The sequence below is a fragment of the Domibacillus sp. genome, from assembly GCF_031181085.1.
Classification (GTDB): Bacteria; Bacillota; Bacilli; order Bacillales; family Domibacillaceae; genus Domibacillus.
This window is the reverse complement of the sequence record NZ_JAPSLE010000010.1, coordinates 1-57,671: the sequence shown is the minus strand read 5'-3', so window position 1 is coordinate 57,671 and position 57,671 is coordinate 1. Positions and strand designations below refer to the sequence as shown.

The 57,671-nt window shown below is 45.7% G+C and carries 59 protein-coding genes, 1 tRNA gene, 1 other RNA gene and 1 pseudogene (1 of these 62 running past the window's edge); 54 read left to right on the top strand and 8 right to left on the bottom strand.

What is annotated here, in order from left to right; genetic code table 11:
- The 17 genes from RIN81_RS13990 to RIN81_RS13910 all read left to right on the top strand — a co-directional run.
- Positions 1–34, top strand: partial view of a spore germination protein gene (locus RIN81_RS13990; RefSeq protein WP_309091168.1) — the end only. The gene continues 1,439 nt to the left of window position 1, outside the view; only the last 34 of its 1,473 coding nucleotides appear in the window; the start codon falls outside the window, past its left edge; its stop codon occupies positions 32–34.
- On the top strand, positions 31–1,119 hold the full coding sequence (locus RIN81_RS13985; RefSeq protein WP_309091166.1) for a GerAB/ArcD/ProY family transporter: 1,089 nt from the start codon (positions 31–33) through the stop codon (positions 1,117–1,119). Before RIN81_RS13990 ends, RIN81_RS13985 begins: the two co-directional genes overlap by 4 nt.
- Complete coding sequence (locus RIN81_RS13980; RefSeq protein ID WP_309091164.1) at positions 1,116–2,240, top strand: Ger(x)C family spore germination protein; 1,125 nt, start codon at positions 1,116–1,118, stop codon at positions 2,238–2,240. Before RIN81_RS13985 ends, RIN81_RS13980 begins: the two co-directional genes overlap by 4 nt.
- Before the next feature lie 212 nt (positions 2,241–2,452).
- A complete protein-coding gene (ftsE, locus tag RIN81_RS13975; protein ID WP_309091162.1) occupies positions 2,453–3,139 on the top strand; it encodes a cell division ATP-binding protein FtsE in 687 nt (228 codons plus the stop codon).
- The gene (ftsX, locus tag RIN81_RS13970; protein WP_309091160.1) at positions 3,129–4,013 is read left to right on the top strand and encodes a permease-like cell division protein FtsX; all 885 of its coding nucleotides are present in this window, start codon (positions 3,129–3,131) and stop codon (positions 4,011–4,013) included. Before ftsE ends, ftsX begins: the two co-directional genes overlap by 11 nt.
- A 33-nt stretch (positions 4,014–4,046) precedes the next feature.
- A complete protein-coding gene (locus RIN81_RS13965; RefSeq protein WP_309091158.1) occupies positions 4,047–5,414 on the top strand; it encodes a murein hydrolase activator EnvC family protein in 1,368 nt (455 codons plus the stop codon).
- A 133-nt stretch (positions 5,415–5,547) separates the two neighbouring features.
- Entirely contained in the window at positions 5,548–5,655 is a 108-nt protein-coding gene (locus RIN81_RS13960; protein ID WP_242231870.1) for a YjcZ family sporulation protein, read from the top strand.
- A gap of 129 nt (positions 5,656–5,784) precedes the next feature.
- A complete protein-coding gene (locus RIN81_RS13955) occupies positions 5,785–6,324 on the top strand; it encodes a redoxin domain-containing protein (RefSeq protein ID WP_309091155.1) in 540 nt (179 codons plus the stop codon).
- Between the two features lie 75 nt (positions 6,325–6,399).
- On the top strand, positions 6,400–7,530 hold the full coding sequence (locus RIN81_RS13950; protein ID WP_309091153.1) for a trans-sulfuration enzyme family protein: 1,131 nt from the start codon (positions 6,400–6,402) through the stop codon (positions 7,528–7,530).
- 91 nt (positions 7,531–7,621) lie between these two features.
- A complete protein-coding gene (locus tag RIN81_RS13945; RefSeq protein WP_309091150.1) occupies positions 7,622–8,815 on the top strand; it encodes a PDZ domain-containing protein in 1,194 nt (397 codons plus the stop codon).
- Positions 8,816–9,348: 533 nt separating this feature from the next.
- The gene (yhfH, locus tag RIN81_RS13940; protein WP_242231866.1) at positions 9,349–9,477 is read left to right on the top strand and encodes a protein YhfH; all 129 of its coding nucleotides are present in this window, start codon (positions 9,349–9,351) and stop codon (positions 9,475–9,477) included.
- 157 nt (positions 9,478–9,634) lie between these two features.
- Positions 9,635–10,270: a YfbR-like 5'-deoxynucleotidase gene (locus RIN81_RS13935; RefSeq protein ID WP_309091148.1), complete on the top strand. Its 636-nt coding sequence runs from the start codon at positions 9,635–9,637 to the stop codon at positions 10,268–10,270.
- Between the two features lie 66 nt (positions 10,271–10,336).
- Positions 10,337–10,573 carry a CsbA family protein gene (locus tag RIN81_RS13930; RefSeq protein ID WP_242231864.1) on the top strand — a complete coding sequence of 79 codons (237 nt, stop codon included), beginning with the start codon at positions 10,337–10,339 and terminating at the stop codon, positions 10,571–10,573.
- A gap of 148 nt (positions 10,574–10,721) precedes the next feature.
- Positions 10,722–12,698, top strand: a complete 1,977-nt coding sequence (gene uvrB, locus RIN81_RS13925; RefSeq protein ID WP_309091145.1) for an excinuclease ABC subunit UvrB — start codon at positions 10,722–10,724, stop codon at positions 12,696–12,698.
- Positions 12,699–12,708: 10 nt separating this feature from the next.
- A complete protein-coding gene (gene uvrA / locus RIN81_RS13920) occupies positions 12,709–15,561 on the top strand; it encodes an excinuclease ABC subunit UvrA (RefSeq protein ID WP_309091143.1) in 2,853 nt (950 codons plus the stop codon).
- Positions 15,562–15,626: 65 nt separating this feature from the next.
- The gene (locus RIN81_RS13915) at positions 15,627–16,829 is read left to right on the top strand and encodes a DUF4097 family beta strand repeat-containing protein (protein WP_309091141.1); all 1,203 of its coding nucleotides are present in this window, start codon (positions 15,627–15,629) and stop codon (positions 16,827–16,829) included.
- A 28-nt stretch (positions 16,830–16,857) separates the two neighbouring features.
- Positions 16,858–17,205 (top strand): phage holin family protein, encoded by a 348-nt coding sequence (locus tag RIN81_RS13910; RefSeq protein ID WP_309091139.1) that lies wholly within the window; start codon positions 16,858–16,860, stop codon positions 17,203–17,205.
- A gap of 34 nt (positions 17,206–17,239) precedes the next feature.
- Here RIN81_RS13910 and RIN81_RS13905 read toward each other — a convergent pair whose 3' ends face one another.
- Complete coding sequence (locus RIN81_RS13905) at positions 17,240–17,770, bottom strand: N-acetylmuramoyl-L-alanine amidase (RefSeq protein WP_309091137.1); 531 nt, start codon at positions 17,768–17,770, stop codon at positions 17,240–17,242.
- Positions 17,771–17,893: 123 nt separating this feature from the next.
- On the opposite strand from RIN81_RS13905, the gene hprK reads away from it, so the two are divergent.
- Genes hprK through RIN81_RS13880 form a run of 5 tightly spaced genes read left to right on the top strand, consistent with a single transcriptional unit; the run spans position 17,894 to position 21,756 of the window.
- A complete protein-coding gene (gene hprK, locus RIN81_RS13900) occupies positions 17,894–18,832 on the top strand; it encodes an HPr(Ser) kinase/phosphatase (RefSeq protein ID WP_309091135.1) in 939 nt (312 codons plus the stop codon).
- Between the two features lie 14 nt (positions 18,833–18,846).
- Positions 18,847–19,674, top strand: coding sequence for a prolipoprotein diacylglyceryl transferase (lgt, locus tag RIN81_RS13895; RefSeq protein ID WP_375164555.1), 828 nt, complete (start codon positions 18,847–18,849; stop codon positions 19,672–19,674).
- Between the two features lie 35 nt (positions 19,675–19,709).
- Positions 19,710–20,612: a nucleoside recognition domain-containing protein gene (locus RIN81_RS13890; RefSeq protein WP_309091219.1), complete on the top strand. Its 903-nt coding sequence runs from the start codon at positions 19,710–19,712 to the stop codon at positions 20,610–20,612.
- Complete coding sequence (ppaX, locus tag RIN81_RS13885) at positions 20,609–21,265, top strand: pyrophosphatase PpaX (protein WP_309091133.1); 657 nt, start codon at positions 20,609–20,611, stop codon at positions 21,263–21,265. Before RIN81_RS13890 ends, ppaX begins: the two co-directional genes overlap by 4 nt.
- On the top strand, positions 21,262–21,756 hold the full coding sequence (locus RIN81_RS13880; RefSeq protein ID WP_309091129.1) for an acyltransferase: 495 nt from the start codon (positions 21,262–21,264) through the stop codon (positions 21,754–21,756). The genes ppaX and RIN81_RS13880 overlap by 4 nt, the downstream gene beginning before the upstream one ends.
- A gap of 52 nt (positions 21,757–21,808) precedes the next feature.
- Here RIN81_RS13880 and RIN81_RS13875 read toward each other — a convergent pair whose 3' ends face one another.
- The 3 genes from RIN81_RS13875 to RIN81_RS13865 all read right to left on the bottom strand — a co-directional run bounded on the left by RIN81_RS13875 (position 21,809) and on the right by RIN81_RS13865 (position 23,180).
- On the bottom strand, positions 21,809–22,312 hold the full coding sequence (locus tag RIN81_RS13875; RefSeq protein ID WP_309091127.1) for a right-handed parallel beta-helix repeat-containing protein: 504 nt from the start codon (positions 22,310–22,312) through the stop codon (positions 21,809–21,811).
- Entirely contained in the window at positions 22,270–22,797 is a 528-nt protein-coding gene (locus RIN81_RS13870; protein WP_309091125.1) for a right-handed parallel beta-helix repeat-containing protein, read from the bottom strand. The genes RIN81_RS13875 and RIN81_RS13870 overlap by 43 nt, the downstream gene beginning before the upstream one ends.
- A 128-nt stretch (positions 22,798–22,925) precedes the next feature.
- Positions 22,926–23,180 carry a hypothetical protein gene (locus RIN81_RS13865; RefSeq protein ID WP_309091124.1) on the bottom strand — a complete coding sequence of 85 codons (255 nt, stop codon included), beginning with the start codon at positions 23,178–23,180 and terminating at the stop codon, positions 22,926–22,928.
- A 456-nt stretch (positions 23,181–23,636) separates the two neighbouring features.
- Between RIN81_RS13865 and RIN81_RS13860 the strand changes: the two genes are divergently transcribed.
- The 16 genes from RIN81_RS13860 (at position 23,637) to RIN81_RS13785 (ending at position 38,012) form a co-directional block, all read left to right on the top strand.
- Complete coding sequence (locus RIN81_RS13860) at positions 23,637–24,551, top strand: DUF4003 family protein (RefSeq protein WP_309091122.1); 915 nt, start codon at positions 23,637–23,639, stop codon at positions 24,549–24,551.
- A 294-nt stretch (positions 24,552–24,845) separates the two neighbouring features.
- The gene (locus RIN81_RS13855; protein ID WP_309091120.1) at positions 24,846–26,027 is read left to right on the top strand and encodes an ATP phosphoribosyltransferase regulatory subunit; all 1,182 of its coding nucleotides are present in this window, start codon (positions 24,846–24,848) and stop codon (positions 26,025–26,027) included.
- On the top strand, positions 26,027–26,665 hold the full coding sequence (gene hisG / locus RIN81_RS13850; RefSeq protein ID WP_309091118.1) for an ATP phosphoribosyltransferase: 639 nt from the start codon (positions 26,027–26,029) through the stop codon (positions 26,663–26,665). The genes RIN81_RS13855 and hisG overlap by 1 nt, the downstream gene beginning before the upstream one ends.
- 4 nt (positions 26,666–26,669) lie before the next feature.
- Entirely contained in the window at positions 26,670–27,935 is a 1,266-nt protein-coding gene (hisD, locus tag RIN81_RS13845) for a histidinol dehydrogenase (protein ID WP_309091217.1), read from the top strand.
- 13 nt (positions 27,936–27,948) lie between these two features.
- Positions 27,949–28,542 carry an imidazoleglycerol-phosphate dehydratase HisB gene (gene hisB, locus RIN81_RS13840; RefSeq protein ID WP_242231850.1) on the top strand — a complete coding sequence of 198 codons (594 nt, stop codon included), beginning with the start codon at positions 27,949–27,951 and terminating at the stop codon, positions 28,540–28,542.
- Positions 28,543–29,181: an imidazole glycerol phosphate synthase subunit HisH gene (gene hisH / locus RIN81_RS13835; RefSeq protein WP_309091116.1), complete on the top strand. Its 639-nt coding sequence runs from the start codon at positions 28,543–28,545 to the stop codon at positions 29,179–29,181.
- The gene (gene hisA / locus RIN81_RS13830) at positions 29,178–29,909 is read left to right on the top strand and encodes a 1-(5-phosphoribosyl)-5-[(5-phosphoribosylamino)methylideneamino]imidazole-4-carboxamide isomerase (RefSeq protein WP_309091114.1); all 732 of its coding nucleotides are present in this window, start codon (positions 29,178–29,180) and stop codon (positions 29,907–29,909) included. The genes hisH and hisA overlap by 4 nt, the downstream gene beginning before the upstream one ends.
- A complete protein-coding gene (hisF, locus tag RIN81_RS13825; RefSeq protein ID WP_242231847.1) occupies positions 29,906–30,664 on the top strand; it encodes an imidazole glycerol phosphate synthase subunit HisF in 759 nt (252 codons plus the stop codon). The genes hisA and hisF overlap by 4 nt, the downstream gene beginning before the upstream one ends.
- Positions 30,661–31,290, top strand: a complete 630-nt coding sequence (gene hisIE / locus RIN81_RS13820; RefSeq protein ID WP_309091111.1) for a bifunctional phosphoribosyl-AMP cyclohydrolase/phosphoribosyl-ATP diphosphatase HisIE — start codon at positions 30,661–30,663, stop codon at positions 31,288–31,290. Before hisF ends, hisIE begins: the two co-directional genes overlap by 4 nt.
- 100 nt (positions 31,291–31,390) lie before the next feature.
- On the top strand, positions 31,391–32,902 hold the full coding sequence (locus RIN81_RS13815) for a tetratricopeptide repeat protein (protein WP_309091109.1): 1,512 nt from the start codon (positions 31,391–31,393) through the stop codon (positions 32,900–32,902).
- 100 nt (positions 32,903–33,002) lie between these two features.
- Complete coding sequence (gene trxB, locus RIN81_RS13810) at positions 33,003–33,956, top strand: thioredoxin-disulfide reductase (protein WP_309091108.1); 954 nt, start codon at positions 33,003–33,005, stop codon at positions 33,954–33,956.
- 479 nt (positions 33,957–34,435) lie between these two features.
- Positions 34,436–34,894 (top strand): NUDIX hydrolase, encoded by a 459-nt coding sequence (locus RIN81_RS13805; RefSeq protein WP_309091106.1) that lies wholly within the window; start codon positions 34,436–34,438, stop codon positions 34,892–34,894.
- A gap of 20 nt (positions 34,895–34,914) precedes the next feature.
- A complete protein-coding gene (gene rapZ / locus RIN81_RS13800) occupies positions 34,915–35,796 on the top strand; it encodes an RNase adapter RapZ (RefSeq protein WP_242231842.1) in 882 nt (293 codons plus the stop codon).
- Positions 35,793–36,752: a gluconeogenesis factor YvcK family protein gene (locus RIN81_RS13795; protein WP_309091103.1), complete on the top strand. Its 960-nt coding sequence runs from the start codon at positions 35,793–35,795 to the stop codon at positions 36,750–36,752. Before rapZ ends, RIN81_RS13795 begins: the two co-directional genes overlap by 4 nt.
- Positions 36,753–36,779: 27 nt before the next feature.
- Positions 36,780–37,733 (top strand): DNA-binding protein WhiA, encoded by a 954-nt coding sequence (gene whiA / locus RIN81_RS13790; protein ID WP_251270020.1) that lies wholly within the window; start codon positions 36,780–36,782, stop codon positions 37,731–37,733.
- Positions 37,734–37,748: 15 nt separating this feature from the next.
- Positions 37,749–38,012 (top strand): HPr family phosphocarrier protein, encoded by a 264-nt coding sequence (locus RIN81_RS13785; RefSeq protein WP_309091100.1) that lies wholly within the window; start codon positions 37,749–37,751, stop codon positions 38,010–38,012.
- A 187-nt stretch (positions 38,013–38,199) separates the two neighbouring features.
- On the opposite strand, the gene RIN81_RS13780 is transcribed toward RIN81_RS13785, so the two are convergent.
- A tRNA-Arg gene (locus RIN81_RS13780) sits at positions 38,200–38,271 on the bottom strand.
- A gap of 202 nt (positions 38,272–38,473) precedes the next feature.
- On the opposite strand from RIN81_RS13780, the gene clpP reads away from it, so the two are divergent.
- From clpP to RIN81_RS13705, 15 genes are all read left to right on the top strand, one after another.
- Entirely contained in the window at positions 38,474–39,100 is a 627-nt protein-coding gene (gene clpP / locus RIN81_RS13775) for an ATP-dependent Clp endopeptidase proteolytic subunit ClpP (RefSeq protein ID WP_309091215.1), read from the top strand.
- Between the two features lie 79 nt (positions 39,101–39,179).
- Positions 39,180–40,511, top strand: coding sequence for an RNA polymerase factor sigma-54 (rpoN, locus tag RIN81_RS13770; RefSeq protein WP_309091098.1), 1,332 nt, complete (start codon positions 39,180–39,182; stop codon positions 40,509–40,511).
- 10 nt (positions 40,512–40,521) lie between these two features.
- A complete protein-coding gene (locus RIN81_RS13765) occupies positions 40,522–40,767 on the top strand; it encodes a glutaredoxin family protein (RefSeq protein WP_309091096.1) in 246 nt (81 codons plus the stop codon).
- Between the two features lie 154 nt (positions 40,768–40,921).
- Positions 40,922–41,953: a sugar-binding transcriptional regulator gene (locus RIN81_RS13760; RefSeq protein ID WP_309091094.1), complete on the top strand. Its 1,032-nt coding sequence runs from the start codon at positions 40,922–40,924 to the stop codon at positions 41,951–41,953.
- 67 nt (positions 41,954–42,020) lie between these two features.
- Positions 42,021–43,028 (top strand): type I glyceraldehyde-3-phosphate dehydrogenase, encoded by a 1,008-nt coding sequence (gene gap, locus RIN81_RS13755; RefSeq protein WP_309091092.1) that lies wholly within the window; start codon positions 42,021–42,023, stop codon positions 43,026–43,028.
- Between the two features lie 212 nt (positions 43,029–43,240).
- Positions 43,241–44,422, top strand: a complete 1,182-nt coding sequence (locus tag RIN81_RS13750) for a phosphoglycerate kinase (protein ID WP_242231834.1) — start codon at positions 43,241–43,243, stop codon at positions 44,420–44,422.
- A 29-nt stretch (positions 44,423–44,451) separates the two neighbouring features.
- Positions 44,452–45,213, top strand: coding sequence for a triose-phosphate isomerase (tpiA, locus tag RIN81_RS13745; RefSeq protein ID WP_309091090.1), 762 nt, complete (start codon positions 44,452–44,454; stop codon positions 45,211–45,213).
- The gene (gene gpmI / locus RIN81_RS13740; RefSeq protein ID WP_309091088.1) at positions 45,206–46,741 is read left to right on the top strand and encodes a 2,3-bisphosphoglycerate-independent phosphoglycerate mutase; all 1,536 of its coding nucleotides are present in this window, start codon (positions 45,206–45,208) and stop codon (positions 46,739–46,741) included. The genes tpiA and gpmI overlap by 8 nt, the downstream gene beginning before the upstream one ends.
- A gap of 15 nt (positions 46,742–46,756) precedes the next feature.
- Positions 46,757–48,052 (top strand): phosphopyruvate hydratase, encoded by a 1,296-nt coding sequence (eno, locus tag RIN81_RS13735; protein WP_242231831.1) that lies wholly within the window; start codon positions 46,757–46,759, stop codon positions 48,050–48,052.
- A 102-nt stretch (positions 48,053–48,154) separates the two neighbouring features.
- On the top strand, positions 48,155–48,391 hold the full coding sequence (gene secG / locus RIN81_RS13730) for a preprotein translocase subunit SecG (RefSeq protein WP_251270011.1): 237 nt from the start codon (positions 48,155–48,157) through the stop codon (positions 48,389–48,391).
- Positions 48,392–48,472: 81 nt separating this feature from the next.
- Positions 48,473–49,219 carry an alpha/beta hydrolase gene (locus tag RIN81_RS13725; RefSeq protein ID WP_309091086.1) on the top strand — a complete coding sequence of 249 codons (747 nt, stop codon included), beginning with the start codon at positions 48,473–48,475 and terminating at the stop codon, positions 49,217–49,219.
- Positions 49,220–49,244: 25 nt separating this feature from the next.
- Positions 49,245–51,605 carry a ribonuclease R gene (gene rnr / locus RIN81_RS13720; RefSeq protein WP_309091084.1) on the top strand — a complete coding sequence of 787 codons (2,361 nt, stop codon included), beginning with the start codon at positions 49,245–49,247 and terminating at the stop codon, positions 51,603–51,605.
- Between the two features lie 18 nt (positions 51,606–51,623).
- A complete protein-coding gene (smpB, locus tag RIN81_RS13715) occupies positions 51,624–52,091 on the top strand; it encodes an SsrA-binding protein SmpB (RefSeq protein WP_046174343.1) in 468 nt (155 codons plus the stop codon).
- A 118-nt stretch (positions 52,092–52,209) separates the two neighbouring features.
- Positions 52,210–52,571, top strand: a transfer-messenger RNA (tmRNA) gene (gene ssrA, locus RIN81_RS13710).
- 151 nt (positions 52,572–52,722) lie between these two features.
- On the top strand, positions 52,723–53,382 hold the full coding sequence (locus tag RIN81_RS13705) for an acetyltransferase (RefSeq protein WP_309091081.1): 660 nt from the start codon (positions 52,723–52,725) through the stop codon (positions 53,380–53,382).
- Between the two features lie 20 nt (positions 53,383–53,402).
- Here the strand turns inward: RIN81_RS13705 and RIN81_RS13700 are convergent, their stop codons facing one another.
- The 3 genes from RIN81_RS13700 to RIN81_RS13690 all read right to left on the bottom strand — a co-directional run bounded on the left by RIN81_RS13700 (position 53,403) and on the right by RIN81_RS13690 (position 57,343).
- Positions 53,403–55,253, bottom strand: a complete 1,851-nt coding sequence (locus RIN81_RS13700) for a polysaccharide biosynthesis protein (protein ID WP_309091079.1) — start codon at positions 55,251–55,253, stop codon at positions 53,403–53,405.
- Between the two features lie 150 nt (positions 55,254–55,403).
- Entirely contained in the window at positions 55,404–56,894 is a 1,491-nt protein-coding gene (locus RIN81_RS13695) for a sensor domain-containing diguanylate cyclase (RefSeq protein ID WP_309091077.1), read from the bottom strand.
- Positions 56,895–57,016: 122 nt separating this feature from the next.
- A complete protein-coding gene (locus RIN81_RS13690; RefSeq protein WP_309091075.1) occupies positions 57,017–57,343 on the bottom strand; it encodes a MerR family transcriptional regulator in 327 nt (108 codons plus the stop codon).
- 182 nt (positions 57,344–57,525) lie between these two features.
- Between RIN81_RS13690 and RIN81_RS13685 the strand changes: the two are divergent.
- Positions 57,526–57,671, top strand: a pseudogene (locus tag RIN81_RS13685) (NAD(P)/FAD-dependent oxidoreductase); the annotation flags it as partial.

Genomic DNA, 57,671 nt, shown 5'->3' with positions numbered 1-57,671 from the left:
AGAGAACAAAGGAAGACAGTGGGTGGAAAAATGAAAAGAGAAGCAAGTATTTCGGGTTGGCAGCTCTTTTTTTTCCTGCTGCAAACTCAGGTAGGGGTAGGAATCTTAACTCTTCCATATGAGGTTCACCAAGTTGCTGGAAAAGATGGCTGGATGTCCGTTTTACTGGCTGGTTTTTTCATACAAATAGGGATCTTTGTTATATGGCTATTGGCTCGTCGTTTTCCTGAAAAGACATTGGCTGATTTTTTACCGCTCCTTGTTGGACGCGTTTTAAGTATCGTTATTATAGCCTTTTATACACTCTTTTTTTTCGTGGTTGCCAGCCAGGTTTTAGCGATTTTTCTTTCTATTACAGCAGACTGGGCATTTCCACGTACACCGTTTGTTGTTTTTGCAGTCATTATTACGGCTCTTACCATTTATTTGATTCAGGAAGATGTGCGCGTCATCGCGCGGTTTCACGTATTGATGTCCTTTTTGCTTCTCGGTGTGCTCCTGGTCTTTCTTTTAATGTGGAACTACTTAAACGTGTACTATTTGCTTCCGGTCGGTTCTTCGGGCTTCAAAGCCGTTTTATCAGGTTCCCAAAAAGCTCTTTTTGCGTTGAACGGTATCGAAATTCTGCTCTGGCTTTTTCCGTTTACACAGGCGGAAAACAAAAAAAAATGGATGGCTGCTGCAGGAGCGAGCTTGGTTGTTACGATCATTTATACATTGCTGGCGCTTTGCGCATTTGCTTATTTCAGTACCGTTAAGTTAACACATGTACCAGAGCCGGTTCTTTATATGATTAAATCGATTGAACTCGGCATTGTAGAACGGCTCGATCTTATTTTTCTTTCTCTTTGGGCTGTGTTTTCGATTACTTCTTTTATGAGCTACTTGTATATAGCAGCAATGGGTGCCGCCAAAGTTGTGAATGCGAAGCACCATAAGAAGTCTGTTTACGTTTTGGGCGTATTAATCGTACCGCTGGCTATTTATACGAGTAATGCAGAGGCCATCAAAATTCTCGGCAGAATCACCGGAACAGCCGCTATTGCTTTTCTATTTGTTATTCCGTTCTTTTTACTCCTTGTGGCCATTATCAGAAGAAAACGGGAGGTTACAGGATGAGAAATTGGTGGACTATCATTCCTCTTTCTCTGCTTTTAGCAGGCTGCTGGGACCAAAAGTCAGTTAAAGATCTGAATTTAATATTTGGCGTAGGCATCGACAGGGAAGAAGAAAACAATCTGACGCTGACGATTGAAATTCCTCAGGAAAACCAAGGAACCACCAGTGGAGGGGGCGGAACCGAAGGGCCGACCCAGCAGGCTGCCCAAAGCTTAGTCATGTCGGAAAAAGGGCAGACCATTCGGGATGTGGCGTTTCAGATGGACCGCCGTATTGATGGTGCATTGGATATTTCAAAATTAAGTGTATTAATGGTTGGAAAAGAAAGTGCGCAAAACGATCTGTATGCTCTGCTGGACGCCTACTTCCGTAACCCTATCAGCCCCTTAAACGCCAAGCTTCTAGTGGTAGACGGACGGGCGGATGAATTTTTTCATAAGGATTTCAAGGGACAGACACTTTACAGCGATTATTTTTTTAAGTTAATTGAAACAGCTGAACAGGAATCAGCTATACCGGTTACGAATATACAGCTGGCCTGTAACCTTCTTTTAGATAGGGGAAGCGATGCTTTGATTCCTCTTATTTCCTATAATGAAGAGCAGAAAGCAGCAGAGATAAACGGAAGTGCACTATTCAACGGGCGCTCGATGAGCGGGGAGTTGACAGGGCAAGAAACATCATCGTTTTTAATCATGGTAAACCAGGCGCAGCAGGAGCTGCCGCTTACATTCCGTGTAGAGGGAGAAGAGGATATCTCAGTCACGCTTATAGATTCAAAAGCAAAGCTGAAAGTGAATGTGCCGAAAAATGGAAACCCAACGGCAGCGGTGTCTGTAGATATGGAGGTGCAGGTAATCGAGTATCCTCCGGATCAATTAGAAAAAGAAAAGGTGGTGAAAAGCTTAAATCAGCAGCTGACAGAAGAAGCGCAAAAACTGCTTCAGCAAACCGTTCAAAAAATGCAGGAGGCCAATTCGGACGCATTAGGTATTGGACGAAGAATGATAGCGAAAGATCCAGACGCCTTTAAAAAGCTCGACTGGGGAGAAGTATATCCCGATATGGATATAAAAGTTGAGACAAAAGTAAAAATTGAAAGAACCGGGGCCATCTTTTAATACAAACAATTCCATTCGATTATCTCCCAAACGTCAAAAGCGCTTATTCGATAAGCGCTTTTTTTGCTGCTTTTTTGTCGAATAATGTTACAAAAGGAAACGAATCTGTAACATATTCTTTTCATTATGACAAAACAAACAGTGCTATAATGTTTTGTGGACAGGCGGAACGGGTATAAAAACCGCCCGAATTAACGAAACCAGGTGATGAAATGATTGACATGAAAGGCGTGACGAAAAAATACCCCAATGGGGTCACAGCGCTGTTAAGCGTTGACGTCACAATTAAGCAAGGTGAATTTGTTTACATCGTCGGTCCGAGCGGTGCCGGAAAATCGACGTTTATTAAATTAATCTATCGTGAAGAAAAGCCGACCGGCGGAACTGTAACGGTCGGCGGGGTGAACACCGCCACCCTAAAGAGGCGGTCGGTGCCTGCGCTGCGCCGCAAAGTCGGCGTTGTCTTTCAGGATTTTAAGCTTTTGCCGCTTCTCACTGTATATGAAAATGTGGCCTTTGCACTTGAAGTGATTGAAGAAGAGCCGGCTGTCATCCGAAAGAGAGTAATGGAGGTGCTCGATTTAGTCGGGCTGAAGCATAAAGCGCGCATGCTGCCGACCGAATTGTCCGGCGGGGAACAGCAGCGGGTGGCCGTTGCCCGTTCGATCGTCAACAATCCAAAGGTGGTTATCGCGGATGAGCCAACCGGGAATCTTGATCCGGACACATCCTGGGACATTATGCGCCTTTTTGAAAGAATTAACGAGCGCGGCACGACAATCGTGATGGCAACGCACAATAAAGAGATCGTCAATACGCTTCGGCGCCGGGTTATTGCGATTGAAAACGGACGGATTGTCCGTGATGAACAGCGGGGTGATTATGGTTATGAAGCCTAGAACCTTGCGCCGCCATTTCAGGGAAAGCTTTAAGAATCTCCGGAGGAATGGCTGGATGACGTTTGCCGCTGTTTCAGCGGTTACAGTGACGCTTTTGTTAACCGGCATTTTTCTAGTGATTATGCTGAATTTAAACAAAGCGGGAGCGGATATTGAAAATGATGTAGAAGTTCGTGTTCATATAAAGCTCGATACGACAGAAGCTGAAAAAGAGCAATTAAAGAAACAGATTAGCAGTCTGCCAGAAGTTGAAAACATTGCGTATTCGTCCAAGGAGCAGGAACTGCAAAACTTGATTAAAGATATGGGCAATGATTACGCGCTCTTTGAACAAAGCAATCCGCTGTATGATGTTTATATTGTAAAAACAGCGCGTCCACAGGATACACCGGACGTGGCACGAAAAATTGAGCAATTTGCCCAAACAGAAAAAGCGGTATATGGAGAAGAAGAAGTGAAAAACTTGTTCAGCTTTATGAAAACAGCGCGTAATGTCGGTGCTGTCCTCGTAGCAGGCCTTCTGTTTACTGCGATGTTTCTAATCTCCAATACAATTAAAATCACTATTTTTGCCCGTCGAAAAGAAATTGAGATTATGAAGCTTGTTGGAGCGACAAACTGGTTTATCCGCTGGCCGTTTCTGTTAGAAGGACTGTGGATCGGACTGCTTGGCTCCATTCTTCCGATCGCAGCGATTGCAGTTGGATACTATTATGTGGAGCAGGCCCTTTCTGCGAAACTTGCAACGCAGCTGATAGATTTTATCGACTATCTTCCACTTGTGCTGCCGGTTACAGCACTCATGCTGGTGATGGCTGTGTTTATCGGAATATGGGGCAGCTTCCTTTCTGTCAGACGGTTTTTGAAAATATAAAACAAGTATACAGGGATGAGAGGGGTCAATTCGTTGAAAAGAAAATCGTACGTGGCGCTTGCGGTGGCAGCGTCCATTGGATTCAGTTTTACGGGAGGCGCTTCAGCAGAAAGCTTATCTGATTTGCAAAAGCGCCAGCAGCAAATTCAATCACAAAAATCCGGTCTTGAACAAAATATCAATAAAAAAGAGGAAGCTATTTCTAATCTTCAGCAGCAGCAGGACAGTATAAACGCAGAAATCCGTAAGCTGGATGGGGCGATTACAGATTCCGAGTCAAAGATCCGGGCAAAAGAGCAGGAAATTGCCGATACAAAAGCAGAAATTGAACGCTTGAGAGCGGAAATCGAAGAGTTAAAGATTCGTATTGCCGAGCGTACAAAAGTATTAGAAGACCGTGCCCGCTCGATTCAGCAAAGCGGCGGATCAGCCAGCTACATGGAAGTACTGCTTGGAGCAGAAAGCTTCAGTGATTTTGTCAGCCGTGCAACAGCTGTTACGGCACTTGTCAATGCAGATAAAGAGATTTTGCAGGAGCAGGAACGGGACAAAAAACAACTTGAAGCTAATGAACAAAAAGTAAAAGAAGAGCTTGCAAGCTTGGAAAACATGCTGGCAGACTTGCAAACGATGAAAGCCAAGCTGGAAAAACAGCGTGAAGCGAAAAATGAAGTGATGAAAGGCCTTGTTGCGGATGAGCATGAAGCGCATGAGCAAAAGCTCAGCCTTGAAGAAGAACAAAGCCTGCTAAGCGCGCAGGAAGCTTCGATTCAAGCAGCCATCAAAGCAGAGCAAGACCGTATTGCCGAGCAGAAACGTTTAGCGGAAGAAGCGGCGAAAAAGAAAGCGGAGCAGGAAGCCGCCGCTGCAGCGGCAGCAAAAGCAGCTGCTTCAAAAGCCGCCGCTTCTGCTTCTTCGTCAGCACCGGCTGCTCAAGAACAGCCATCTGCTCCAGCAGCAGAGCCAAAGCAGGAGGTTCGTTCCGCAGCCACTCCGGCTGATGCAGGCGGCATGTTTATGCGTCCGGCCGAGGGAACCTTTACGTCAGGATACGGCATCCGTTCACTTGGCGATCATAAAGGCATAGATATTGCGAACAGCGAAAGTGTTCCGATCGTAGCTGCTGCAGATGGTGTAGTGAGCCGTTCTTATTATTCAGATTCATATGGAAATGCGATTTTTATCTCGCATTCTATTAATGGACAAATTTATACAACCGTTTATGCGCATTTGTCTGAGCGTGTTGTACAAGGCGGCAGCGTATCCAAAGGCCAGGTGATCGGCTACATGGGTAACACAGGCCGTTCTTACGGACAGCATCTTCATTTTGAAATTCATAAAGGCCCTTGGACATTAGGTAAAGAAAACGCTGTTGACCCAGCTCAATATATTAACCTGTAAGAAAAAGTGCTTGTCTTTCCTGCCCAAAAGCAGGAAGGGGTGAGCACTTTTTTCTTTATCTAGGCGGCTTGCCCTTCCGGCTTCTTCCTTTGTGCATACGCTGTAAGTGTAACGGACAGGGAGGTGGAGAAACATGGGCGAATACAAAGAAAACGGGTACGGCAGCGGATTCGCGCTTGTAGTCGTATTGTTTATTCTACTTATCATCGTGGGCGCAGCATATGTTGGCTGGGGATTTTAATGCAGGAAAGCCGCTTTATGGCGGCTTTTTTTTGTTTTTCTACTGTTTTTGCAGATAAGTGGAGGAAAGCGGTCATATGATATGATGGAAGGAGTGAGGAATGATCATAACCTGCTGGAGGAGACACATATGCGCAAGAAATGGCTAGGCATCGCACTGCTGATTCTTTTAATAGGACTGGCCGGCTTTCAGTTGTATGAAGATCGTAAAGACGTAACGGATATCGGTGAAAAAGGGATGGCCGTGACAAACGACAAAAACGGTATTGCGATCGGAGAGAAAGCACCAGATTTCCATTTGGAAACAATAGATGGGAAAAAGGTGAAGCTGTCGGATTACAAAGGGAAGAAAGTATTTTTGAATTTCTGGGCAACATGGTGCCCGCCGTGCAAAGACGAAATGCCTCACATGCAGGCCTTTTACGAGGAAAAGCCGGACAATGTTGAAATACTGGCGGTTAATATAGAAGAAAGTTCGTCTAAAGCGAGGGAATTTGCCCATCAATACGATATCACGTTTCCTGTGCTGCTCGACGAAAGCGGTGCAGTGACAGAGGAGTATGATGTGTATACAATCCCTACTACATACGTGCTTGATGAAGAAGGCACGGTATCCCAAAAAATCGTTGGTCCGATGGACGAGCCGATGATGAAAGAGCTAATCCGCTAATCCGCTCCCTGCCGGGCGGATTGTTTTTGTGCAATTTTCGGAATATAATGGACAGATAAAAAGGAGTGGACAACAATGGATTCTTTTAACACAAAAGCATTACATGGCGAAAAGCTGCCGAAAAATATTCAAAGCAAGGTTACGCCGATTTATCAGACATCTGTGTTTGCATTCAACAGCTTGGAAGAAATGGAAGGCTATTATAATGGGGAATCCCCTTATCTGTATACACGTGTCGGCAATCCTAATGCAGATGAGCTGGCCAATATTACAGCACGTCTTGAAGGAGCACCAGAGGGAGTAGCAGCGTCATCTGGTCTTGGTGCGATTACAGCTGCAGTTCTGGCTGTGGCCAAAAGCGGCGATCACATTGTAGCCGCGCAGGATGTATATGGCGGCACGTTTTATGCTATGAAAGAAGAGCTGTCGCGTATGGGCATTGAAACTTCGTTTGTAGATTTTGAAGACTTGTCAGCTGTGGAAGCGGCCGTCCGCCCGGAAACGGTTATGCTGTATACAGAATCAATTACAAACCCGTTTTTGCGTGTTGAGAATATAGCAGAAGTATCGGCTCTTGCCAAGAAAAAAGAACTTGTTTTAATGGTAGATAATACGTTTGCCACTCCGTTTTTAATCAAGCCTTACGAGTTAGGTGCGGATCTCGTTGTTCACTCAGCGACAAAATATATCGGCGGACATAGTGACGTGTCAGCAGGTGTTGTAGTTGGAAAGGAAGAATACATACAAGCAGCGAGAAGCCGTGTTGTGAACATTGGCATGAACTTAAGCCCGTTTGAATCATGGCTCGCATGCCGAGGAGCCAAAACGCTTGGCCTGCGGATGGAGCGCCAGGCTGCCAATGCAGAGAAAGTGGCAGACTGGCTCCGTACTCATTCAAAAGTAGAAGAAGTTTTTTATCCAAAAGGCGTATCTGAGCGGGGAAATGGAGCGGTCGTTACGATTGACCTGACGAAAGATACAGACGAATTTGCTTTTTTCCGCTCACTTGGCTGGATCGGGATTGTTCCGTCGCTTGCCGGTGTAGAAACATCTGTTTCATGGCCGTTTGGCACTTCCCACCGTTCACTTAATGCAGAAGAAAAAGCAGCCGTCGGTGTTTCTGAGAAAACCGTTCGTATTTCAATTGGTATTGAAGAAGCGGAAGACATTATCGGTCAGTTTGAAAAGGCGCTCAGCGAAGCTTGATGAAAAAGCGCCATAAGTCTGTTAACGATTGCAGAAGCTTTCTGATACAATAGAGAGAAAGACTTTTGTGCAACGCTCTGGAGGGACTTTTATGGCTTTGGACTGGCTCATGCAGCTCATTACGGCTGCAGGAAGATTATTGCTTCACCCTGTCTTTTATTTTTCATTTGTTCTGGCTTTTGTAGTCGGCATGTTTCGTGTCACGCGTGAACGCAAGGACTTCGGCACACGCGTATATGATATATATCAAGAAATCCGGTTTATTTTGCCATCGAGCCTGGCAGTAGGTCTCGTGCTATCTATTATTTCTCTTGGTCTTGGCCTGGCTTTACCGGCTGACCTGCTCAGCTTTATGGCAGCGCTGTTTATTATCTTCAGTATTGGCGGCTTTTTTCTGCTGTCGCCTGCCTGGACCTTAACAGCCGCTTATGCTGTATTTATTCTGGCCGATTACGCGGGATATTCATTTATTTCCTATGAACCTTTGAAAATAGAAAGCATTTTATCTATTCTAGCCCTTATCACGGCACTTCTGGTAATAGCCGAAGGGGTGCTTATTCATAAGCGCGGTTATCAGGGAACGTCGCCGCGCCTGGAGATGAGTAAGCGCGGACAGAAAACGGCGGTTCATCTGGCGCGGCGCCTTTGGCTTGTTCCAGTATTTCTCCCGGTTCCAGGATCCCGCCCGCTTGAATCATTTGCGGATTGGTGGCCGGTGATCCCGATTGGCGCCGGGCATTACTACCTGATCTTATTTCCGTTTCTAGTCGGCTTTTCGATGACTGTGCGCAGTACACTTCCAGCGCTGGCCGTACAGGCGACGGGTAAAAGTGTTATTTGGGCTGGTGCTCTGACATTGCTTATTGCGGCAGGCTCTTATTGGATATGGCAGCTGTCCGCGGCCGCTGTTTTATTCGCGGCTATTGCGCGCATAGCGATTACCCGCCGTCATTTCAGCTATGAAAAGCATCGTCCGTACTTTTTTACGACCCAGCCGAAAGGAATCATGGTGGTGGGCGTTCTCCCGGGAGCACCTGCTCGAAAGATGGGGCTGATGATTGGTGAAATTATCACAAAAGTAAACGGGATACCGGTAGGGACAGAAACAGAATTTTATAAAGCGCTGCAGAAAAATGCTGCGTATTGCAAGCTTGAAGTGATTGGCACAAACGGGCAGGTTCGATTTACGCAAGGCTCTATTTACGAAAATGAACACCATGAGCTTGGCCTGCTGTTTGCGCCTGAAGAAAAAGAATATCTAGATGACTCTGTGTTTTCTGATTAAACGCCCTTTTCAAAGGGCGTTTAATTATCTAGACAAAGTCTTTCGCTTTTAAAAAAGAGCCGATAAGTGAAGCCTGCCGGACTTCGCGCATCCTAAGGCAGTGCGGGAGACTCCTCGGCTGCGCCTGCGGGGTCTCCCGAATCCCTGTACTTCCCGCAGGAGTCTTCGTCCGGCAGGCTTCACTAAGTGGTGTTGCAGATCAATAAGCAAGAACTGAATAGATATTTTTTCTTTTGTAAACAGAAAGGTATGACCTTACTAGCTCTATACCATCTTGTCGCAAGCCACTTTGGCGGCGGGAGGGCAGCGCCTGCCCCATGGAAAGCGGAGCTGCCTGGACGCCGCCGATCTATCCATTCATGTGCACGGATCCGTATAATTTATCTACAGCTTGAAATGCCCTTTTTAAAGGGCGTTTTTTTTTATCGCAAAAAACGAATTTATTATATAACACGTGTTGACTTATTGTATCTGTTATAATACAATAAACCTACAGCAACACATCAACCAAAAATCAGAAGGGGGACATGAACATGATGCCGTTAGAATTTTACCGTAATATCCCGGGGAAAGAGTGCTGCCAGTGCGGGGCACAGATAACAGAGCAGCATGAGTCGTACCATACGGAATGTGAACGCTGTTTAAGTAAAGTAGAAGAGTAACTTTTTCAGAGAATGTAATCGGATTCAATACAAAAATCCACCTGTTGTTCCATAACAGAGTGGATTTTTCTTTTTTTTCTGTTTATTTGCCGTTACAATAGTCATCATACCTTACAGAAAATGAACAGGTTTCTTCATTAGAAAAGGAGTGGGTATCATGGGGGTACATACATACTTTAAAACACTGTCAGATCTTGAGCATTTATACCGCCTGCCGGGGAAGTTTAAATTTCAAAGCCATAATGTGGCGGCTCATTCATTCAAGGTCACAAAAATCGCTCAATTTTTAGGCACAGTCGAGGAAATGAAAGGCGCAACAGTGGACTGGCGGTCTTTATATGAAAAAGCACTCAACCATGATTATGCGGAGTTGTTTACCGGAGATATTAAAACGCCGGTGAAGTATGCGACAACAGAATTAAAAGAGCTGTTTTCGCAGGTAGAAGAAAAAATGGCACGCCGCTTTATTGAAGCGGAATTTCCGCCGGAGTTCCACGAAGCCTATTTTAGGCGTTTAAAAGAAGGGAAAGACAGCACGCTTGAAGGACGTATTTTGTCAGTAGCCGATAAAGTGGATTTGCTGTATGAAGCATATGGAGAAATTTTAAAACGAAATCCAGACCCGCTTTTCTTTGAAATTTACGAAGAAGCGCTCAACACGATTTTGAAATTTCAAGATCTTCATTGTGTGCAGTATTTTATTGACCATATTATGCCGGATATGCTGGCTGAGAAATTTATGCCGCACAGTGAGCTTCGAGATTTAACAGAGCGCATTATTAACCGGTCATAATAAAATCCAATCTTTCCGAAAAAAGAAAAATCCAGTATGATAAAAGAAAAAACTTAGGAGGGCATGATGGTGGATCAGCTGATTCTGGCAATGTTTATGCCGGCTTTGCTTGTTTTACTGTTTTCACGTGTAACATACAACCAGTTTCTTGGCGTTATTTTGACAGTCGCACTGATTGCCGCATCTGCCTATAAAGGATATACCCATACGTGGGAATTGATCGTAATGGACGCTTTTTCTATTACAGCCGGCCTTTGGCTGTCCAACCGAATGATGAAACGGCTGAAGGTAAAGCTGAACTGACACCGAAATGGATTCGGTGTTTTTTTATCGCCGCAAAAACACGCATTCCGAACAAGTGTGTGCTTTTTGTTGGCTTTTTTTGTTTCGATCATGATAAAATGGGAAGTATAAAAGAAAGAAGAACGGATATAGACAGGGGGACAATGCGTTGGCGCATGAATTTAACTTAGTTTCTAAATATAAACCGGAGGGCGACCAGCCGGCAGCCATTGCAGAACTTGTCGAAGGCATTCGCAGCGGCAAAAAACATCAAACGCTGCTTGGCGCGACAGGTACAGGGAAAACATTTACCGTCTCAAATGTGATTCAGGAAGTGAAAAAGCCCACGCTTGTCATCGCCCATAACAAAACACTTGCTGGCCAGCTTTACAGTGAGTTTAAAGAATTTTTCCCAAATAACGCAGTGGAATACTTCGTCAGTTACTATGACTATTATCAGCCGGAGGCGTACGTCCCGCAAACGGATACATTTATTGAAAAAGATGCCAGTATTAACGATGAAATCGATAAGCTGCGCCACTCGGCAACGTCTGCCCTATTTGAACGCGATGATGTCATTATTATCGCGTCTGTGTCGTGCATTTACGGCCTTGGTTCACCGGAAGAATATAAAGAAATGGTGATCTCGCTCCGCACAGGCATGGAGGTGCCGCGAAATGATTTGCTTCGGCGCCTTGTTGACATTCAGTATGAACGAAATGACATTGATTTTAAGCGCGGAACCTTCCGGGTTCGCGGAGATGTAGTGGAAATTTTCCCGGCTTCAAGAGACGAGCGGTGTATTCGTGTTGAATTTTTTGGAGATGAAATTGACCGCATTCGCGAAGTGGATGCCTTGACCGGAGAAATTATGGGTGACCGCGAGCACGCCGCTATTTTTCCGGCCAGCCACTTCGTTACGAGGGAAGAAAAAATGAACATTGCCATCGGCAACATTGAGCAGGAGCTGGAAGAGCGCCTGGCAGAGCTTCGGGCAGAGGAAAAGCTTTTAGAAGCGCAGCGTTTAGAACAGCGGACCCGCTATGATCTGGAAATGATGCGGGAAATGGGCTTTTGCTCAGGAATTGAAAACTATTCGCGCCATTTAACACTTCGTCCGCCCGGTTCAACTCCTTATACATTATTGGATTATTTTCCGGATGACTTTTTAATGGTCATTGATGAGTCCCATGTTACGCTGCCGCAGGTGCGCGGCATGTATAATGGCGACCAGGCGCGCAAGCAGGTGCTGGTTGACCATGGTTTTCGCCTTCCATCCGCGAAGGATAACCGGCCTCTTACTTTTTCGGAATTTGAAGAGCACATTAACCAGATTGTGTACGTATCGGCAACACCAGGCCCATATGAGCTTGAACAAACGCCAGAAATGACACAGCAGATTATTCGCCCGACTGGCCTGCTTGACCCAACCATTGACGTCCGGTCGATCGAAGGGCAGATTGACGATTTGCTCGGTGAAATCAATGAACGGATCGAAAAAGACGAGCGCGTACTGATCACAACATTAACAAAGAAAATGTCAGAAGACTTAACGGATTACTTGAAAGAAATCGGCATTAAAGTGCAGTATTTGCATTCGGAAATTAAAACACTTGAGCGGATTGAAATTATCCGCGATCTCCGCCTCGGCAAGTATGATGTTCTCGTCGGAATCAACTTGCTCCGGGAAGGACTCGATATCCCGGAAGTATCGCTAGTGGCTATTCTCGATGCCGATAAAGAAGGGTTTCTTCGCTCCGAACGGTCGCTTATTCAAACCATTGGCCGGGCTGCACGTAATGCCGAAGGAAAAGTCATTATGTATGCTGATAAAATGACAGATTCCATGACAAAAGCGATCGAAGAAACAAAACGCCGCCGTGAAATTCAAGAAGCATACAATGAGAAGCACGGCATTACGCCAATGACCATTCAAAAAGATATCCGCGATGTGATACGTGCCACACAAGCAGCAGAGGAAACCGAAACATACGCTTCAAAGAATACCGGCCGAAAAATTTCAAAGCAGGAAAGACAAAAACTTATTACGAACTTAGAGGCGGAAATGAAAGAAGCAGCGAAAGCACTCGATTTCGAGCGTGCTGCCGAGCTTCGTGACGCATTGTTTGAATTAAAATCAGAATAGAGGTGCCCTCATGGCCATTGATCATATATCTGTAAAAGGGGCACGTGCCCATAATTTAAAAAATATTGATATAACCATTCCACGTGACCAGCTGGTCGTATTGACCGGCTTGTCCGGATCAGGAAAATCATCGCTTGCCTTTGATACCATTTATGCGGAAGGACAGCGGCGTTATGTAGAATCGCTGTCTGCCTACGCCCGCCAGTTTTTAGGGCAGATGGATAAACCGGATGTCGACTCTATCGAGGGATTATCACCGGCGATTTCCATCGATCAGAAAACCACGAGCCGCAATCCGCGTTCGACTGTAGGAACCGTAACAGAAATTTATGATTACCTGCGTCTTTTATATGCACGGGTTGGGCGGCCTATCTGTCCGATCCACGACATTGAAATTACTTCCCAGACGATCGGCCAGATGGTCGACCGGGTCATGGAGCTTGAGGAACGAACTAAAATTCAAGTGCTCGCCCCGGTTGTCTCCGGCCGTAAAGGCACGCATGCGAAAGTGTTTGAAGACATAAAGCGACAAGGGTATGTCCGCGTGCGTGTAAATGGAGATATGCGTGATTTAGAAGAAGAGATTGAACTGGAAAAAAACAAAAAGCATTCGATTGAAGTTATTATTGACCGGATCGTCGTAAAAGAAGGGGTAGAAGCGCGTCTGGCAGATTCGATCGAAACGGCTCTTCGCCTTGGTGAAGGAAATGTCATCGTCGATGTGATCGGTGAAGAAGAAATGCTGTTTAGTGAGCACCATGCCTGTCCGCATTGCGGATTTTCGGTTGGAGAACTGGAACCGCGCATGTTTTCATTTAACAGCCCATTCGGCGCCTGCCCATCCTGCGACGGGCTTGGCATGAAGAAAAAAGTAGATGCAGATTTAGTGGTTCCTGATAAAGACCTGTCTTTAAACGAGAATGCGATTGTTCCGTGGGAACCGATAAGCTCTCAATATTATCCGCAGCTTTTAAAAGCCGTTTGTACACATTACAAGATTGATATGGATACACCGTGGAAAGACCTCCCTGACGAGCATAAGGATAAACTTTTGAATGGTTCTGGAAAGGACCGCATCCGTTTTCGGTATGAGAATGATTTCGGGCAGATCCGGGACAACCATATCGTCTTTGAAGGTGTACTCAGCAATGTAGAGCGCCGCTATAAAGAAACAAGCTCGGATTATATCCGGGAACAAATGGAAAAGTATATGGGTGAATCGAAGTGCCCGACTTGTAAAGGACAGCGGCTGAAAAAAGAAAGCCTGGCCGTTAAAATTAACGACTTAACCATTTCTGATACGACTGCTTTTTCCATTCAAGAAGCAGCTGACTTTTTCAAAGATATTAAGCTGACTGAAAAGGAAATGCAAATTGCCCGCCTTGTACTGCGGGAAATTTGCGAACGGCTTGGATTTTTAATTGATGTCGGCCTTGATTATCTAACATTAAGCCGTGCAGCCGGCACACTTTCCGGTGGAGAAGCGCAGCGGATCCGGCTCGCCACGCAAATTGGCTCACGCCTGACCGGTGTACTGTACATTTTAGACGAACCTTCTATCGGCCTTCATCAGCGTGATAATGACCGCTTGATTCGCACCATGCAGAATATGCGTGATATTGGCAACACCCTTATTGTCGTTGAGCATGATGAAGACACCATGATTGCAGCCGACTATTTGATCGATATCGGGCCGGGCGCAGGTGTTCACGGCGGTTCGGTTATTGCGGCGGGCACACCGGAAGAAGTAATGAAAAATGAAAAATCACTCACCGGCCAGTACTTGTCGGGCGATAAATACATTCCTCTTCCGGAGGAGCGGCGCAAGCCGGATGGCCGCTGGGTTGAAGTCATTGGCGCGAAAGAAAACAATTTAAAAAACGTAAAAGCGAAATTCCCGCTCGGCGTATTTACAGCTGTAACAGGTGTATCGGGTTCAGGAAAAAGTACGCTCATCAATGAGATCCTTTATAAAGCACTGGCACAAAAGCTGAACCGGGCAAAAGCGCGTCCAGGCGCCCACAAAGAAGTGAAAGGAATCGATCAGCTCGATAAAGTCATTGATATTGACCAGTCGCCGATCGGCCGCACGCCGCGCTCCAACCCGGCCACTTATACGGGTGTTTTTGATGACATTCGGGATGTGTTCGCGCAGACAAACGAAGCGAAGGTACGCGGGTACAAAAAAGGACGTTTCAGCTTTAACGTAAAAGGCGGCCGCTGTGAAGCGTGCCGGGGAGACGGCATCATTAAAATTGAAATGCATTTTCTGCCGGACGTATACGTACCGTGTGAAGTATGTCATGGCAAACGGTATAACCGGGAAACGCTTGAAGTAAAATACAAAGGCCAAAGCATCTCAGATGTGCTTGAAATGACCGTTGAAGATGCGCTTGAGTTCTTTGAAAACATTCCTAAAATCAGCCGGAAGCTTCAAACCATTGCAGATGTCGGCCTCGGCTATATTACGCTTGGACAGCCGGCCACTACCTTGTCCGGCGGGGAAGCGCAGCGTGTTAAATTGGCATCTGAGCTGCACCGCCGCTCGACCGGCCGCTCGTTTTATATTTTGGATGAGCCGACAACGGGCCTGCATACCGATGATATTGCCCGGCTTCTTCAAGTACTGCAGCGCCTCGTTGATAATGGTGATACGGTGCTGGTTATTGAGCACAACCTTGATGTGATTAAGGCGGCCGATTATCTTGTTGACCTTGGCCCTGAAGGAGGCGATAAAGGCGGAACGATCATAGCATCCGGCACGCCTGAAGACATCGCTGCGACGAAAGAATCACATACTGGTCACTATTTGAAGAAAATTTTAGAGCGTGACCGTGAGCGTATGGCTGTCAAAGCAGAATAAAATGAAACCTTTTGATGGAGCGTTCGTATATACGAATAGAAACGAAAAACGGGAGGTTTACATTGATGAGCGAAGAAAAACTGCGCATATTAAAAATGGTTGAATCCGGAGTGATTTCAGCGGATGAAGCAGTCAAACTGATTGAAGCCTTAGAGAAGGGCAGCAACATCTCAAGCGAGAAAGAAACGCGTTTTTCTGCAGCAAAAGAGGAAGAGAGCTCGAAAGGCTTCAATCTGGGCGGCCTTTTTGAAGAACTGGAGAAGTTCGGTCAAAAAATGGCCGGCCAGCGCCCGACAACCGAAACCGTTACTCAATCAAAAGACAAGTTATTCGAGTTTATGCAGTCAGCTGTTAAACGATTGAAAGATGTAGAAATGCCGTTTGTCGGAAAAGGAACTGAATTTACACATGTTTTTCATGAGCAAAATGTAACGCCGCGCCGTTTAAAGCTTGAGACAGCGAATGGATCCGTTACAGTCCGTCCATGGGATGGTGAAGGTGTAAAAGCGGAATGCCATGTGAAAGTATTTGGCGTTTCTACAGAAGAAGAAGCAAAACAGTCCTTCTTGAAAAACAGCATTTTTTATGCCCGCGAAGATAAACTGTCTCTTTCAGTCGGCTTAAAGCTGATGAAAACAGATATTACGCTTTTTATTCCTTCAAAGGAACTGGATGATGTGTCGGTAAAACTGTTTAACGGTGCATTTGATATGAGGGATGTAGCAGCAGAGAAGCTTGAGGTCCGTTCCGGAAACGGGAAAATAGAATTGAAAAACAGCCGCATTGCGGTGATCGAAGCAGAAACAGGAAACGGCCCGATCCGCCTGATTGACTGTGAAGGAGAACGGGCAGAGCTTAATACGTTTAACGGTGCGATTCATATGGTTGGAACTTATCGGTTTGCTGATTTGCAGACGTTTAATGGCAACCTGCTATACGATGCGAAAAAAGATCAGGCCGAGGCAGTCCGCGCTGAATCCATGACGGGAAATATTGAACTTTATGTACCACAGGATCTTGCTGTAAAAGGAGAGATTCGCACAACCGCAGGCCGGCTGACGCTGCCGGAAACAGGAATGGGCCATGTTTCAGAAAAAGATGAGCGCATCCAAAAATCATTGAAGTTTGAAAGTGAAAACGTGATGGATGACCGCCAGCTCATGATTGATGCGGAAACGAAAACAGGCTCGATTACACTGCGGATGTCTTCATTGCGCCAGACACCGCCGCCAGGCTCGGACGAGGATTCGTTTGGGGAGGGCATTTAATTACTAAAGAAGCAAGGGAGTTTTCAGAATGGGCTGGATAGCAGGTGTGCTTATTAATGCCATTTTGCTTGTTGCATTGGCAGGCTATTTTCCAGGGCTGCATGTGGATAGTTTCCTCTATGCAGTTATTGCCAGCCTGGTATTATCCGTTTTAAATCTTATTGTCCGGCCCGTGCTTGTGATCTTAACACTGCCGATCACGATGATTTCACTTGGTTTATTTTTATTTGTCATTAACGCTATTACGCTTCTGATGACAGACAGCATTATGGGCTACGCATTTGAAATTGAAAGTTTCGGGCTCGCGCTTGTGATCGCCATCATTATGGCTTTGGTCAATATGGTTTTGCAATCGACCATTTTAAGAAGAAAATAAAAAAGCAGGAAGCAGTCGCTTCCTGCTTTTTTGACTACATACAGGTCAGCCGAATCGCTGACGCAATCGCTCTTGCGCACGTTTTCCGGTAATCCGTCCTTTGCAGCAGGGACGCTTCCGTTTTGTTGGTCATAAATCCGGCTTCAATTAAAATAGCGGGCATTGTGGTTTTTCGCAGTACATAAAAATCAGCCGTCTTTACTCCGCGGTCACGCCGCCCTGTTGCCAAAACAAGCTCCCGCTGTACGGTTTGTGCTACAGCTATGGACTGGGGAGGCCGGGACGTATGAACGTAGGTTTCAATGCCATTTGGTTCTGTCCAGCCCGTGCCAAAAGCGTTTGCGTGAATCGATACATATAAATCAGCACCAGCCTGGTTTGCCCGCTGCACCCGTTCTCTGAGGGAAAGATCGATCTGATCATCATGAACCAACAACGTGTCCGCTGGCAGCTCATCACGGAGAAACAAGGCGGTTGCCCTATTAAACTCGAATTCTTTCATTCCGTCAGGCGATCTTTTGCCTTGGGTTGTAGGGCCATGCCCTGCATCAATGGCTATTTTCATATGAATCACTCCTTTCGTTCTTTATGTACAGGAGAACAGGGAAAATCGATACCGAAACGTCTGTTTTAATCAGAAACATGGTACAATGAAGGCAATTCGTTTGGGTAAAGAGGAGGGAATACGATGCCAAAAGTGCGTGCAGTTGATCTTTTGGAGAAATTCGATTTAGAGCTTGTTAGTGGTGAAGAAGGACTTCATCGCCCTATTAAATTAAGTGACTTATCACGTCCGGGTCTTGAGATAGCAGGATTTTTTGATTATTATCCGGCAGAACGTGTACAGCTGATTGGTATGACCGAGCTGTCTTTTTTTCAGCGGCTTAACCCTGAAGAAAAAAAAGACCGAATGGATAAGCTGTGTGACTATGAAACACCTGCTATTATCGTTTCGCGCAATTTAAGTGTACCTGTTGAACTCATTGAAGCATCGGAGGCTTATTCAGTACCAGTTATGCGTTCAAAAATGACCACGACTAAATTTGCAAGCCAGCTGACCAATTACCTGGAGTCCATGCTCGCACCAACAACAGCTATTCATGGCGTTCTTGTTGATATTTATGGAATCGGCGTATTGATTACTGGACAAAGCGGCGTCGGGAAAAGTGAGACAGCGCTTGAGCTTGTAAAGCGCGGCCATCGACTTGTGGCAGATGACTGTGTAGAGATCCGCCAGGAAGACATCGGGCGTCTGGTGGGCAATTCACCAGAATTGATTGAGCATTTGCTGGAAATTCGCGGGCTGGGCATTATTAACGTCATGACACTTTTCGGGGCAGGAGCCGTTCGTTCACATAAAATTATTACATTGAATGTAAACCTTGAGCTGTGGGACCCGGACAAACAATATGATCGTCTTGGCATTGAAGAAGATAAACTCCCTATTTTGGATTCGGAGATTACAAAGATTACCCTGCCGGTCCGCCCTGGGCGAAACCTGGCTGTTATCATTGAAGTGGCAGCCATGAACTTCCGCTTAAAACGGATGGGTGTGAACGCAGCCCAGGAATTCACAGATAAACTGGCTGGTGCCATTAATGATGCTGGAATCGATGATAAGCAGTAAGGAGTGAAAACATTTTGGAGTATCCGTTAAATCCAATTGCCTTGGAACTGGGCAATTTTCAAGTACACTGGTATGGCATTATTATCGGAATCGGTATCGCCCTCGGTTTTTATTTAGCTTCAAAAGAAGCAAACAGGCTTGGCCTGCCCGAGGACACGTTTTCTGATTTGCTGATTTGGGCCATTCCAATCGCGCTTATTTCAGCACGCGCTTACTATGTTCTGTTTGAATGGTCTTACTATTCACAGCATCCCGAAGCCATTATTCAAATTTGGAACGGCGGTATCGCCATTCACGGGGCGTTGATTGGATCGGTTATTACCGCGATTGTATTTACAAGAAAGCGCCGCCTTTCTTTTTGGAAACTGGCGGATATTGCGGCTCCTTCTATTATTTTAGGGCAGGCGATCGGCCGCTGGGGAAACTTTATGAATCAGGAAGCACACGGTGGAGAAGTCACACGCTCATTTTTAGAGAATCTTCATTTGCCAGAATTTATTGTCAACCAGATGTATATTGGCGGTGCTTATTACCATCCTACCTTCTTATACGAATCTGTTTGGAATATCCTCGGATTTGTGCTTTTGCTTGTCTTGCGCAAAGTAAACCCGAAACGCGGCGAGCTGTTTCTATCTTATGTAATTTGGTATTCGGTCGGCCGCTTCTTTATTGAAGGAATGCGTACAGACAGTTTAATGCTGCCGGGTGATTTTTTACGGATTGCCCAAGTGCTGTCCTTGTCCTTGATCGTGATCGCAGCAGCTCTTCTTGTGTATCGCCGCGTAAGATATAAGCTGCCGCGTTATGCAGATCAAACAAATGAAGGGAAGATGGCATCGTGAGACAAACAGTTGTCAAAGGGCTGCAGACAGGCTGTATGACAACGTGGAAGCTGGGAAAAGTGATTTTTCCGATTACACTCATTGTCACCATTTTGCAATTTACGCCTGTGCTGCCATGGATCATCCATTTAATCAGCCCTTTAATGGGGATTTTTGGTTTATCTGGAGATGCAGCGATTCCGCTCGTGATTGGGAATGCGCTCAATTTGTATGCGGGGATTGGCGCGATTTTATCGCTGGAATTGACTGTGAAAGAAGTGTTTATTCTTGCGATGATGTTGTCATTCTCCCATAATTTATTTATCGAATCGACCGTTGCTGTTAAAGTTGGTGTGAAAATGTGGATCATCCTAGCGGTTCGTATCGGGCTTGCGATAACAGCCGGTATCGTCATCAATCTCGTCTGGCAGGGCGGCGGAGAGATTGCTCAATACGGCATGGTTCCTGAGGCGGCTGTTCAGCCGGACACATGGGGAGCTATTGTGCTGCTGGGCCTGCAAAAAGCCGTTTTTGGCGTTTTGCAGCTGGCTGCGATTGTCATTCCGCTTATGGTCATCATTCAAATTGCCAAAGATTTAAAATGGCTTGATGCATTTTCTAAAGCTGTGGCTCCTGTCACACGGTTTCTTGGCATGCGTGAAAACACATCAATGACGCTGGCATCCGGCCTGCTTATCGGTCTGGCAATGGGGTCAGCAGTCATGATACAGGCGGTTGAAGAAGATGGGGTCAGTAAGCGAGATGTAACGCTGGCTTTTATTTTTCTCGTCGCCTGCCACGCGGTGATTGAAGATACACTTATATTTATTCCACTCGGTATTCCAGTTTGGCCGCTTTTCCTTATTCGTGTAACCACAGCTGTTGTGTTAACGATTGCTGTCGCACGTCTTTGGAAGCAGCCGGGACGGGCAACAAGAAAGGAAGCTGTTCATATATGAAAAATATTACAACACTGCTGTTTGATTTAGATGGAACGTTAATCAATACAAATGAACTGATTGTGCAATCATTTCTTCATACGTTAAATCATTATTTTCCAAACCAATACGAGCGCGAAGATGTATACCCGTTCATGGGACCGCCGCTTATTGATACGTTTGAAGCGCTGGATAAGGAACGGACGATGGAAATGGTCAATCACTACCGCGCATTTAACCATGAAAAACATGATGCACTCGTAACAGAGTTTGAAGGTGTGTACGAAACGATTCGCACACTGCATGAAAACGGGTATAAAATGGCGATTGTTTCAACGAAGATTCACGAAACGGTCCTTAAAGGCTTGAAGCTGACAAATCTTGATCCGTTTTTTGATGTGGTCATCGGGCTTGATGATGTTGAACATGCGAAGCCGCATCCAGAGCCTGTCCAAAAAGCATTGGCTGCTCTTGGTTCGAAGCCGGAGGAAGCTATTATGGTCGGCGATAACTATCACGATATTGAAGGCGGGAAGAACGCGGGTGTTCAAACGGCAGGTGTAGCCTGGTCACTGAAAGGGCGCGATTTCCTTAATACGTATGACCCGGATTACATGCTGGAATCAATGGCAGATTTGCTTGATATTCTGCAGGTAGGAGCCAGCCAGAAATGAGACGGACGAAACGGTATACGTTAAAAGGCGGTGCAAACCCGCTTTTTCACATTTATCAAACCGTTTCGTTCTGGAAAATATTCAAAAACACAGCCGTTATTGAAGTGAGTCGTTTTGTTCCGTTCGTTCGCGTGAAAAATGCACTGTACCGGCGTCTGCTCGGTATGAAAATTGGAGCAGGAACCGCTTTTGCTTATAAGGTGGTACCGGATATTATGTTTCCGGAACAGATTATGGTAGGACGTAACACAATTATCGGCTATAACACCACCATTTTGGCACATGAATATTTAACCGATGAATACCGTATTGGTCCCGTTGTGATCGGTGATAACGTCATGATTGGAGCCAACTGCACCATTTTGCCCGGTATTGAAATTGGTGATGGTGCGATTGTGTCCGCCATGACACTGGTGAATAAGGATGTACCGCCGGGCGCATTCGCGGGCGGGAACCCAATGATTATTAAACCTGCTTCAGCAAAGGGCTGAAGCAGGTTTTTTATTATGGATGTAAAAAAGCATTGCGCTGCCCGCACAATGCTTAAAAAAATCGATACATGAGGATCGCCCTTTTTAAAGATGCTGGAAGAGACTTTTCCGCAGGCGCTTCTTTCAAGCGGCTGAGAGAATCAGATGGATCTATTTTTTCCTCGATTTCTTTCTTTTCCGGAGAAGACGAATCAGCAGCCGGACCGGGCTCTTTAGCCGGGGGTATGAATGAAACAGAGCTTCCATTGTTGGAAACAACAGAAGAATATGAATGATGGATGATCACTGCGTCATGAGTGTCGGACACATGATTGTTTTTGATAACAAGGCCGTTACCGTCATTTGTTTCAATAGCGGTATGTCCGTTATCGGTTATAGTATTATGGATTATTTCGTTCCCGCTTACGTGACCCAGCGCATAAACACCCCGCTCGGCGTTTTGAGAGATATCGTTAGCGCTGATCACATTACTTTCTCCATCGCGAATGAATACCCCGCTGCTCAAATACGGTTTTAAGAGATGTCTGCCGTTGCGGATGATTTCGTTTCCATACAATGTATGGCCGTGGGCACTGTTAAAAAAACGCCTCCTTCTTTATTGGATCGGATGATGCTGTATTCTGCCCGGCTGTGATGGGAGAAAGTGAATATCAATCCGTAGCCTGCATTGTTTTGGATCCGGTTGTGCCGAATCACCACGTTCTCAAGCGTAAATGTGTAAGGTTTATCGCGTTCAAGAGCAATTCCGGCCGAAGAAGGAGTACCCTCTGTATGTTTAAACGTGCTGTTTGTTATTTTAATGTTGGTGCCTCCGATAATGGATAAGCCCTGCCGGCGGTTATAGTCTGCTGTTACTCGATCAAGCTTTACTTTGTATGGTACTTTCTTGACCGCATTCAGGTTATTTTCAATTGTAAAGCCATCACCCGAAAAGTTTTTAGCCGTTACGCCCGTTCGCGTAAGCAGAAGACGTGTTTCCTGTAATATGAATACCATGTCCCCATTCGTCACCATCCCCTGTGTGAGCAGTTCGGTCGCCAACGAGTGTACCTCCCGTTATTTTTGCGGTTTTTGAACATCAGAAACGCTGATTAAGCAATAGGACGGAAGATAGGCAGCTCTCAGCTTCAATACTGTATCGGCATTCATTCGCAGCTGCACATTGCTTTTCATGACAATGCCATTGCCAGAAGAGTGAACGGCAATATCAAACGTCCCGGCTGGAATATCGACAGTTCTGCCAGTTTCAGAAATAATATCGATGGCTTTTTGGATAGCCGCGTATCGAGCTGGTTATCATCGGCCTGTGCACCATATTGAATGACATTGACGGTGGTGGCTTCCGCCTGATCAGCCATGAAAGGTAAAGCGAGGATGGACAGAACTAAAAAACTGGCCATTCCCGCTTTTTTTATGTACTTCATTTTTTATATACGTCCGAATGACAAAGGGCTGCTTTTTTAACAAAAGCTGCTTTCTTTCTAGAAAAGTTCCTTCTCTTCATGCATGAGTACAAGCAGCTTCACATAGTTTCACACAGAATAAAGCAAAAAGCCGGTCCGTATTCCTTTGGTCGGTCTGAATGACGCTTTTATCCAATTATTTTACTGCTGCAAAAACAATTTGGCTGTTCATTCTGTAACAGTTAAAAAGAAAACTGGTCCAGCAGACTTGCTTCATCAGCATGATAGCACGAATTTGGGCACCAAAAGCCCTGTTTTCAAAAAGCAGAGGTTAGTCTTATAAAATAGCCAGCTGTTTCTAATTGACCGATGCGGGCAGGACAGAGCCGCTTTTGGCAGGAACGCGGGGGCGGAAAAACGGTTTCTTGAAACGATTTTAGCAGCAAATCGTATAAAAAGAAAAGGAGAGTGGCAGGCATGGACATAAAGCTATTGGAAGAAAACACAGCGATTTTACGAAAAAAAGAAGGTAGATGGATCGACAAACGGCTTGTGCTCCTAACCGCTGCCCAATTTGCCGCCAGACAGCAGCCAATTAACATGGAAGCGTTCAAGTCACTTTCAGCCAATATAAAAAAATCAGGATCAATGTTTTCTCCCCTTCGAACAATCCATTTTCCAATGGCTGGACTCTTGATGCTTCAAGCCGGCAGTGAAGAGGAGCGGATCGCCGAGCTGCACAGAAAGTATCACATTCTTCGTTCAGCTGGTTTCCGTTCTTCTCCGTACACGTATATTGCCGCTTTTTTAATAGGGCCGTCTGTTCAGCCTGAACGAATAAAAGAAATGTACCATACAATGAAAAAACATCACGTTTTACTTACATCAAACGAAGATTATCCAGCAGCTGCGATGATGGCCAGCCGGCCGGAAGGCATTCAAGAACTCGCAGGTGCCTCGGAGCAGTATTATCATTTTTTTCATAAACATGGCTTTTGGAGAGGGAATGATCTTCAATTCCTGGCCAATATGCTTGTAGTGAATGGATTGTTTCGAGAAAGTACGGCTAATGCCGTTTTACAGATGAAACGAAAGCTTGAGCAAAACGGTATCAAAGTAAAAAGCATGCATTATCCAGCACTTGGCATAATGGCGCTGTCCGGAAGAGCAGAAACATGTGTGCCGGCTGTGCATGAATTAAAAAATTCTTCTGCATTAAAATGGAATAAAGATATGGCCGTCATACTGGCCGCCGTGTTTGTTTCCCAGGAGATGATTCAATCGTCTGCCGGATTAACGGCGGCTGTTCAAGCGATGATTCAATCCCAGCAGGCGGTCATCGCCGCTTCCACAGCTGGTGCAGTAGCAGCTTCTTCTATATCAGGTGAATAAACGGGGCAGCCCCCGGTTTATTTGTGTTCAAAAAGGGCAGGTTTAAAATGATGTGGTTCCCTCTCTTCCTGGCTTTCGGTGTAATCCGTCATAGTGGTATAACCATTGATAAACCAGCTCAGCTATGTGGCAAAAAGCGACATAAACCCGGGCTGTCTTATCCTTTCCATTATCCAACGTCTGCTCTTCACTTTTTGGGCTTGACGTAAATTGTCAGAACCGTTAAACTACTACTAACATATCTTTAGTACATTAGCGAACTAAAGTAAAAATATCTATGATCGGGTGATAAAGATGTCGAAGCTGTTAATGTTTGAAAAGCCAGTTGGAATGCGGGATACGCTGCCGCACATTTATGAAACGAAACGAAAAGTAAAAGAGGCGGCTGAGGGTGCCATGAGAAGCTGGGGCTACCGTTTTATTGAGACGCCAGCACTTGAATATTATGAGACAGTCGGAGACGCATCAGCCATTTTGGACCGCCAGCTGTTTAAGCTGCTTGACCAGCAGGGCAATACACTTGTGCTTCGTCCCGACATGACGGCGCCGATTGCGCGTGTGGCAGCATCGAAATTATTAAAAGAGCGTGTGCCGCTGCGCCTTGCTTATTCCGCAAGCGTATACCGCGCCCAGCAGCGTGAAGGGGGACGAGCTGCAGAATTTGAGCAAATTGGAGTAGAAATGATCGGCGATGAAACGATGAGTGCCGATGCGGAAGTGATTGCGCTGCTTGTATCTGTTATGAAGGAGACAGGTCTTGAGAAGTTTCAATTGTCTCTTGGGCACATTCGGTTTACGGACGAGCTATTCCGCCAAATTCTTGGTACGGAAGAGCGGGCTGAACAACTGCGGCGCTTCCTATATGAGAAAAACTATGTTGGCTACCGCGAGCATGTCAAAAACCTCCCGCTTTCATCTATCGATAAGCAGCGTTTGCTGCAATTCTTGAACTTGTCAGGCGGTATGGACTGTCTTGACGAAGCGGCAAAGCTGATCGAGGGAAGTGCAGGTGCCGAAGCGCTTGATGAACTCAGAATGGTGTTTGGCCGCCTGCGGGAATATGGCGTAGATGAGTATGTAACGTTTGATTTGCCGCTTGTCAGCCACATGAGCTATTACACAGGTCTTGTATTTGAAGTGTATGCGGACGGAGTGGGAGCACCCATCGGGAATGGCGGACGATATGACGATTTGCTCGGTAAATTTGGTCATCCAGCCGGTGCGACAGGTTTTGGCCTGCGGGTTGACTTTTTGCTTGAAGCCATTGGCCAGCTTGAAGACGAAGCAGGGATTCACTGTGTGCTGTTCAGTAACGACCGGCGTGTAGAAGCGATTGAGGAAGCACAAAAACGCCGTGCGGCAGGAGAATGCGTGCTGCTTCAGGACGTGGCTGGGGTAAAAGATGTAGATTCATTCACAGATTCATGCAAAAGTGTAACGTTTTTTGTCGGAAAATCATCAGGGGGGAACGTGTAATGTCCATGCTAACAATTGCGATGCCAAAAGGGCGGATCTTCGAAGAAGCGGCGGCGCTGATGCAGGAAGCAAGCTATAAGCTTCCGCCGGACTTGGATGAATCACGCAAGCTCATCATTGAAGTGCCTGAAGAAAATATGCGCTTTTTCCTGGCAAAGCCGATGGATGTAGCGACCTACGTTGAACACGGGGTAGCGGACGTCGGTATTGCCGGAAAAGACGTGCTGCTTGAAGAAGAGCGGGATGTATACGAATTGCTTGATTTGAAAATCAGTCCATGCTACCTGGCGGTGGCAGGACTTCCAGATACAACACTCAATGAAGTAGCGCCAAAAATTGCGACAAAATATCCAACCGTAGCTTCTGCCTACTTCCGTGAAAAAGGTGAGCAGGTAGAAATTATTAAGCTGAACGGTTCGATCGAACTGGCCCCTTTAATCGGGTTGTCTGACCGAATTGTTGATATTGTATCAACTGGACGGACGCTGCGGGAAAACGGGCTTGTTGAATACGAAACGATTGTTGGCATTACATCCCGTTTAATTGTAAATCCAGTCAGCTACCGAATGAAAAACGAAGAGATCTCGAACCTTGTTAACCGCTTGACGGATACAATTGAAGAAAAGGCGGTGCGGTAACATGATCCAGATCAAACAGGTAACACCGGGGCTTTCAATCAAACGGTCGGTGGATGCGGGAACAGAAGAACAGCAGCTCATCGTGCGTGATATTATTCAAGACGTTCGCGAAAACGGCGACCGAGCGCTGTTTGCCTATACAGAAAAGTTTGACGGAGCGAAGCTGTACAGCTTAAAGGTCACGCAGGATGAAATTAACGACGCCTATGCTGAGCTGGATGATGAGATCATTAAAATTATCCGTGAAGCAGCAGAGAATATCGCGGCTTTTCATGCAAAGCAAAAAAGAGAAACGTGGCTGTATACAAATGAAGACGGTTCGATTTTAGGGCAGAAAATGACGCCGCTTGACTCAGCGGGCGTATACGTACCAGGCGGCACAGCTGCTTATCCATCGTCTGTTCTGATGAATGTGATGCCGGCTAAAACAGCCGGCGTGGAGCGGATTGTAATGGTATCGCCGCCGTCGGCAGACGGCCGTCTGCCGGCAGGTGTTCTAGTAGCAGCAGATATTGCTGGTGTAAAGGATATCTTTAAAGTCGGCGGCGCCCAGGCAGTAGCCGCTCTGGCATATGGAACGGAATCGATCCAGGCCGTTGATAAAATTACCGGACCGGGCAATATTTTTGTCGCGCTTGCGAAGCGGGAAGTGTTCGGTGATGTTGATATCGATATGATTGCCGGGCCAAGTGAAATTGCCGTACTCGCAGATGACACAGCTTCCGCTAAAGAAGTGGCGGCGGATATGCTGTCGCAAGCCGAACATGATACGCGTGCATCGGCTGTTTTAGTCACGACGTCAGAGGCGCTTGCCAAAGAAGTGGCAGACCAAATCGAGCAGCAGCTTGCGGCATTGCCGCGGCAGGACATTGCACGGCCTTCTATTGAAGAGCATGGAGCGATTTACCTTGCTTCAACATTGGAAGAAGCGGTTGAAACGATTAATGCGATCGCGCCGGAGCACTTGGAAATCATGACAGAAAATGCGCTGGAGCTGACGAAAGACATTAAGCATGCTGGAGCCATCTTTGTAGGCCGGTACTCATCTGAGCCGGTTGGCGACTACTTTGCCGGTCCGAACCATGTCCTTCCGACAAATGGCACAGCTCGCTTTTCAAGTCCGCTTAATGTAGACGACTTTATGAAAAAATCAAGCATCATTATGTACAGCAAGAAAGCATTCGACAAACACGGAGCCAAAATTGCCGCGTTTGCGCGACTGGAAGGATTAGAAGCACATGCCCGCGCCATTGAAGCGCGCAGCCAATAAAGGAGAGAGAGCAATGGGGAATCGAAGTGCAGAGCTTCAACGTTATACAGGTGAAACGAAAATTGATCTGGCATTCCAAATAGATGGAGAAGGAAAATCAAATATTCAAACAGGCGTGCCATTTATGGATCACATGCTGGATCTGTTTACACGCCACGGCCATTTTGATTTAACGGTTAAAGCAGATGGCGATGTGGAAGTAGATGACCACCATACAACGGAAGATATCGGTATCGTGCTCGGCATGGCGCTGAAGGAAGCGCTGGGCGATAAAAAAGGCATTAAGCGGTATGGAAACTTTTTCGTACCGATGGATGATACCCTCGCACAAGTCGTGGTGGATTTAAGCAACCGTCCTCATTTTGAAATCCGGGGCGCTGACTTTCCATCGCAAAAAGTCGGCACCTTTGATACAGAGCTTGTACACGAATTTTTATGGAAATTCGCGCTTGAGGCTCGTATGAACCTGCATGTGATTATTCACTACGGAACAAACACACACCATATGATTGAAGCGGTATTTAAAGCAATGGCCCGTGCGATCGATGAAGCAGTCACGATTGATCCGCGCGTAAAAGGTGTGCCGTCAACGAAGGGAATGTTATAAATGATCGGAATTATCGATTATGGCATGGGCAATTTGTTCAGCGTATCGAAAGCACTTGAGCGAATTGGCATCCCATATGTGATTAGTGAATCACCAGAAGAGCTAAACAATACAAAAGGCGTTATTTTGCCTGGCGTTGGTGCGTACAAAGATGCCATGGCTCGTCTTCGTGAAACGAACCTTGATCAGTTTATTCATCAGTACGTGGACAGCGGCCGTCCGCTTCTTGGCATTTGTCTTGGTATGCAGCTTTTATTTGAAGAAAGCGAAGAAAATGGGCAGTTTGAAGGACTCGGACTGCTCAAGGGACGGATTGTCCATATTCCTGACCGCGATGCGAACGGCGAGCGCTTGAAAGTGCCGCATATGGGCTGGAACAAGCTTCATTTTCACCAGGATGCACCGGTGCTTGAAGGCATAGAAGATGGTTATGTATACTTTGTTCATTCGTATTATGCGGACGGAGTAGATGAAAACGCACTTCTGGCAAGTGCGGATTATGGCGTGCGGGTACCGGCTGTTGTCGGGCAGAAGAACGTGTCAGGCATGCAGTTTCACCCGGAAAAAAGCAGCAAAACCGGTATGCAGCTGCTGACGAACTTTGCAAAAGCGATGGAACGATCGGAGGACATGCTATGAGTTTTACTATTTACCCGGCTATTGATATGCGCGGCGGCAAATGCGTCCGCCTTGTGCAGGGGGACTATAACCAGGAAACGGTTTACGGGGACTCACCATTTGATATGGCGAAGTCCTTTGTAGAGCAGGGAGCCGAATGGATTCATATGGTTGATCTTGATGGAGCGAAAGACGGCCAGCGTGTAAATGATACATTTGTGATTGAAGCAGCCCAAAAGCTGAATGCGAAGGTGCAAATCGGCGGCGGCATCCGAACGGAAGAAGATGTAAAGCATTATCTGGACAATGGTGTAGATCGGGTGATCATCGGCAGCCTGGCTGTAAAGGAGCCGGAGCTTGTCAAACAGTGGCTTCGTACATATGGAGAAAAAATCGCGATCGGCCTCGATGCGAAAAATGGCTTTGTGGCTACGCACGGCTGGCTTGAGACGTCATCTGTAAAAGCGGTGGACCTTGCTAAAGAATTTGCTGAAGCAGGTGCCGAAACGTTTATTTTTACGGATATCGCTAACGACGGCATGCTGTCTGGACCAAACGTGGAAGCAACAGCGGAGCTTGCACGGGAAACAGGAAAAAGCGTCATTGCTTCCGGCGGCGTTTCATCACTGGGCGATTTGCGTGCACTTGCAAAATGGAAAGAAGACGGACTCTCTGGCGCAATCTGCGGAAAATCGATTTATACAGGCCGTTTCACCGTAAAAGAAGCGCTGGAGGTGGCGGCCGAATGATGACAAAACGTATCATCCCCTGCCTGGATGTAAAAGAAGGGCGCGTCGTAAAGGGGATTCAATTTGTAGAGCTGCGTGACGCAGGAGACCCGGTGGAATTGGCGCGTGTTTATGATGAGCAGGGAGCGGACGAGCTTGTGTTTTTAGATATATCTGCATCGGTAGAAGGGCGTAAAACGATGGTGGATGTGGTGCAGGCTGTTGCGTCAGAGCTTGCGATTCCCTTTACGGTTGGCGGCGGCATTAACGCGCTTGAAGACATGAAACGCATTTTACGTGCAGGCGCAGATAAAGTATCATTAAATACAGCGGCTGTAAACAATCCGGATTTGATCAATGAAGGAGCCGCGTTTTTCGGCTCCCAATGTATCGTGATTGCCATTGATGCAAAATATGATGAATCAATTGGAACGTGGCGCGTGTATACACATGGCGGGCGTACGCCAACTGAGCGGACCGTCATTGACTGGGCAAAAGAAGCGGTCGAGCGCGGTGCCGGGGAAATTTTGCTGACAAGCATGGACGAAGACGGGAGCAAGCAAGGCTTTGATATTGCCCTGACAAAAGCAGTTGGTGATGCAGTCTCGGTTCCAGTGATTGCGTCAGGCGGTGCTGGGGGCGCAGAGCACTTTTTGGATGTGTTTACAGAAGCGAAGGCTGATGCAGCGCTTGCCGCTTCTATTTTTCACTATAAAGAAACCGGCGTTGGAGAGGTCAAACAATTTTTGCGAAATGCAGAGGTGAACGTCAGATGATTGACGAAGTGAAGTTTGATGAAAAAGGACTCGTGCCTGCCATTGTACAGGATGCGACGACGTATGAAGTATTAACACTTGCTTATATGAATGAGGAATCTCTAAAAAAAACGATGGAAACAGGTGAAACATGGTTTTACAGCCGTTCCCGCCAGGAGCTTTGGCATAAAGGAGCTACAAGCGGCCATACACAAAAAGTCGTTTCCATGCAGTTTGACTGCGATAAAGATGCGATCGTTGTAAAAGTGGAGCCGGCTGGTCCTGCCTGCCACCACGGCACAACAAGCTGCTTCGATGAACCCTTTTACGGGGAAGACAATGTGTCACTTCCATATTCAATTCTGCAGCAGCTGGAGCAGGTTATTGCAGACCGTGAGCAAAACCGTCCGGAAGGTGCTTATACAACGTATTTGTTTGAAAAAGGCGTCGATAAGATTTTGAAAAAAGTCGGCGAAGAAGCGGCAGAAGTTATTATTGCCGCGAAAAATCGCGACAAGGAAGAGCTTCAGTGGGAAGCGGCCGATCTGTTGTACCATCTGCTTGTTCTGCTGCGTGAGCAGGATTTAGCTTTGGACGATGTGCTATCCGTTCTAGCGCGCCGCCACGAAGGGAAAGACAAAGAATAAAAAAAGCCGGCCTTTTTTAGGCCGGCTTTTCATCTGTTTTTCTGCTGGTACGTATGCTATACTACATAAGTTAATCATACAGAACGTACGGAGGATTTTCATGGGAAATGACTCAATGCGCCGGAAACAGAAAGAGAATGTTGTCTCATTTTTTCCGACAGGAGAGTTTTATTATATAAAAGGCATGAAGGCGCTTGAAAAAAGAGAGCTGCCGAAAGCAAAAAAATACCTTTCGCGTGCCATGGATCTTGAGCCGCTGGAACCTATTATTGCTTGTCAGCTCGCCATTGTGGAAACGGAGCTTGGGCATTATGAGCAATCAAACGGCCTGCTTCATTTTGTACTGGATGACTTGGATCCACATATGACGGAGTGCCATTATTTCCTTGCAAACAATTATGCACACCTCGGTTCGTTTAAAGAAGCTTTTCGCCATGCACAAATGTATTTAGATTTAGCTGAGCACGGGGAATACCGAGAAGATGCGGAAGACCTGCTCGATTTGATTACGCTCGATCATGAAGAAGAGTTCGAGGATTTATCCGAACAGGATGAGATGATTGAAATGCAGGAAAAATCACGATTCCTGCTTGAAAGCGGGCATTTTGCCAAAGCGGCGGAACACTTAGAAGAAACAGTTAAGAAGTACCCGGATTTCTGGGCAGCATACAATAATCTTGCACTGGCCTATTTTTATCTTGGACAATCAGAAAAAGCATACGGGGTGCTTGAGGATGTACTTGAGCGCAATCGGGGCAACTTACATGCCATCTGTAATAAAATCGTGTTTTACTTTTATGAAAAAAAGCAGGAACAACTGAACGATTTAGCAGACCAGCTGGCGAAAATTCAGCCGCTTATCCCAGATCAGCAATTTAAAATCGGTGCTACCTTTGCCCTGATTGGACGATATAAAGAGGCTTACCGCTGGCTAAAAAAACTCCAGAAAAGCGGGTTTGAGGGAGATGCCGGGTTTTACTACTGGCTTTCCTATGCAGCTCACCACACAGACCATCCGCAAACCGCACGCTCGGCCTGGAAAAAAGTATTGCAGGATAATCCGGAAAAAGAGGGACTTGAGCCGTGGGGAGCTGGAAGAGCAGAAAGTGAAATAGAACGTGATCCGGAAGCGATTATCGGCTATTTAAATGGGAAACGGGATGAAGAGCGATTGTTCGGCATTTTCCTGCTTTCGTTAGCGGCCGATCATAAAGAAATCATGACGCATCCGAAGTTTTGTGACATTGAAACGCTGCAGCCATACGAAAAAATTTATTTGGCGGACATCCTTGGCATGCCGATCGATCATACGCTTTTAAGTGAAATGAATACGCGTCTTGCCCATGAAACGGCTCTTATTTTATACCGTCATTTCCGGCCGCTTGGCTCACAGGAAGCAGGATTGTTTTTAATGTGGTTCTCTATTTTCCTGGAACTGCAATATCAAAAAGCAAATATGACGAAGCCAGCCGGTCTTGCCGCTGCGGTAGAATACGTATGGCGCAAACTGCGCAATGAACCGTTTAGTCAGTCGGAAGCAGGGGGAAAATATAGCGTGTCTGTTTCAACGGTACAAAAGTACGCTAAATTTATTCGTGAACACCTGCTTTGAGCAGAATAATAGACGGAATAAAGGAATTTCAGTACGATGAAAGTAACATCTTACTTATACGCTTGAGGGTATTTATTTTGATTATAAAGGAGAATCAACTATGACAGCTGAAGAAAAGATTTATGATGTCATTATTATCGGTGCCGGTCCTGCAGGGATGACGGCAGCTGTGTATACATCTCGGGCTAACCTTTCTACGCTCATGATCGAGCGCGGTGTACCGGGCGGGCAAATGGCCAATACGGAAGAAGTAGAAAACTACCCAGGCTATGACCATATTCTAGGGCCTGAGCTTTCAACAAAAATGTTTGATCACGCGAAAAAATTCGGTGCTGAATACGCATATGGCGATATCAAATCCATTACAGACGGAAAGGAATATAAAACCGTTAATGCAGGTTCAAAGCAGTATAAAGCACGTGCAATCATTATTACAACAGGTGCACAATACAAAAAAATCGGCGTGCCGGGTGAAAATGAACTGGGCGGACGCGGTGTGTCATATTGTGCAGTATGTGACGGCGCGTTCTTTAAAGAAAAAGAACTTGTTGTTGTGGGCGGCGGAGACTCTGCCGTTGAAGAAGGAGTTTATTTAACACGCTTTGCGAAAAAAGTAACGATTGTTCACCGCCGCGATGAACTGCGCGCACAAAAGATTTTGCAGGATCGCGCTTTTGCGAATGAAAAAGTGGACTTTGTCTGGAGCCACACAGTAAAAGAAATTAACGAAAAAGATGGGAAAGTCGGCAGCGTAACGCTTGTTTCAACTAAAACGGGTGAAGAGCGCCCATTCCTGGCAGATGGTGTATTTATTTACATCGGTATGGTGCCGCTGACAAAGCCATTTGAAAGCCTGGGCATTACAAATGATGAAGGCTACATTGTAACGAATGAGAAAATGGAAACAAAAATTCCCGGCATTTACGCAGCCGGTGACGTACGCGAAAAAATGCTTCGCCAAATCGTTACAGCTACGGGAGATGGAAGTATTGCTGCCCAAGCAGCCCAGCATTTCGTAGAAGAATTAAAAGAAGAACTCGGTGTAAAAGCGTAACCTTTTCTTTACGTTCTCGTCATCGTTTTGAAATATAAGGGTGGTATAGTAAAGATGTAATCAAACTGCCCCCTGCAGCTTTTTTACAAGCGCCTGGTACTCAGTACCAGGCGCTTTTTTTAGGCCTGCAGGATGTAGGTCACGAAGGCGTTGCGACAGGACGTCGCGCTTTTAGCCTTAGCTCTTTAGTTTACAGGAAGTGGGTCACAAAAGCGTTGCCGCAGGGGCGGTTTTAACTTTTGATCCATTGTGTGAAAAACTTCTAACCATGCCCAGCTCCGGGCGCCAACGGCTCGAGGTCATAAGTCAGAGCGGCTATGCGGCAAAAGGCGCCATCGACCCACTCCGCCTTATGCTTGTCGCGGCTGGGCAGGCGCCCTGCGCTTTTCTTATAAAAAACACCCGGCAGCGTTGCACTTATTCGGCTGTCACCGTATAATGAAGGAAATATCTGTTGGCAGTTTGACGGGGGTGTTATTGTGCAGCGTGTCACAAATTGTGTACTGATGAGAGATGGGCAGGTTTTATTAATGCAAAAGCCCCGCCGCAATTGGTGGGTGGCGCCAGGAGGCAAAATGGAGCCTGGTGAATCCGTACGGGATGCAGTGATTCGAGAGTATCGGGAGGAAACAGGTTTATATCTGCGCAACCCGAATGTAAAAGGAATTTTCACATTTATTATTAAAGATGGCGAAAAAGTGATGGATGAATGGATGATGTTCACTTTTTTTGCAGACCAGGCCGATGGCAGTCCGCTGACTCACACGCGGGAAGGCGATTTGCACTGGAAGCCGGTTGAAGAATTAAAAGAACTGCCAATGGCAGAAGGAGACCGCCATCTGCTTGAATATATGGTGCATGGGACCGGCCTGCTTTATGGAGCCTTTACATATACACCTGATTTTGAGTTGATCTCGTATCGACTGGACCCAAGCTGATGGAAGAGAGGGGACTAACAATGGCGAATGATGTACAGCTTGTAATTATTACAGGAATGTCTGGAGCTGGTAAAACGGTGGCCGTTCAAAGCTTTGAGGATCTTGGCTTTTATTGTATGGACAATTTGCCGCCAACACTCCTGCAGCCGTTTTTAACGCTGATGAAAGATTCGGGGCAAAAGCTAAAAAAAGTAGCCATCGTTATGGACATGCGCGGGCGCGAGTTTTTTGACCATCTGCAGACCGCTCTTGACGAAGCGGCAGAAACATTAAACACAGCACCGAGGGTGTTATTTTTAGATGCAGAAGATGAAGTATTGGTGCGCCGGTATAAAGAAACACGCCGTACGCATCCTCTGTCGCGTGATGATCGCCCGCTTGACGGCATTCATCAGGAGCGTGAGCTGTTAAACGACCTGCGTGGCCGTGCAAATATGATTTTAAATACATCCCAAATGAAGCCGAAGGATTTGCGTGAAAATATTATGAGGGAGTTTTCACCAAATAAACAGGCGTCTTTTACGGTAAATGTTATGTCATTCGGCTTTAAGCATGGCCTTCCGATTGACGCGGATCTTGTTTTTGATGTTCGTTTTTTGCCGAATCCGCACTATATTGAGCACATGCGTCCACGCACAGGACTTGAAACAGACGTGGCTGAATATGTGATGAAATGGAATGACACACAGAAGTTTTTAGAAAAAGTGACCGATTTGCTGACATTCATGCTGCCGCATTATAAAATGGAAGGCAAATCACAGCTGGTAATTGCCATTGGCTGTACGGGCGGACAGCACCGGTCTGTCGCTTTAGCAGAGTATTTGGCTAATTACTTTGCAGACGGGTATCAAACGCGCGTGACACACCGTGATATTGACAAGAGAAAGGCCGCAAAAGCATGACGTCCCGTCAGCCGAAAGTTGTCATAATCGGCGGGGGGACCGGTCTTTCAGTCCTGCTTCGGGGGCTTAAGCGCCATCCGATTGACCTTACTGCTATTGTCACTGTAGCAGATGACGGGGGCAGTTCTGGGAGGCTCCGGTCCGAACTAAACATTCCGCCGCCTGGTGATATTCGCAATGTGCTGGCGGCGCTTTCCGATGTAGAGCCGCTCGTAGAGTCTTTGTTTCAGCATCGGTTTACAACGAACAATGAATTGTCAGGGCACGCCCTTGGCAATTTAATGATTGCCGCACTTTCTTCGATTACAGGTGATTTCGGGCATGCGATTCAGGAAATGAGCCGGGTGCTCAATGTTCGGGGAAAAGTGCTTCCGGCTGCCAATCAAAGCGTCGTGCTTCATGCGGAGATGGAAGACGGGACGATTGTGTCCGGTGAATCTAAAATTCCCTATTCCGGCAAAAAAATCCGACGGGTGTTTTTAACACCGGAGCACATTGAGCCGCTTCCAGAGACGATCCGTTCTATTCGGGAAGCAGATATGATTATTCTCGGCCCAGGCAGTTTATATACAAGTATTCTGCCGAATTTGCTTGTGCCTGGTATAGGGGAAGAAGTTTGTGCTTCAAAGGCAAAAAAAGTGTATATCTGCAATTTAATGACACAGGCAGGGGAAACCCTTGATTTTACAGCATCAGATCATGTCCAAGCGATCTATGATCACTTGAACTGCTCGGTGATGGACACGATTTTAGTCAATAAGGAACCCGTTCCGGCAGACATACAGGAACTGTACAAAGAAGAAATGGCGAAACCGGTCGTGTATGACGTGGAAAGGCTGCGGGTGCTCGGGCTGGATGCCATTTTTGATGACATTCTGACATTCGAGAACTCTATAATCCGCCATGATACAGCCAAAGTCGCTGAAATACTTGTGCGCCTCATCCCAAAACGGTAAGCGGGTTCAAGAGAGGAGTGGATGATGGTGTCTTTTGCATCAGAAACAAAAAAAGAGTTAACGACGATTGAAACGAGCGGATGCTGCGCGAAAGCAGAGTTATCTGCCCTGATCCGAATGAATGGCTCCCTATCGTTTTCAAACCGGCAGCTTGTTGTGAACATTCAAACGGAAAATGCGGCCATTGCCCGGCGCATTTATGTATTAATTAAAAGAAATTACGACGCGGCAGTTGAACTGCTGGTCCGCAAAAAAATGCGGTTAAAGAAAAACAATGTCTATATTGTGCGGTTAAAGGAAAATGCACAGGTTATATTGGACGACTTGGGCATTATCGAAGACGGCTTTTCCTTTATTCATCACATTGCTTCACGGATAACGGAAAAAAATTGCTGCCAGCGTGCGTATCTGCGCGGCGCTTTTTTAGCAGGGGGCTCGGTCAACAATCCGGAAACCTCGTCTTACCATCTGGAGATTTTTTCTTTATATCAGGAGCATAATGAAGCGTTATGCACTTTAATGAATGAATTTAGCTTGAATGCGAAAACACTCGAACGAAAAAAAGGATTTATTACGTATTTAAAAGAAGCAGAAAAAATTTCTGATTTCTTTAGTATTGTAGGAGCGCACAGCGCGCTCATGCGGTTTGAGGACGTGCGGATTGTCCGAGACATGAGAAACTCCGTCAACCGTCTTGTAAACTGTGAAACAGCGAATTTGAACAAAACGATCGGGGCGGCTTTGCGCCAGGTCGAAAATATAAAGTTTATTGATCAAACGGTCGGTCTCGGTATTTTGCCAGACCGGCTGCGTGAAATTGCAGAGCTGCGGGTTCTTCATCAAGATGTAACATTAAAAGAGCTTGGAGAAATGGTATCAGGCGCAGCAATCAGCAAATCAGGCATTAACCACCGTCTGCGCAAAATTGACGAAATAGCAGATAAGATCCGGGCCGGTGAAATGGCGGCAGCCGAAAAATAAAAAGGATGTGGCAACATGGCAGAAAAAACAGTACATGTACAATTAAAATCCGGTTTACAGGCAAGACCGGCTGCTCTTTTTGTACAGGAAGCAGCTCGCTTTCATTCAGAAATTTTTCTTGAGAAAGACGGAAGAAAATATAATGCGAAAAGCATTATGGGGATCATGAGCATTGCTTTGAACACCGGAGAAGAAGTGACAATCAGCGCAGAAGGCCGCGACAGCGAGGAAGCAGTCGAAAAAATGGTCTCACTCATCGAACGGGAAGAATGGATATAAAAAAGCGCCCTGCCAATTCGGCAGGGCGCTTTTTTTGCACAATAGACAGAAGCTGCATTATAGAAGGGTGATTGATATGCCAAAAAAGCGGATGATAGGTCAGGCTGCTCAAATCTTAACCCTGTCATAGATGAAGAAGAAAAATAAAAAACCAGCAGCTTAAAGAATAAGCCGCTGGTTTTTGGGACGTCCTCGGCAGGAATCGAACCTGCATTTCAAGCTTCGGAGGCTTGCGTGCTATCCGTTGCACCACGAGGACATGTGATTTACAGTACAATTTAAGATTATAGAGTAAGCTTTGAATAAATGCAATAGAAATTCGAAAAAATATTTGCAGAAAGAAAAACAGTTTCGTTTAGCAGGATTTTGAAAGGGAAAAGAAGAAAACGTACATAAACAAAAGCATAATGTTTGACCTTCACTGACCTTGGATTGTATGATGGTTAAACAATAAAGCTATTATCCAAAGGAGGAACCACAGTATGAATTTAATTCCTACAGTTATTGAACAAACAAACCGCGGTGAACGCGCGTATGACATTTATTCCCGTTTGTTGAAAGACCGCATTATTATGCTTGGAAGCGGCATTGATGATAATGTGGCAAACTCAATCGTAGCTCAGCTTTTGTTCCTGGAAGCGGAAAACCCAGAAAAAGATATTTCTATCTACATCAACAGCCCGGGCGGCAGTATCACAGCTGGTATGGCGATCTACGATACGATGCAGTTTATTAAACCGAATGTACAGACGATCTGTATCGGTATGGCTGCTTCCATGGGGGCTTTCCTTCTTGCTGCAGGTACACCAGGCAAGCGCTACGCTCTTCCGAACAGTGAAGTCATGATTCACCAGCCGCTTGGCGGAGCGCAGGGCCAGGCAACAGAAATCGAAATCGCAGCGAAACGCATTCTATTCCTTCGTGAGAAATTAAACGGCATCCTGTCAGAGCGCACTGGCCAGCCGCTTGAAGTCATTGCACGTGATACAGACCGCGATAACTTTATGACGGCGGATCGTGCGAAAGAATATGGCCTTGTAGACCATATCGTTACACGTAATGAAGTTACAAACAAAGAAGAAAAATAAGGAATTTCAAAAGACCTGTTGCAGCGGGTCTTTTTTTTCATGCCGCTAATCTGTATAATAGCGGTAAGGGGGAGATGGGATGAACATGCAAATGAAGCCGGGACTCTGGCAGCAGCAGACGATGAAGCTGGCCATGACGCAGGAATTAACGCAGGCCATTACATTGCTTCAATATTCAGCGCAGGAGCTGGCAGCGTTTTTGGAAACAAAGGCCGTCGAGAACCCGTTTATTCAATTAGAAACGCCTTCGTTGAAAGCGCTTCACAAAAAAGAGCGTGCCCAATCAGGAGCAAAAGCGGCAGATGATAAAAACTGGATCGAGCACATTGCGGATTCTTCTTATACCATCACGGATTATGTGCAGGCTCAATTTCAGTTGAAAGAATTAACCGATAAACAAAAACGGATTCTTCGTTTTTTATTAGATAACATGGATGAAAACGGCTATATGACGATTGATAGCAAGGAAGCAGCCGTCTTAATGGGGGAGAACAAAGACGAAGTCCAATTGGTACTCGATATGATCAAGTGGATGGAGCCGGCAGGAATCGGAGCCGGCAGTTTGCAGGAATGTCTTCTTCTGCAGGTGGAACGGCGCCTGGATGCACCTTTTTTAGCGGAGACGATTCTTCGCAGTCATTTTATCGAGTTTGCCAATAAAACATGGAAGCCGCTCGCCAAAAAGCTTGGTGTTGAACTAAAGGACATTCAGCAGGCGGCTGATTTTATTCGAACGTTAAATCCAAAGCCAGGGGCTTCTTTCGGAAATGGATCTTCCTGCTATGTGCAGCCTGATGTGGCGGTAACCGTCAGCGGAGAAACCATAGAAGTTCATCTTTATGATGACGATTTACCGAAAGTTATTTTTGAAAAAAAATATTTTAATGAATTGGCTTCGCATGCGGACAAAGAAGTGAAGCGGTTTATAAAAGAAAAAGAAAAAGACTATCAGTGGCTTATGAGAAGCCTTGAGCAAAGACAGCAGACCATACAGCGGGTAGGACTTAAAATTGTAGAAAAGCAGCGCCGTTTTTTCTTTGACGGACCGGGCTCCCTGCAGCCGCTTACGATGAAAGGCATTGCTGAAGAGCTGAACATTCATGAATCAACCGTAAGCCGGACCGTACGGGGGAAGTACATGCAGACTCCGTTTGGCACATACGAATTAAAAACCTTTTTCCCATCCGGTATGGCTGCTTCCTCAGAAGAAGGCGAAACGGCCTCTTCCAACCAGGTGAAAATACGTATTCAAGTGCTCGTCTCGGCGGAAGACAAGAAAAAGCCGCTGTCTGACCAGGCTATTTGTTCTGCGCTTTTAAAAGAAGGGATGGCTGTTTCAAGAAGAACAGTCGCCAAATACAGAGAACAATTAAATATACCATCCTCAGCAAAGCGCAAAAGATATGAATAAGAGCGGTCATATGACGATTTATTTTTATACAAGACCAGGCTGCCATTTGTGTGACGACGCTAAAAAAGTCGTCGTCCCTATCGCGCAGGAATTGAATATAGAGATGCTTGAACGAAACATTGATACAAAAGATGAATGGACAGAAAAATACGGATTAATGATTCCAGTTGTTGAAATGGGGGGAGAGCTTATGGCTTATGGCCACGTGGAACGCCGCTCTCTCTTAACAAAACTGAAACAAAGAGTTAACGAATAATTTAAAAAAATAACGAGCTCTTTTCGTTGATTTTTAAATAATGCCCTGCTACAATGAATTTGTAAGCAGGGAAAAATTTTTTTCGCCGGGGTGGGACATTAAAAGTTTCAACTGGGACGAAAGAGAACCCAAAGACCGAAGAGGAGCGCGGGATATGAAACCGATCTTAAATATTCAACAGCAGCTCGTACCGGACCTGCTTGACATTATGCAAAAACGCTATCGTCTTTTGCAGGCGGTTCGAATTGCCGGGACAGCTGGCAGACGTACGCTTGCCCAGTCACTGAGCATGACGGAACGTGTTGTAAGAAGCGAAGCGGAGTTTTTAAAAGAGCGCGGACTGCTCGATTTCAGTGCATCAGGCATGAAATTAACAGAAACGGGTATGGATGTGGTGAGGGAGCTGGAAGAGCTCATGCTCGAGCTTAAAGGCATTGATTCAATGGCCGAAGAGCTGAAGGCCCGCTACAATTTATCGGAAGCTGTTATTGTGCCTGGCAATTGTGATGAATCGGCATTCGTGAAAAAAGCAATCGGTGAGGCGTGCGTAAGCCGCATAAAGAGCAGGCTCAGCGGTAAAACTATCATCGCTGTAACAGGCGGCTCGACAATGGCGGAAGCAGCAAGAACGATGAAACCAGATTTTGCAGAAGGGAAACAAGTATTATTTGTGCCGGCACGGGGCGGTATTGGGGATGATGTCCGCAATGAAGCCAACACGATCGCTGCATTAATGGCACAGAATACAAACGGGTCACACCGTGTGTTGTACGCGCCGGAGCGAATCAGCCCTGACGTGCGCGAATCTCTTCTTCAAGAGCCGGCGATCAAAGAAGCAGTCAGCATGATCCAGTCTGCAGATATTGTTCTCCATGGCGTCGGGAATGCAATTTCGATGGCAAAGCGCCGCAAAACACCAGAAGCGGAACTTGCGATGCTGGAACAAAATGAAGCAGTGGCAGAAGCATTTGGCTACTATTTCAACAAAGAAGGCGAAGTGATTCAGAAGCTATCAACAATCGGCTTGAAACTGGATGATCTGCAGCATGCCAAAGTCATAATTGCGGCGGCAGGCGGCGCATCAAAAGGGAAAGCGATTCGTTCGTATTTAAACGGATCACCAAAGCTCGATATTTTAGTGACAGATGAAGCAGCCGCAAGAGAATTGCTTGAAGACCTATCTTAACGCGAACATCCGGCAGTTCTCATTTGAACTGGCGGTTTGATAAACAATTTCGAGGAGGAAATCACTCATGGCAGTAAAAATTGGTATTAATGGTTTTGGACGTATTGGACGTAACGTATTCCGCGCAGCACTTAAAAATCCGGAAGTTGATGTTGTAGCAATCAACGACCTTACAGATGCAAATATGCTTGCACACCTTTTAAAATACGATACAGTTCACGGCACACTTGACGCGGACGTAACAGTTGACGGCGATACAATCGTTGTAAACGGCGAGCGCGTAAAAGTAACAGCTGAACGCGATCCAGCGCAAATTCCTTGGGCAGCTAACGGTGCGGAAGTAGTTGTTGAATCAACTGGCCGTTTCACAAAACGTGCAGACGCAGCGAAACACCTTGAAGGCGGCGCGAAAAAAGTCATCATCTCTGCTCCGGCATCTGATGAAGATATCACAATTGTTATGGGTGTTAACGAAGATAAATACGATGCAGCGAACCACCAAGTTATTTCAAATGCATCTTGTACAACAAACTGCCTGGCTCCATTTGCAAAAGTATTGAACGAAAAATTCGGTATCGTTCGCGGTATGATGACAACTGTTCACTCTTACACAAATGACCAGCAAATTCTTGACCTGCCGCACTCTGACTACCGTCGTGCACGTGCAGCAGCAGAAAACATGATCCCAACTTCTACAGGTGCAGCGAAAGCCGTTTCTCTTGTGCTTCCTGAATTGAAAGGCAAACTAAACGGTATGGCAATGCGTGTTCCAACACCAAACGTTTCTGTAGTTGACCTTGTAGCAGAATTGAAGCAGGATGTAACAGCTGAAGAAGTAAACGAAGCGCTAAAAACAGCAGCTGAAGGCGACCTTAAAGGTATTCTTGCTTACACTGAGCTTCCACTTGTATCTTCTGACTACAATGGCTCACCAGCTTCTTCAACAATCGATGCTCTTTCAACGATGGTTATGGAAGGCAACATGGTAAAAGTTCTTTCTTGGTACGATAACGAGAACGGCTACTCAAACCGCGTTGTTGACCTTGCTCAATACATCGCTGCAAAAGGTCTTTAATTCAAAAACGCTGTTTTTCAAGCTATAACTTGGAAATCAACAGTTCACCATCTATAATAAAAAGGTGAAACGGGGAGCGGGATACAATCCCCGCTCCCTTTTTTTTGTGTGTAAGCCGTTATCTGTTCCGCTGCTAAAGCAGCGTCGAACGATGTCGGCAGAATGCTGCACGCTTAGCTTTCGCTTTTCAATTACACTGGGAGGTCTTCTTGATGAACAAAAAGACAATTAAAGATTTGGACTTGAAAGGTAAACGCGTTTTTTGCCGCGTTGACTTCAACGTTCCAATGAAAGATGGCAAAATTACGGATGATACACGTATCCGTGCCGCAATTCCGACAATTGAGTATTTGTCTGAACAGGGAGCCATCGTCCTTCTGGCAAGCCACCTTGGCCGTCCAAAAGGAGAAGTAAACGAAGAGATGCGCCTGACAGAAGCTGGACGCCGCTTGGCTGAGCTTACAGGCAAACAAATCGCCAAAGTGGATGAAGCTTACGGCGACAGTGTGAAAGAAGCGATTTCTGGCATGAAAGAAGGCGACATTCTTCTTCTTGAAAACGTTCGTTTCTATCCGGGCGAAGAAAAGAATGATCCAGAGCTGGCAAAAGAATTTGCTTCGCTTGCAGACATCTATGTAAATGACGCGTTTGGTGCGGCTCACCGTGCCCATGCTTCTACAGAGGGAATTGCTCATCTTCTTCCATCTGCTTCTGGCTTCTTGATGCAAAAAGAATTGGATGTGCTTGGAAAAGCATTGTCTGAGCCAGATCGTCCGTTTACAGCGATCGTCGGTGGAGCGAAAGTAAGAGACAAAATCGGTGTGATTGATCACCTGCTTGATAAAGTAGATAACTTGATCATTGGCGGCGGTCTTGCGTACACATTTGTAAAAGCTCTTGGCCATGAAATCGGAAAATCTCTTCTAGAAGAAGACAAAATGGATCTGGCAAAAGAATTTATGAAAAAAGCCGAAGAAAAAGGCGTGAAATTCTTGATGCCGGTTGATGTTACTGTAGCAGATGATTTTGGTGAACATGCAAACACAAAAATTGTGCCAATCGATCAAATCCCAGCTGACTGGGAAGCACTTGATATCGGTCCGAAAACGATTGAATTGTATGCAGAAACCATTAAAAACTCAAAACTTGTCATTTGGAACGGCCCAATGGGTGTATTTGAACTTGATAAGTTTGCAAAAGGAACAAGAGGTGTGGCACAAGCACTCGCTGATTCTGATGCGTATTCTGTTATTGGCGGCGGCGATTCAGCAGCAGCGGTTGAAAAATTCGACCTTGCGGACAAAATGAGCCACATTTCAACAGGCGGAGGCGCGAGCCTTGAGTTTATGGAAGGTAAAGAACTTCCAGGCGTTACAGCGCTTGACGATAAGTAATTTTGAAGCAGCAGAAGGGAGATTTATTCATGCGTAGACCGATCATTGCAGGAAACTGGAAAATGAATAAAACGCTTAGCGAAGCAATTGAGTTCGCAAACGATGTAAAAGGAAAAGTACCATCATCAGAACAAGTGGACAGCGTAATTGGTGCGCCTGCTTTGTTCCTTGGACAGCTTGTTGAAGCGGTAAAAGGAACAGATGTGAAAATCAGTGCACAAAACGCTCACTTTGAAGACAACGGAGCCTTCACAGGTGAAACCAGTCCGAAAGCACTTGCGGACCTTGGAGTTGAATATGTGATCATCGGCCATTCAGAGCGCCGTGAAATGTTCAACGAAACAGACGAGTCTGTAAATAAAAAAGCAAAAGCGATCTTTAACCATGGCATGACACCAATCATTTGCTGCGGTGAAACGCTTGAACAGCGTGAAGCAGGAGAAACAAATGCATTTGTTTCAGGTCAAATTAAAGCAGCACTTGAAGGCTTATCAGAAGAGCAAGTAAGCAGCTCTGTTATTGCTTATGAGCCAATCTGGGCAATCGGCACAGGCAAGTCGTCTTCATCAAGCGATGCAAACGAAGTGTGTGCAGAAATCCGTGAAACAGTTCGCAGCCTTTATTCAGACAAAGCAGCTGATTCTGTCCGTATCCAATACGGCGGCAGTGTAAAACCTGAAAACATTGCAGAATATATGGCACAGCCGGATATCGACGGCGCACTTGTCGGCGGCGCAAGCTTGGATGCGGCATCATACCTTGCTCTTTTGGAGGCTGTAAACAATGGCTAAAGGACCGGTTGCGCTCATTATTCTCGACGGGTTCGCCTGCCGGGCTGAAACGAGCGGTAATGCGGTCGCGCAGGCCAATAAGCCAAATTTTGACCGCTACTGGAATCAATTCCCTCATGCACAGCTTACGGCAAGCGGGGAAGCAGTAGGTCTTCCAGAGGGCCAAATGGGCAACTCGGAAGTAGGTCATATGAATATTGGTGCTGGGCGGATTGTATACCAAAGCTTAACAAGAATTAACATTGCGATTCGTGAAGGTGAATTTTTCGAAAATGAGCAGTTCGTAAAAGCAGCTGAGCATGCGAAAAAAAACGGAACAGCTCTTCATTTGTTTGGGCTTCTGTCTGATGGTGGCGTACATAGCCATATTGATCATTTAAAAGCGCTGCTTGAGTTTGCAAAACGGCAGGGTCTTGAAAAAGTGTATGTTCACGCTTTTCTGGACGGCCGCGATGTTGGACCTAAAACAGCAAAAGGCTACATTGAAGATGTACAAGCGAAAATGGATGAGCTGGGTGTTGGACAGTTTGCGACAATTTCTGGACGCTATTATGCAATGGACCGCGATAACCGCTGGGATCGTGTTCAAAAAGCATATGATGCAATTGCGCAAAACGATGCACCAAAGTTTGATGATCCGCTTGAAGCACTTGAAGCCTCTTACGCAGCGGACGTTGTCGATGAATTTTTTGTACCGGCTGTCATCACCGGTAAAAACGGTAAGCCAATTGCGAAAGTTCAAGATAACGACGCCGTAATTTTCTTTAACTTCCGTCCTGACCGGGCGATTCAGTTAGCGAATGTGTTTACAAACGAAGACTTTATGGGATTCGATCGTGGCGAATTCCGTCCTAAAGACTTGTTCTTCGTCTGCATGACACCATATTCGGAAACAGTTAAAGGCGTTATCGCGTATAACAAAACAGATTTATCAAATACTGTCGGGGAAGTATTAGCCAATAACAATCTTCGCCAGCTTCGCATTGCGGAAACGGAAAAATACCCGCACGTTACGTTCTTTATGAGCGGCGGCCGTGAAGGGGAATTCCCTGGTGAAAAACGAATCTTGGTAAACTCACCGAAAGTAGCAACATACGATTTGCAGCCAGAGATGAGCGCATATGAAGTAACGGACGCGTTACTTGCTGAAATCGAAGGCGACAAACAGGATGCGATCATCCTGAACTTTGCAAATCCAGACATGGTTGGCCACTCAGGACTTTTAGAACCGACGATTAAAGCAGTTGAAGTAGTAGATGAGTGCCTGGGACGGGTTGTAGACTTGATCCTGGCAAAAGGCGGCACAGCGATTATTACCGCTGATCACGGTAACGCTGATGAGGTTGTAACCGTAGAAGGCAATCCAATGACGGCTCACACAACGAACCCGGTTCCGGTTATTGTCACAAAAGAAGGCATCACATTGCGCGATGGAGGAATCCTCGGCGATTTGGCGCCAACGATGCTTGATCTATTAAACCTTGAACAGCCAGTTGAAATGACTGGAAAAACATTAATTAACCATTAAGGGAGAGAATAAACAATGCCAGTAATTACAGACGTATATGCACGCGAAGTACTTGATTCACGTGGAAACCCAACAATCGAAGTAGAAGTATACACAGAGTCCGGCGCATTTGGCCGTGCACTTGTTCCATCTGGTGCATCAACAGGTGAATACGAAGCAGTAGAACTTCGTGATGGCGACAAAGGCCGCTACCTTGGCAAAGGTGTTGAGCAGGCTGTTAAAAACGTAAACGAAGTAATCGCTCCAGAAATCGTAGGCAGCTACGTTGTTACAGATCAAATCGGTATCGACAAAGCGATGATCGAGCTTGACGGCACAGAAAACAAAGGCAAACTAGGCGCAAACGCAATCCTTGGTGTATCTATGGCCGTTGCACATGCAGCAGCTGACTACCATGGTGTATACCTTTATGAATACCTTGGCGGCGTAAACGGCAAGCAGCTTCCTGTTCCGATGATGAACATCGTAAACGGCGGTGAGCATGCGGATAACAACGTTGACATCCAGGAATTCATGATCATGCCTGTTGGCGCGCCTACATTCAAAGAAGCGCTTCGCACGGGAGCAGAAATTTTCCATAACTTAAAAGCGGTTCTTCATGAAAAAGGCTTGAACACAGCAGTTGGTGACGAAGGTGGTTTCGCGCCAAACCTTGGTTCAAACGAAGAAGCCCTTCAAACAATTATCGAAGCAATCGAACGTGCTGGCTACAAACCAGGCGAAGAAGTTAAATTGGCAATGGACGCTGCTTCTTCTGAGTTCTACAACAAAGAAGACGGCAAATACCACCTTTCTGGCGAAGGCGTCGTGAAAACATCTGCAGAAATGGTTGACTGGTACGAAGAAATGGCAAACAAATACCCAATCGTTTCAATCGAAGATGGTTTGGATGAAAACGACTGGGAAGGCCACAAATTGCTTACTGAGCGCCTTGGCGATCGTGTACAGCTTGTTGGGGATGACTTGTTCGTTACGAACACGAAAAAGCTTTCAGAAGGTATTAAAAACGGCGTAGGTAACTCTATTCTAATTAAAGTAAACCAAATCGGTACATTAACTGAAACATTTGATGCGATCGAAATGGCAAAACGCGCTGGCTATACAGCGGTTATCTCTCACCGTTCTGGTGAAACAGAAGATGCAACAATTGCTGATATCGCAGTTGCAACGAACGCTGGCCAAATTAAAACAGGTGCACCGTCACGTACGGATCGCGTAGCAAAATACAACCAGCTTCTTCGCATTGAAGACAACCTGGGTGAACTTGCTCAATACCTTGGCAACGACACATTCTACAACTTGAAAAAATAAGAACAAACGAAAGCCCGGCGGCCGCCGGGCTTTTTTGCGCGTGTGCAGAAAGTATGATATAATTCACTCATCTATAGGTTCGTCTTTGATGGAGGTAAAAATATGTTGCATACAGTGCTTATTGTACTGCTCGTGATTGTAGCAATTGCGCTTATTGCGGTTGTTTTGCTGCAGTCTGGAAAAAGTTCAGGGCTTTCTGGCGCGATTTCCGGCGGTGCGGAGCAATTGTTTGGAAAACAGAAAGCGCGCGGGATTGACCTGGTGCTGCATCGTCTGACAGTGATTTTGTCTGTTCTGTTTTTTGTTTTAACAATTGCGCTTTCTTACTTTGGTTTATAATAAAAAAGGCGATTCGGCTGAATCGCTTTTTTTTATGCCCCAAAGCCTTCATCATCCGAAAAAAGAAAGGAATTGACTCACATGAAACTAACACTGCCAACTCCATTTACATTCGAAGCGGGAAAACGGGCTGTTTTACTTTTACACGGCTTTACTGGAAATTCATCTGACGTGCGCATGATTGGCCGTTTTCTTGAGAAAAATGGGTATACATCACATGCACCACACTATAAAGGACATGCGGTTCCGCCTGAAGAACTAGTGAAAACAGGTCCTGAAGACTGGTGGAAGGATGTGGAGGAAGGTTATCAGCACCTGCTGAATCTTGGCTATGAAGAAATTGCGGTATGCGGACTGTCGCTCGGCGGTGTTTTTGCATTGAAACTCGGTTATACTAAACCTGTAAAGGGTATTATTCCAATGTGTGCCCCAATGTCGATGAAAGATGAGCAGACGATGTACAATGGGGTTGTGGAATACGCACGCGGGTTCAAGAAATTTGAAGGGAAATCCGCTGAAGTTATTGAAAAAGAAATAGAAGCCTTTAAACAAACACCGATGAATACGCTGGCGGCGCTTCGTGAGCTTGTACAAGATGTACGCAGCCATATTGACCACATTTATGCACCGGTTTTTGTTGTTCAGGCACGCAACGACAAAATGATTGATACCAACAGCGCCAATGTGATTTTTGAAGGCGTGGAAACAGACGAAAAACAATTGAAGTGGTACGAAGAGTCCGGTCATGTGATTACACTGGATAAGGAAAAAGAGCAGCTGCATGCAGATATTCTTGCCTTTCTCCAAACGCTTGACTGGACCGTGTAACTTCGCAAAAGGAGGCGGGTTCCAGATGGACCAGCACATAGAGAAAATCGTCGATCGATTATTGACGTATATGAAAGAAGAATCGTACAAGCCGCTCACAGTGCAGGAGCTTGAAGAAGTGCTTGGCATTGAAGGCTCGGAAGGGTTTCGCGACTTTGTTAAGTCGCTCGTGTACATGGAAGAGCGCGGTTTAGTCGTGCGGACGCGCGCAAACCGATACGGTCTGCCGGAGAAAATGAACCTTGTGCGCGGAAAGATTTCCGGACATGCAAAAGGGTTTGCTTTCCTGCTGCCGGATGAGCAGGGAATGGATGATGTATTCATTCCGCCGCATGAAACAAATGGAGCCTTAAACGGCGACACGGCGCTTGTCCGTGTAACGAAAGAAGACGAGAGCGGGACACGCCGGGAAGGTACTGTTGTCCGTATTTTAGAACGCGGCCAGACGGACATTGTCGGTACGTTCATCGACAAAAAAAGCTTTGGCTTTGTGGAAACAGACGATAAAAAATTCACCGCTGATATTTTTATTCCAAAAGAAAAAACTGCCGGTGCGATTGACGGCCACAAAGTCGTTGTCCATATCACACGCTGGCCGGAAGGGCGACAGGCGGCAGAAGGCGAAGTAAAAGAAATTATCGGGCATAAGAACGATCCTGGCGTCGATATTATGTCGATTATTTATAAACACGGCCTGCCGCAGGAGTTTCCGGAAGAAGTGCTGGAGCAGGCGAATGCGGTGCCGGATGAAATTGATCCGAAAGATATCGCGAACCGTCGGGATCTTCGCGATGAAGTCATCGTGACAATTGATGGAGCGGACGCAAAAGACCTCGATGATGCGGTCACGGTAACCAAGCTTGAGAATGGCAACTATAAGCTCGGCGTTCACATTGCCGACGTCAGCCACTACGTAACGGAAAACTCCCCGATTGACCGGGAAGCCTATGAGCGTGGTACAAGTGTTTATTTAGTGGACCGGGTAATCCCAATGATTCCACACCGCTTGTCCAATGGCATCTGCTCATTGAACCCTAAAGTAGACCGTTTAACAATGTCGTGTGAAATGGAAATTAATGCATCTGGTGAAGTAGTCAGCCATGAAATCTTTGACAGCGTCATCCGAACGACAGAACGAATGACTTATTCAGATGTAAACCGGATTTTGGTTGATAAAGATGAAGCATTGCGCGCTAAGTACGAAGCACTTGTGCCGATGTTTGAGCGAATGGAAGACCTGGCGGCCATTTTACGCCAAAAGCGCACGGACCGGGGTGCCATTGACTTTGATTTCAGGGAAGCAAAAGTGCTTGTAGATGAAGACGGGCATCCGACTGATGTGGTCATTCGGGAACGTTCTGTCGGCGAAAAACTGATTGAAGAATTTATGCTGGCGGCAAATGAAACGGTAGCAGAGCATTTCCACTGGATGGATGTTCCGTTTATATACCGGATTCACGAAGATCCGAAGGAAGATAAATTGCAGCGCTTTTTTGAGTTTTTGACGAATTTTGGCTTGAATGTGAAAGGGACAGCAAATTCTGTTCATCCGCGTGCCCTTCAGGAAATTATTGAAAACGTAAAAGACACGCCGGAAGAAACAGTTATTTCTACTGTTATGCTTCGGTCCATGCAGCAGGCAAAATATAATGCGAACAGCTTAGGGCATTTTGGGCTTGCAGCAGAATTTTACACGCATTTCACTTCGCCAATCCGTCGGTATCCGGATTTGATTGTCCACCGTTTAATTCGTACGTATTTAGTTAACGGTGATCTTACGCCGCAAACACGGGAAAAGTGGGATGCGCGCCTTCCGGAAATCGCTGATCACACATCCAGCATGGAACGCCGGGCTGTTGATGCAGAACGCGATACAGACGAGCTGAAAAAAGCCGAATTTATGCTTGATAAAATTGGTGAAGAGTATGATGGGGTTATCAGCTCTGTTACCAACTTCGGTATGTTTGTGGCGCTTGAAAATACGATTGAGGGTCTGATTCACGTTTCGTATATGACAGATGATTATTATCGTTATGATGAACGCCACTATGCTATGATCGGTGAGCGGACCGGCAATGTCTTCCGCATTGGGGACGAAATTACCGTTCGTGTGCGTGATGTAAATAAAGACGAACAGTCTGTCGATTTTGAAATCGTGGGCATGAAAAAACAGCGCCAGCGTCCAGCTGGAATAGAGGGCAAAGCGGATAAAAAGCCGCGCGGCCGCGGCAAGAAAGCACAAACCATTAAACGGGAAGACAGACCGTCGAGAACGCCGGCGCGTTCAGATATGAAAGAGGGCGGCGAATGGTCGAACCAGCCGCCGAAAAAAAAGAAAAAACGTAAATTTTACGAGGGAATTGCGAAGAAAAAGAAACGCAAGTAAGAAAGTGGGGATGAGCCAATGCCAAAGGGAGAAGGAAAAGTGGTCGCGCAAAATAAAAAAGCGCGCCACGATTACTTTATTGAAGAAACATATGAAGCGGGTCTTGTACTTTTAGGAACCGAAATTAAAGCAATCCGGGCGGGGCGAGTGAATTTAAAAGATTCATTCGCCCGCATTCGAAATGGCGAATTGTTCGTCCACAATATGCATATCAGCCCGTACGAGCAGGGAAATATTCATAACCATGAGCCGCTCCGTACGCGAAAGCTTCTTCTGCACCGGAAGCAAATTAATACATTGATCGGTGAAACGAAAGAAGCGGGCTACTCGATCGTTCCTTTAAAACTTTATTTAAAAGACGGATATGCAAAGTTGTTAATTGGCCTTGCAAAAGGGAAAAAGAAATATGATAAACGCGAAGATTTAAAGCAGAAAGAAGCAAAACGAGACATTGAGCGCGCCTTCCGTGATCGTCAAAAGGGTTGAATAACTAGTTTGTTTGTGGTATGATAGATTCTGTCACGATGAAGCAGCTATGCTTCGATACTACTTTGTCAGGAAATGTTCTTAGCATAAGCCAGAACATCCTGTTCAAATCTAATCCGGGGACGTTACGGATTCGACAGGGGTAGTTCGAGCCTGGGCTGCGGGCCAGAGGGTCGGCTCTGTCAAAACGCACTTGCCTATAATAACTGGCAAACAACAAACTCAACTACAAGCTGCCTAATTTAGGTTAGCCTGTGCTCCTCCCGCTGTTGTCCGTGCAGTCGGGTAAGGGGCTCACTTTAAGCGGACTACGCTCAATTCCTCCGCCTGGGGATGAGAGAAGAGACTAATCAGGCTGGCCGATCCAAACGCCTGCTGTGCGGCAGTTGGGCCGGCGAGACCGAAATAGTACAGCTACGCCCGTAGACGCTCAGGTGCCGTTATCTTTGGACGCGGGTTCGACTCCCGCCGTCTCCATACTTGTATGGAGCACCTATTTATAAAAGCCTTGCGAATTATTCGCAAGGCTTTTTTGTTTTGGGAAAAGCAACCCTGTCTTGTATTGGCAAAGACAAAGTGCATATAGTCGAGAGGCTGGCATACATTGATAAAACAATGCGAGGTGATTGGTGTGAAAAAAATCATCATCATCGGTTCAGGTGGACATGCGAGCGTCATTATTGATGCTATTGAAAAAGAAAGAAAATACGCTATATATGGAATTATTGATACGATTCGTCCCGTTAATACGAGTATATACGGATATCGGATAGTAGGGACAGAGTCTACTTTGCTGAAATTGGGCAAACAGGTGTGCGGAGGTATTGTGGCGATCGAGGACAATTGGACACGGAAAAAAACGGTTGAAACCATTCGCAAACTCGTCCCTGACTTTTCTTTTGTTTCCATCGTACACCCATCGGCCTGCATCAGCAGCAATGTCAAAATAGGAGATGGTACGGTTGTGATGGCAGGTGCGGTTATTAACCGAAATACAATTATAGGAGAGCATTCTATTATTAATACAAACTCCTCGGTTGATCATGACTGCATACTTAGTGACTTTGTCAGCATTGCTCCGGGTGCGGTGCTGGGCAGGAATGTTAAAGCGGGAAATAGTGCAGTTGTGTCGCTTGGAGCCAAGGTCATTCACTCAGTGAGTATTGGAGAGCATACTGTTATTGGAGCTGGATCAACGGTGTTGCAAAGCATTGGTCCGTACGGGGTTGCATATGGTACTCCCGCTAAAGTAATTCGAACAAGAAAGCAAGAAGACAGTTACTTATCATAAAGATGGGAAGTTTATTTTGTTTATGAAAAAAAGAAATCAATCTGATAAGAAGGAACGATTTCTTTTAAAACGGATTTGATTGCCGTATCGGTTTCTTCGTTTCCTGATTCGTAAACAAGCTGTTCCAGCTGGTTCAGCCAGAATGGCAGGTCGATCTTTGATACGTTCGTTGTTCTGGCTATGTAGATCAATTCATGCTTGGAAGCCGTGTGGCCTTCTTCTGTTGTAAAAAGTTCTTCGTACAGTTTTTCCCCTGGGCGCATACCTGTATAGTGGATCTCGATATCTTTGCCTGGTGTCAGTCCCGATAAGGTAATTAAGTTACGGGCCAGTTCGCTGATCTTAACCGGTTTGCCCATATCCAAAATAAAAATCTCGCCGCCTTTTGCAAGCGCCCCTGCTTGAATGACAAGCTGTACGGCTTCGGGAATCGTCATAAAATAACGGGTCATATCCCGGTGCGTGACTGTAACCGGACCGCCGTTTTGAATTTGTTTTTTAAATAAAGGAACTACACTGCCTCTGCTTCCAAGTACGTTTCCGAACCGGACCGCGACAAAGTTCGTTTTACTCTGCTGATTCAATGTTTGAATAATAAGTTCGGCTACCCGTTTTGTGGCACCCATTACGCTCGTTGGGTTCACTGCTTTGTCTGTGGAAATTTGAACGTACGTTTCAACTTCATACTGACCGGCACATTCCGCCAGATTTTTCGTGCCGAAGATGTTATTTTTAACGGCTTCCGTCGGATTGTGTTCCATTAAAGGGACATGCTTGTGTGCAGCGGCATGAAAGACAACCTGTGGGCGGTAAGTGGAAAAAATATGTTTAAGCCGGTTTTTATCCTGAATGTCGCCAATTAGTGCCTGGATGGGAAGGTGAGGATAAAGCTGCTCAAGTTCTTTTTCGATTGCATATACGCTGTTTTCACCGTGGCCAAGCAGAAGGACTTTTTTCGGATGAAATGAAGAAATCTGCCGGCAGATTTCAGAGCCGATCGAACCGCCCGCTCCGGTAATCAGCACTGTTTTATCCTGTACATAATGAGAAATGCCGAGAACATCCAGCCGGATCGGCGGGCGTCCAAGTAAATCCTCCACGTTGACCTCACGAATCATACTTAATGTAACACGTCCATTAATAATATCTGTAATACGCGGTAGAATCCGGACAGTGACACCGCATTTTTGACAGCTTTTTACGATTCGGGTAATATCGCTTCCGGAAGCAGATGGAATGGCGATAATGGCTGTTTCAATATGAAACTGCTCAATGACCCGTTCAATCTCACCGGTTGTGCCGGCAACCGGCATATTCCGGACGTGCAGGCCAATTTTTTCAGGGTCATCGTCAATAAAAGCAACGGGGTATAAAAAAGGGTCCGTCGATTTTTTTAATTCTTTCACGACTAAAATACCCGCATTGCCCGCGCCGATAATAAGTGTCCGCTTTCCGTTTTTATTGGGAATGCCCTTGTTTTCATTTATAGACCATAAAATCAGCCGTGAAAATAAAAAGACTGCCAGAGAAACAGTCCAAGTTATGAAAAGAAAAGAAAACGGCAGGGCGGTTGCCCCCCACTCCGAAAAAAGAAGATGCAGCATGGCGCCTGTTACGAAGGCAAATGCGAAGCTTTTTCCAATGACCTTTGATTCCCCCATGCTAGCGAAACGCCATAAGTGGCGATAATGGTGAAAAAGATGAAATCCAATCGTCAGTACCACCCAAAACAAGGCGAAGATGTATGCCAGTTGGGAAAATGTAAGCCCTCTGCCGTTTTCATAGAAAACAAAGCAGGAAAGCGCAACAGAAAGAAAAAGAATCCCGAAATCCATGAAAAGCGCCAGAGCATATCGTTTCGTTCGGCTCACACCAAAGCCTCCATCCCATACTTTTTAGCTCTTTACTTTATATGAGTTTATGGAATAAGGTGTGAGAAAATCGGTAAAACAAAGGGAGGAAAACAGGCTGTTAAATAAAAAATCAAACGAAAACATTACTGTTCTTCGTTTGATTTTTTGTTATTTTTGGAAAGAAGGAGTATGGGGCTTATGACGCCGGCTTCTTTTTTCTTTATACATTTCCTGATCAGCCATTTCAAGCAGCTCTTCAAGAGAAATATTCATGCCGGGGTGGTAATAGCAGATGCCGTGACTGGCCGACAATTTGTACGGCTGCCGGGAGACCTGGTTGGTGCGGGCAAACTCTAATTGAATAGCATTCCAGGCTTGATCGGCCGCTTCCGGCGGCTGATTGGGAAAAAGAATAACAAACTCATCCCCGCCCATTCGAAATAAAAGATCTTCTTCATGCAGAGATTTTTGAATTGCCCGGCAGATCTCTTTAATAAAATGGTCACCTTTATTATGGCCGTAACGGTCATTAACAGTTTTTAATCCGTTAATATCAATGTAGCACAGTGTAAAGGGCTGAGCCTGGCGGCTGTTCATCAGGCTGGAAAGGACGTTCAGCCCTTTTCGTCTGTTCATAACACCTGTCAGTTCATCCAAAAAGGCATGCGCCGATAGTTTTTCTTCTTCCGCTTTAAAGCTCGTTACATCCGTTGTTCCGATTAGCAGGCACGGTTCCTGCAAATAATCAACTAATTCCACACTCAGCATAATCCAAACGTCTTTCTTCGCTGGGTCAAAATGCGGCGTCAAATATCCTTTGATGCTTCCTTTCCCCTGTAAAACATCAACGATATTCTGCTCCTCATGCGGATTTTTAAAAAGAAGGCCAGCGCCTTTATCGTGCAGCTGAGTTCCTTCGTAATACGCAGATGCCCGCTGATTAAAAAGGATAATCTGATAATCAGAAAGCCGTGCCAGAATGAGTGGATGCGGATTTAAATCAAATAAAAGGCGAAATGTTTTTTCATTTGTTTGAAGCTGCTGCTGGCTTTCCATCTCTTTTTTTCGATAGAAATAAAAGGTGGACGATAGAAAAAAAGCAATGCCGGCTGCGGCGGTCGAATTAATCATATTCATAATCGATGTAAGTGAAAAACCGCCAATTTTCATTAATCCGGCTAGAAACAAAACATGGATGCCGGCCAGCATGACTGCGGATTTTTTTGGGGGAATCGGAAAAATCACAGAAGCTGCCAGTAGAATAATTAAATATGCGTAAATATTTCCAGTTAAAAATTGGCTGTTTAACGATCCGGACGCGCCAATGAAAATATAAAAACAAAAATAGCTATATACATAATGCAGCACATCACTCCTGCCAGACTGCTGGCACCGGATCAGTCGCTTACGGACCAGCAAAAAGGTGAGTGACATAAAGAACGAAAGAAAATGTAAAAAAGCGAGAATGCCCAAGTTTAATCTCTTTTCTCCCGTTGACAAGAAGTAAAGATCCAAAGCCAAATAAAGCGGGTAAGACAGGACAACCATTAAACAAACAAACCGAAGCCTGGCGAACAGCAATTCACCATGCTCGCGGCAAAACTGCTCATCTTCAGGCCGATCAGGTTGAAAGAGAGCGCTCCATGTATCTTTCTTCATATTATAAATCCTTTTTTAATTGCATTTTATCATAGCTTTATAGGGCATCCTAATGAATTCAGCGCTCCGTTAAACGAGCTTTTCAAATGAAAAATCCCGGAGGATGAAGATTCCGGGATTTTTCATTTGAACTTGTTTTGAATACCGAACCGTGCATTCAGCTGGCCTTTGATCATGCTTCGTTTTAATTTGTCATGATCTGGTCTTTTCTTCATTTCCTGCCTAATTTCAAATGTCCGGACACCATCTTCCATTTGGTTGGCAATATCCATCAGTGTTTCCACGTCGCCAAAGGAGTATTTTCGCGTGCCTCTTTCTGAGCGGTCAGGGAAAATAAGCTGGCGTTCTTCATAATAGCGAATCTGGCGTTCAGACAAGCCGGTTAACTCGCTCACAATTCCAATTGTAATAACCTTTTTCGTCTTATAGCTTCTCTCTTCATCTGTCATGGAATCACCTCGAAATGGATTACCTGTACTATTATATATCAGAATGTGAATTTATGTAACGATTATATGTGATATTTTCTAACAATTAATTTTTATGTAAGATTATATAACATTTATTGTGACTACTTCTTTTAGTTCTCCTATAATCAACACTATCAACAGCCACCAAGGAGGATGTTCAGATGACAAAAGAGAAAATCGTACTAATCGGAAATGGGATGGCCGGTGTCCGGTCTATTGAAGAAATATTAAAAATTAACCCGGATCGGTTTCATATTACTATTTTTGGTGAAGAGCCCTATCCGAACTATAACCGCATTCAATTGTC

What these genes read in the sequence shown, in the direction of transcription:
- RIN81_RS13985 (WP_309091166.1), top strand. Translation starts at nt 31, where the DNA reads ATGAAAAGAGAAGCAAGTATTTCGGGTTGGCAGCTCTTTTTTTTCCTG.
- RIN81_RS13980 (WP_309091164.1), top strand. Translation starts at nt 1,116, where the DNA reads ATGAGAAATTGGTGGACTATCATTCCTCTTTCTCTGCTTTTAGCAGGC.
- ftsE (WP_309091162.1), top strand. Translation starts at nt 2,453, where the DNA reads ATGATTGACATGAAAGGCGTGACGAAAAAATACCCCAATGGGGTCACA.
- ftsX (WP_309091160.1), top strand. Translation starts at nt 3,129, where the DNA reads ATGAAGCCTAGAACCTTGCGCCGCCATTTCAGGGAAAGCTTTAAGAAT.
- RIN81_RS13960 (WP_242231870.1), top strand. Translation starts at nt 5,548, where the DNA reads ATGGGCGAATACAAAGAAAACGGGTACGGCAGCGGATTCGCGCTTGTA.
- RIN81_RS13955 (WP_309091155.1), top strand. Translation starts at nt 5,785, where the DNA reads ATGCGCAAGAAATGGCTAGGCATCGCACTGCTGATTCTTTTAATAGGA.
- RIN81_RS13950 (WP_309091153.1), top strand. Translation starts at nt 6,400, where the DNA reads ATGGATTCTTTTAACACAAAAGCATTACATGGCGAAAAGCTGCCGAAA.
- RIN81_RS13945 (WP_309091150.1), top strand. Translation starts at nt 7,622, where the DNA reads ATGGCTTTGGACTGGCTCATGCAGCTCATTACGGCTGCAGGAAGATTA.
- yhfH (WP_242231866.1), top strand. Translation starts at nt 9,349, where the DNA reads ATGATGCCGTTAGAATTTTACCGTAATATCCCGGGGAAAGAGTGCTGC.
- RIN81_RS13935 (WP_309091148.1), top strand. Translation starts at nt 9,635, where the DNA reads ATGGGGGTACATACATACTTTAAAACACTGTCAGATCTTGAGCATTTA.
- RIN81_RS13930 (WP_242231864.1), top strand. Translation starts at nt 10,337, where the DNA reads ATGGTGGATCAGCTGATTCTGGCAATGTTTATGCCGGCTTTGCTTGTT.
- uvrA (WP_309091143.1), top strand. Translation starts at nt 12,709, where the DNA reads ATGGCCATTGATCATATATCTGTAAAAGGGGCACGTGCCCATAATTTA.
- RIN81_RS13915 (WP_309091141.1), top strand. Translation starts at nt 15,627, where the DNA reads ATGAGCGAAGAAAAACTGCGCATATTAAAAATGGTTGAATCCGGAGTG.
- RIN81_RS13910 (WP_309091139.1), top strand. Translation starts at nt 16,858, where the DNA reads ATGGGCTGGATAGCAGGTGTGCTTATTAATGCCATTTTGCTTGTTGCA.
- RIN81_RS13905 (WP_309091137.1), bottom strand. Translation starts at nt 17,770, where the DNA reads ATGAAAATAGCCATTGATGCAGGGCATGGCCCTACAACCCAAGGCAAA.
- hprK (WP_309091135.1), top strand. Translation starts at nt 17,894, where the DNA reads ATGCCAAAAGTGCGTGCAGTTGATCTTTTGGAGAAATTCGATTTAGAG.
- RIN81_RS13890 (WP_309091219.1), top strand. Translation starts at nt 19,710, where the DNA reads ATGACAACGTGGAAGCTGGGAAAAGTGATTTTTCCGATTACACTCATT.
- ppaX (WP_309091133.1), top strand. Translation starts at nt 20,609, where the DNA reads ATGAAAAATATTACAACACTGCTGTTTGATTTAGATGGAACGTTAATC.
- RIN81_RS13880 (WP_309091129.1), top strand. Translation starts at nt 21,262, where the DNA reads ATGAGACGGACGAAACGGTATACGTTAAAAGGCGGTGCAAACCCGCTT.
- RIN81_RS13865 (WP_309091124.1), bottom strand. Translation starts at nt 23,180, where the DNA reads ATGAAGTACATAAAAAAAGCGGGAATGGCCAGTTTTTTAGTTCTGTCC.
- RIN81_RS13860 (WP_309091122.1), top strand. Translation starts at nt 23,637, where the DNA reads ATGGACATAAAGCTATTGGAAGAAAACACAGCGATTTTACGAAAAAAA.
- RIN81_RS13855 (WP_309091120.1), top strand. Translation starts at nt 24,846, where the DNA reads ATGTCGAAGCTGTTAATGTTTGAAAAGCCAGTTGGAATGCGGGATACG.
- hisG (WP_309091118.1), top strand. Translation starts at nt 26,027, where the DNA reads ATGTCCATGCTAACAATTGCGATGCCAAAAGGGCGGATCTTCGAAGAA.
- hisB (WP_242231850.1), top strand. Translation starts at nt 27,949, where the DNA reads ATGGGGAATCGAAGTGCAGAGCTTCAACGTTATACAGGTGAAACGAAA.
- hisH (WP_309091116.1), top strand. Translation starts at nt 28,543, where the DNA reads ATGATCGGAATTATCGATTATGGCATGGGCAATTTGTTCAGCGTATCG.
- hisA (WP_309091114.1), top strand. Translation starts at nt 29,178, where the DNA reads ATGAGTTTTACTATTTACCCGGCTATTGATATGCGCGGCGGCAAATGC.
- hisF (WP_242231847.1), top strand. Translation starts at nt 29,906, where the DNA reads ATGATGACAAAACGTATCATCCCCTGCCTGGATGTAAAAGAAGGGCGC.
- hisIE (WP_309091111.1), top strand. Translation starts at nt 30,661, where the DNA reads ATGATTGACGAAGTGAAGTTTGATGAAAAAGGACTCGTGCCTGCCATT.
- RIN81_RS13815 (WP_309091109.1), top strand. Translation starts at nt 31,391, where the DNA reads ATGGGAAATGACTCAATGCGCCGGAAACAGAAAGAGAATGTTGTCTCA.
- trxB (WP_309091108.1), top strand. Translation starts at nt 33,003, where the DNA reads ATGACAGCTGAAGAAAAGATTTATGATGTCATTATTATCGGTGCCGGT.
- rapZ (WP_242231842.1), top strand. Translation starts at nt 34,915, where the DNA reads ATGGCGAATGATGTACAGCTTGTAATTATTACAGGAATGTCTGGAGCT.
- RIN81_RS13795 (WP_309091103.1), top strand. Translation starts at nt 35,793, where the DNA reads ATGACGTCCCGTCAGCCGAAAGTTGTCATAATCGGCGGGGGGACCGGT.
- RIN81_RS13785 (WP_309091100.1), top strand. Translation starts at nt 37,749, where the DNA reads ATGGCAGAAAAAACAGTACATGTACAATTAAAATCCGGTTTACAGGCA.
- rpoN (WP_309091098.1), top strand. Translation starts at nt 39,180, where the DNA reads ATGAACATGCAAATGAAGCCGGGACTCTGGCAGCAGCAGACGATGAAG.
- RIN81_RS13765 (WP_309091096.1), top strand. Translation starts at nt 40,522, where the DNA reads ATGACGATTTATTTTTATACAAGACCAGGCTGCCATTTGTGTGACGAC.
- RIN81_RS13760 (WP_309091094.1), top strand. Translation starts at nt 40,922, where the DNA reads ATGAAACCGATCTTAAATATTCAACAGCAGCTCGTACCGGACCTGCTT.
- gap (WP_309091092.1), top strand. Translation starts at nt 42,021, where the DNA reads ATGGCAGTAAAAATTGGTATTAATGGTTTTGGACGTATTGGACGTAAC.
- RIN81_RS13750 (WP_242231834.1), top strand. Translation starts at nt 43,241, where the DNA reads ATGAACAAAAAGACAATTAAAGATTTGGACTTGAAAGGTAAACGCGTT.
- tpiA (WP_309091090.1), top strand. Translation starts at nt 44,452, where the DNA reads ATGCGTAGACCGATCATTGCAGGAAACTGGAAAATGAATAAAACGCTT.
- gpmI (WP_309091088.1), top strand. Translation starts at nt 45,206, where the DNA reads ATGGCTAAAGGACCGGTTGCGCTCATTATTCTCGACGGGTTCGCCTGC.
- eno (WP_242231831.1), top strand. Translation starts at nt 46,757, where the DNA reads ATGCCAGTAATTACAGACGTATATGCACGCGAAGTACTTGATTCACGT.
- secG (WP_251270011.1), top strand. Translation starts at nt 48,155, where the DNA reads ATGTTGCATACAGTGCTTATTGTACTGCTCGTGATTGTAGCAATTGCG.
- RIN81_RS13725 (WP_309091086.1), top strand. Translation starts at nt 48,473, where the DNA reads ATGAAACTAACACTGCCAACTCCATTTACATTCGAAGCGGGAAAACGG.
- rnr (WP_309091084.1), top strand. Translation starts at nt 49,245, where the DNA reads ATGGACCAGCACATAGAGAAAATCGTCGATCGATTATTGACGTATATG.
- smpB (WP_046174343.1), top strand. Translation starts at nt 51,624, where the DNA reads ATGCCAAAGGGAGAAGGAAAAGTGGTCGCGCAAAATAAAAAAGCGCGC.
- RIN81_RS13695 (WP_309091077.1), bottom strand. Translation starts at nt 56,894, where the DNA reads ATGAAGAAAGATACATGGAGCGCTCTCTTTCAACCTGATCGGCCTGAA.
- RIN81_RS13690 (WP_309091075.1), bottom strand. Translation starts at nt 57,343, where the DNA reads ATGACAGATGAAGAGAGAAGCTATAAGACGAAAAAGGTTATTACAATT.